At 36.6% G+C, this 45,090-nt stretch carries 38 protein-coding genes, 2 tRNA genes and 1 other annotated feature; of the genes, 7 read left to right on the top strand and 33 right to left on the bottom strand.

The window, feature by feature from the left end:
• Positions 1–107: 107 nt before the first annotated feature.
• The 11 genes from lrgB to RU96_RS10330 form a co-directional block, all read right to left on the bottom strand.
• Entirely contained in the window at positions 108–794 is a 687-nt protein-coding gene (gene lrgB, locus RU96_RS10380) for an antiholin-like protein LrgB (RefSeq protein ID WP_071865450.1), read from the bottom strand.
• Between the two features lies 1 nt (position 795).
• On the bottom strand, positions 796–1,215 hold the full coding sequence (lrgA, locus tag RU96_RS10375; RefSeq protein ID WP_071865449.1) for an antiholin-like murein hydrolase modulator LrgA: 420 nt from the start codon (positions 1,213–1,215) through the stop codon (positions 796–798).
• Between the two features lie 143 nt (positions 1,216–1,358).
• Entirely contained in the window at positions 1,359–2,084 is a 726-nt protein-coding gene (locus RU96_RS10370; protein WP_071865448.1) for a LytR/AlgR family response regulator transcription factor, read from the bottom strand.
• Complete coding sequence (locus RU96_RS10365) at positions 2,084–3,826, bottom strand: sensor histidine kinase (protein ID WP_071865447.1); 1,743 nt, start codon at positions 3,824–3,826, stop codon at positions 2,084–2,086. The genes RU96_RS10370 and RU96_RS10365 overlap by 1 nt, the downstream gene beginning before the upstream one ends.
• A 164-nt stretch (positions 3,827–3,990) precedes the next feature.
• On the bottom strand, positions 3,991–5,331 hold the full coding sequence (gene glnA, locus RU96_RS10360; RefSeq protein WP_071865446.1) for a type I glutamate--ammonia ligase: 1,341 nt from the start codon (positions 5,329–5,331) through the stop codon (positions 3,991–3,993).
• Between the two features lie 44 nt (positions 5,332–5,375).
• On the bottom strand, positions 5,376–5,753 hold the full coding sequence (locus tag RU96_RS10355) for a MerR family transcriptional regulator (protein ID WP_016172695.1): 378 nt from the start codon (positions 5,751–5,753) through the stop codon (positions 5,376–5,378).
• Positions 5,754–5,925: 172 nt separating this feature from the next.
• Entirely contained in the window at positions 5,926–7,182 is a 1,257-nt protein-coding gene (locus RU96_RS10350; protein WP_071865445.1) for a methionine gamma-lyase family protein, read from the bottom strand.
• Positions 7,166–8,410 carry a GTPase HflX gene (gene hflX / locus RU96_RS10345; RefSeq protein WP_071865444.1) on the bottom strand — a complete coding sequence of 415 codons (1,245 nt, stop codon included), beginning with the start codon at positions 8,408–8,410 and terminating at the stop codon, positions 7,166–7,168. Before hflX ends, RU96_RS10350 begins: the two co-directional genes overlap by 17 nt.
• Position 8,411: 1 nt before the next feature.
• Positions 8,412–9,335 carry a tRNA (adenosine(37)-N6)-dimethylallyltransferase MiaA gene (gene miaA, locus RU96_RS10340; RefSeq protein ID WP_071865443.1) on the bottom strand — a complete coding sequence of 308 codons (924 nt, stop codon included), beginning with the start codon at positions 9,333–9,335 and terminating at the stop codon, positions 8,412–8,414.
• Positions 9,336–9,343: 8 nt separating this feature from the next.
• On the bottom strand, positions 9,344–10,084 hold the full coding sequence (locus RU96_RS10335) for a glycerophosphodiester phosphodiesterase family protein (protein WP_071865442.1): 741 nt from the start codon (positions 10,082–10,084) through the stop codon (positions 9,344–9,346).
• Positions 10,085–10,353: 269 nt separating this feature from the next.
• A complete protein-coding gene (locus RU96_RS10330; protein ID WP_180708256.1) occupies positions 10,354–10,866 on the bottom strand; it encodes a hypothetical protein in 513 nt (170 codons plus the stop codon).
• A 264-nt stretch (positions 10,867–11,130) separates the two neighbouring features.
• Between RU96_RS10330 and clpP the strand changes: the two genes are divergently transcribed.
• The gene (gene clpP / locus RU96_RS10325) at positions 11,131–11,712 is read left to right on the top strand and encodes an ATP-dependent Clp endopeptidase proteolytic subunit ClpP (protein WP_016172701.1); all 582 of its coding nucleotides are present in this window, start codon (positions 11,131–11,133) and stop codon (positions 11,710–11,712) included.
• 216 nt (positions 11,713–11,928) lie between these two features.
• On the opposite strand, the gene RU96_RS10320 is transcribed toward clpP, so the two are convergent.
• From RU96_RS10320 to RU96_RS10305, 4 genes are all read right to left on the bottom strand, one after another.
• Entirely contained in the window at positions 11,929–12,864 is a 936-nt protein-coding gene (locus tag RU96_RS10320; protein WP_071865440.1) for an NADP-dependent oxidoreductase, read from the bottom strand.
• Positions 12,865–13,011: 147 nt separating this feature from the next.
• Positions 13,012–13,500: a gamma carbonic anhydrase family protein gene (locus RU96_RS10315; RefSeq protein ID WP_071865439.1), complete on the bottom strand. Its 489-nt coding sequence runs from the start codon at positions 13,498–13,500 to the stop codon at positions 13,012–13,014.
• 517 nt (positions 13,501–14,017) lie between these two features.
• Positions 14,018–15,781 carry an ABC transporter ATP-binding protein gene (locus RU96_RS10310; RefSeq protein ID WP_071865438.1) on the bottom strand — a complete coding sequence of 588 codons (1,764 nt, stop codon included), beginning with the start codon at positions 15,779–15,781 and terminating at the stop codon, positions 14,018–14,020.
• Complete coding sequence (locus RU96_RS10305; protein WP_071865437.1) at positions 15,778–17,511, bottom strand: ABC transporter ATP-binding protein; 1,734 nt, start codon at positions 17,509–17,511, stop codon at positions 15,778–15,780. The genes RU96_RS10310 and RU96_RS10305 overlap by 4 nt, the downstream gene beginning before the upstream one ends.
• Before the next feature lie 648 nt (positions 17,512–18,159).
• Between RU96_RS10305 and RU96_RS10300 the strand changes: the two genes are divergently transcribed.
• Both RU96_RS10300 and rnjA read left to right on the top strand, forming a co-directional pair.
• Positions 18,160–18,372 carry a DNA-directed RNA polymerase subunit epsilon gene (locus RU96_RS10300; protein WP_071865436.1) on the top strand — a complete coding sequence of 71 codons (213 nt, stop codon included), beginning with the start codon at positions 18,160–18,162 and terminating at the stop codon, positions 18,370–18,372.
• 1 nt (position 18,373) lies between these two features.
• Positions 18,374–20,050 carry a ribonuclease J1 gene (gene rnjA / locus RU96_RS10295; protein ID WP_071865435.1) on the top strand — a complete coding sequence of 559 codons (1,677 nt, stop codon included), beginning with the start codon at positions 18,374–18,376 and terminating at the stop codon, positions 20,048–20,050.
• A gap of 574 nt (positions 20,051–20,624) precedes the next feature.
• On the opposite strand, the gene RU96_RS10290 is transcribed toward rnjA, so the two are convergent.
• The 10 genes from RU96_RS10290 to ezrA form a co-directional block, all read right to left on the bottom strand.
• Entirely contained in the window at positions 20,625–20,825 is a 201-nt protein-coding gene (locus tag RU96_RS10290) for a cold-shock protein (protein ID WP_016172708.1), read from the bottom strand.
• 150 nt (positions 20,826–20,975) lie between these two features.
• Positions 20,976–21,656, bottom strand: a complete 681-nt coding sequence (gene radC / locus RU96_RS10285; RefSeq protein ID WP_071865434.1) for a RadC family protein — start codon at positions 21,654–21,656, stop codon at positions 20,976–20,978.
• 61 nt (positions 21,657–21,717) lie between these two features.
• Positions 21,718–22,374: an HAD family hydrolase gene (locus RU96_RS10280; protein WP_071865433.1), complete on the bottom strand. Its 657-nt coding sequence runs from the start codon at positions 22,372–22,374 to the stop codon at positions 21,718–21,720.
• Positions 22,364–23,683, bottom strand: a complete 1,320-nt coding sequence (locus tag RU96_RS10275) for a bifunctional folylpolyglutamate synthase/dihydrofolate synthase (RefSeq protein ID WP_071865432.1) — start codon at positions 23,681–23,683, stop codon at positions 22,364–22,366. Before RU96_RS10275 ends, RU96_RS10280 begins: the two co-directional genes overlap by 11 nt.
• Before the next feature lie 256 nt (positions 23,684–23,939).
• Entirely contained in the window at positions 23,940–26,579 is a 2,640-nt protein-coding gene (locus RU96_RS10270; RefSeq protein WP_071865431.1) for a valine--tRNA ligase, read from the bottom strand.
• 120 nt (positions 26,580–26,699) lie between these two features.
• Positions 26,700–26,906: a binding site (T-box leader), on the bottom strand.
• Between the two features lie 40 nt (positions 26,907–26,946).
• Entirely contained in the window at positions 26,947–27,438 is a 492-nt protein-coding gene (tpx, locus tag RU96_RS10265; protein ID WP_071865430.1) for a thiol peroxidase, read from the bottom strand.
• 97 nt (positions 27,439–27,535) lie between these two features.
• Positions 27,536–28,195 carry a redox-sensing transcriptional repressor Rex gene (locus RU96_RS10260; RefSeq protein WP_071865429.1) on the bottom strand — a complete coding sequence of 220 codons (660 nt, stop codon included), beginning with the start codon at positions 28,193–28,195 and terminating at the stop codon, positions 27,536–27,538.
• Between the two features lie 301 nt (positions 28,196–28,496).
• Positions 28,497–29,708: a tRNA uracil 4-sulfurtransferase ThiI gene (gene thiI / locus RU96_RS10255; RefSeq protein WP_071865428.1), complete on the bottom strand. Its 1,212-nt coding sequence runs from the start codon at positions 29,706–29,708 to the stop codon at positions 28,497–28,499.
• 17 nt (positions 29,709–29,725) lie between these two features.
• Positions 29,726–30,868: a cysteine desulfurase family protein gene (locus RU96_RS10250; protein WP_071865427.1), complete on the bottom strand. Its 1,143-nt coding sequence runs from the start codon at positions 30,866–30,868 to the stop codon at positions 29,726–29,728.
• Positions 30,869–31,085: 217 nt separating this feature from the next.
• Positions 31,086–32,810 (bottom strand): septation ring formation regulator EzrA, encoded by a 1,725-nt coding sequence (gene ezrA, locus RU96_RS10245; RefSeq protein WP_071865426.1) that lies wholly within the window; start codon positions 32,808–32,810, stop codon positions 31,086–31,088.
• 475 nt (positions 32,811–33,285) lie between these two features.
• Here ezrA and RU96_RS10240 point away from each other — a divergent pair, with 475 nt between their 5' ends.
• The gene (locus tag RU96_RS10240; RefSeq protein ID WP_071865425.1) at positions 33,286–34,635 is read left to right on the top strand and encodes an aspartate kinase; all 1,350 of its coding nucleotides are present in this window, start codon (positions 33,286–33,288) and stop codon (positions 34,633–34,635) included.
• Positions 34,636–34,716: 81 nt separating this feature from the next.
• Here RU96_RS10240 and RU96_RS10235 read toward each other — a convergent pair whose 3' ends face one another.
• A complete protein-coding gene (locus RU96_RS10235) occupies positions 34,717–35,238 on the bottom strand; it encodes a pyrophosphohydrolase domain-containing protein (protein ID WP_071865424.1) in 522 nt (173 codons plus the stop codon).
• Between the two features lie 33 nt (positions 35,239–35,271).
• The gene (locus RU96_RS10230) at positions 35,272–36,108 is read right to left on the bottom strand and encodes a Cof-type HAD-IIB family hydrolase (RefSeq protein WP_071865423.1); all 837 of its coding nucleotides are present in this window, start codon (positions 36,106–36,108) and stop codon (positions 35,272–35,274) included.
• Positions 36,109–36,277: 169 nt separating this feature from the next.
• Between RU96_RS10230 and RU96_RS10225 the strand changes: the two genes are divergently transcribed.
• Positions 36,278–37,246, top strand: a complete 969-nt coding sequence (locus RU96_RS10225) for an asparaginase (protein ID WP_071865422.1) — start codon at positions 36,278–36,280, stop codon at positions 37,244–37,246.
• 142 nt (positions 37,247–37,388) lie between these two features.
• Here the strand turns inward: RU96_RS10225 and RU96_RS10220 are convergent, their stop codons facing one another.
• The 6 genes from RU96_RS10220 to RU96_RS10195 all read right to left on the bottom strand — a co-directional run bounded on the left by RU96_RS10220 (position 37,389) and on the right by RU96_RS10195 (position 42,924).
• The gene (locus RU96_RS10220) at positions 37,389–38,135 is read right to left on the bottom strand and encodes an acyl-ACP thioesterase domain-containing protein (protein WP_071865421.1); all 747 of its coding nucleotides are present in this window, start codon (positions 38,133–38,135) and stop codon (positions 37,389–37,391) included.
• Positions 38,136–38,170: 35 nt separating this feature from the next.
• Entirely contained in the window at positions 38,171–39,007 is an 837-nt protein-coding gene (locus RU96_RS10215) for a fructosamine kinase family protein (RefSeq protein WP_071865420.1), read from the bottom strand.
• Between the two features lie 19 nt (positions 39,008–39,026).
• The gene (locus tag RU96_RS10210) at positions 39,027–39,809 is read right to left on the bottom strand and encodes a tyrosine-protein phosphatase (RefSeq protein ID WP_071865419.1); all 783 of its coding nucleotides are present in this window, start codon (positions 39,807–39,809) and stop codon (positions 39,027–39,029) included.
• 233 nt (positions 39,810–40,042) lie between these two features.
• Positions 40,043–41,371 (bottom strand): C1 family peptidase, encoded by a 1,329-nt coding sequence (locus tag RU96_RS10205; RefSeq protein ID WP_071865418.1) that lies wholly within the window; start codon positions 41,369–41,371, stop codon positions 40,043–40,045.
• A 176-nt stretch (positions 41,372–41,547) separates the two neighbouring features.
• Complete coding sequence (locus RU96_RS10200; protein WP_071865417.1) at positions 41,548–42,537, bottom strand: acyltransferase family protein; 990 nt, start codon at positions 42,535–42,537, stop codon at positions 41,548–41,550.
• A gap of 313 nt (positions 42,538–42,850) precedes the next feature.
• Positions 42,851–42,924 (bottom strand) — tRNA-Asn (locus tag RU96_RS10195).
• Positions 42,925–43,057: 133 nt separating this feature from the next.
• Between RU96_RS10195 and RU96_RS10190 the strand changes: the two genes are divergently transcribed.
• Complete coding sequence (locus tag RU96_RS10190) at positions 43,058–44,275, top strand: serine hydrolase domain-containing protein (protein WP_071865416.1); 1,218 nt, start codon at positions 43,058–43,060, stop codon at positions 44,273–44,275.
• Positions 44,276–44,650: 375 nt separating this feature from the next.
• Positions 44,651–44,723, top strand: a tRNA-Thr gene (locus tag RU96_RS10185).
• Positions 44,724–45,090: the final 367 nt, after the last annotated feature.

Genomic DNA, 45,090 nt, shown 5'->3' with positions numbered 1-45,090 from the left:
TTGGATAAAATCACGTACGTTTATTTCGTTTTGCCAAGCTTTTCCTTTAAATCCTTGCCACGCATTTGTTTTTAACTCTGTCTTTTGCATTTGTCTTTACTCCTTTTTTAAATAATTCCCATTACACTTGCTACAATCGGAACCACTACTGCAGTTGTGATCCCAACAACGACCACTGAGATACTTGCCATCGCTGTTTCTGTTTCACCCATTTCCATACTAACCGCAACTCCTAAAGCATGTCCTGCTGCACCTAGAGCCAAACCTTTTGCAACTGGATTTTTAACCTTAAACCATTTCAATGCTACTGCCCCTAAAGCGTAAACTAAAACACCATTAAAGATGACAGAAAAAGCTGCAATTGAAGCAATCCCACCAACAGAAGTAGCCACCGGAACTGCAATCGCTGTTGTTGCGGCTTGGGGAAGAAGTGAAGCGATGAGTTGCGGATGCATTTTAATAATATAACCTGCTAAAACAACTGATGCCGCTGAAACGACAGAACCAATTGTGATTGCCACCATGATTTCCATAAAATATTTTTTTAAAATATCGCGTTTTTTGTATAAAGGTATAGCAAAAGCAATCGTTGCCGGTTCTAAAAAGAACATAATGATTTTGCCACCTTCGTTATAGTCATCATAACTAATACCAGTAACTTCTAAGATCAAAACCCCTAGAATCATCGCCACAAATAGCGGTGTGAATAAAAAGAAACCTTTACTTTTCTTAAATAAGAAAGTTCCAATGCCAAAAACAACTAGCGAGATAATAATACCAACATAAGGAGTCATATTAAGAAACCTCCTTTAAGCCTTTGTGAAGTGGTTCTTCTTTTTTTGCTTCTGTATGACGATCTTTCACACCCAGCAATAAACTTGAACCCCAACCAGTTGCTGCCATTAGCGCCAAAGTTGCAATTAAGATAACCGCGATAATTTGTATTCCAGAAGTTTTCATAATACCCAGCGAATTTACTAGTGAAATGCCAGAAGGAACAAATAAAAATGTGATGACACTTGATAAACTGTCAGCTAGACCTTCAACTTGTTCTAATTTGACAATTCCTAAACATAAAGCACCAAATAAAAGCAACATGCCTATTAAAGAAGGTGGAACTGCAATTGGTAATACTTTAGCAATGCCATTTGAAATTAACATAATGAGGGCAAATACGAAGGCTTGTTGTAAGAATGAATAAACTTTTTTTTCCATGTTTTCTCGCTCCTTTGTTTTGTTTACATGCTTAGTATACGAAAATCCGAGTTTTTGTTACCGCTTTCTTCATAACTTGCTCAATTTAACACATGAAATGCAAAAAAAGGCACTTGACTTACATCAAGTGCCGTAAAAAATGCTTATTCTAAATTTAACCGCTCTTTAAAAGCTTTTAAATAAGAGCGACTAACTGGGACTTTCTCTCCATTTTCCATTGTAACTTGTAGGGTATGGTTAAACCAAGGCTGAATTTCTTTTACTTTAGTCGCATTAATAATAAAGCTGCGATGCGTTTTAATAAAAAGCGCTGGGGGTAATTTTTGCTCAATACCACTCAATGTTCCTGTTGTATTGTAGCATTTATCATCCGTAAAAATACTGACATTGCGTTCATCTACAGAAACCATTTGAACAGTCTCTGGATTAATTAAAAAAATGCGATCGTCGCTATGAATCGGAAAAGTAGCCCATTGTTCTGTCGTTTGAACAGGATCAGATTGCTTACGGGACATTTGCTTTTCAGCCTTATTAATAATTTCCATGACTCTTTTTTCTTCAAAAGGTTTCAATAAATAATCACTTGCATTGACTTGGAAAGCTTGGAGCGCATAGTCATCATAAGCGGTCGCAAAAACCAAGTACGGGGGATCTGTAAGATTTACTAATTTTTCCGCCAGTTCAAATCCGCTTTCATCGGTTAAATGAATATCTAAAAATAAAATATCGGGTTTTTGTTCCATCATTTTACTCATAGCTTCTAAAACACCTTCAGCTTGGGTTACACTTGTAACTGCAGGATGTTGACTAACCAAATAGCTCAGCTCTTCTCTTGCTAAGGGTTCATCATCAACTAAAAGAACGTGCATTATTCCTCTCCTCCTTTAAGCTCTAATGGTAATGTAATGGTAAATATCGCCCCACCTGTTTTTTTATTTTCTGCTTTTAGTTCGCCTGTTTCGCCATATAAACTATGAAGACGCCTATTTAAGTTTTCTAATGCAGTACCTGTTCCTTTTGCTGAAACAACTGCTTGTTTGCCTAATTTAGGCAACAAGTCTGCTTTAATACCAACCCCATTATCTTCAACTTGTAAAATTAAAGCATCATTATTACTAAAAATTCTAACTTCTACATAATTGTCTTCTTTGCGATTGGCAAAAGCGTGTTTAATGGCATTTTCTACTAAAATTTGAACCGCATAAGGTGGTATGAGCGCATTCTCTAACGCATCACTTGTTTTGACATCAATTTGATACCGATTGGGAAATCGAGCTTGTTCCAGCTGTAAGTATGCCGCCAAATGTTGTAATTCTTGACTTAATAAAATTTTTGTCTGACGAGCACCGGTTAGATTTCCCCGAAAATAATTGCTTAATTGCAGTAGTAAACTGCGGGCTTGATCTGTGTCTCTTCGCATCAAAGCAGAAATGGTATTGATCGCATTAAAGAAAAAGTGGGGATTTACTTGCGCTTGTAGTGACTTAATTTCAGCATCTTTTAAAAGTCGACTTCTTTCTTCTGCTTCTCCTAATTCAATTTGGGAAGAAAAAATAGTAGCCAATCCTTCCGCTAATTCTTCTTCTACATAAGTCAATTTACTTTCATCTGTAAAATACATTTTTAAAGTTCCCACCACCTGTTCATGAGCAAAAAGCGGAATAACAATTGCCGCCGCTAAGGGGCAGTCGGGATTTTTACAACCAATTTGCTCTTTAGAGTGGGCGATTAACATCTCACCTGTTTGTAAAACTTTTTTAGAAAGCTCAGTAATTACTTCTAGCTCGGGAATATGATGATCACTGCCTGCTCCTACATGGGCTAAAATCTGATGTTTATCGGTCATACTAATGGCAGCCAGTTTGGTATAGCGTTGAATAATTTCGGCTACAGCTTGACTGGATTCTCGCTTTAAGCCAGCCCGAAAATAAGGCAGTGTTTGCGCCGCTAAATTTAAAACATCATGAGTTTGAACTGCTTTTGCTTGTTCTTCTTGCTTTAAGGTAACATTGATAATGGACATAAAAATAAACGTCCCAATCCCATTAATCATAATCATCGGTCCGGCAATCATTTTGGCTAGGTCTGTGCCACTAAAAAACGCCACAAAAATCATTTGAATAGATTCCATTAAGATGCCCACTAAAGCATAAATTAATGCCTTGTTTTGCCATTGTCTTTTGATTAAAAGAAGACGAACCAATCCAGAGATTAACCCGATTAATAAAGAAGAAAAAATATAAAAGCTTCCTTCACCGCTCCCTTGCAAAAAACGGTGCACTCCGGCAATGCCCCCAACCGTTGTACCAACACTAGGCCCACCTACTAATCCTGCCACACTAATTACTAAAGTACGAGCATTGGCAATAGAAGTATTTTCAGAAATATGGGTTAAAAAATTACTGGGTACAATTTGATTGCCGGTAATTTCAATACCAGTAAAATTTGTTAAAATTGCAAATAAACCAAACACAATAATCAAAATAACTTTAGAAGAAAGTTGCGTCCTATTTTCCAAAACGCGCTTAAAATATGTAACGTTGACCAATAAAAAAGCCAATAAAATAATTAGGCCCACGCGCTCCATCATTAAAATAAATAAATCTAACATATGTACGACCTCTTTTACTTTCCATTTTCCTAATAGTAGTAGTCAACAGGTCTAATTGTCAATTTTTATCTGAATAAAAAGCGATTTTCCTCCCTCTAATTACGACATAAATAACAAAACAAACCGCTTTAAGCCTAAGCCAAAAGCGGTCTGTTTTCCTGTTTTTAATAGAGCTCTAAATACTGCTCTCTTTCCCATTCTGAAACAGTTTGGCGGAACGAAGCCCATTCCAAACGTTTTGCTTCTACAAAGTTTTGGTAAATATGATTGCCTAGTGCATCGACCATCACTTGGTCTTTTCGTAATGCTTTAATGGCATTGTGAAGTGTTGAAGGTAAATCTTTAATTTGCGCTTCTTCTCTTTCTGCTTCATTCATGACATAAATATTACGATCAACAGCTGGTGGTGGTGTCAGCTCCCGCTCAATTCCATCAAGGCCTGCTTCTAACAACACAGCCATTGCTAAATATGGATTAGCTGAGGGATCGACAGAACGTAATTCTAAACGAGTAGATAATCCTCGTGATTCTGGCACCCGAATTAATGGAGAACGATTACGTCCTGACCAAGCCACATAAACAGGTGCTTCATAACCAGGTACTAAGCGTTTGTAAGAATTAACAATTGGGTTGCAAACTGCTGTATAAGCTCGCGCATGTTCAATCAAACCGCCTAAGAAATGATAAGCTGTCTGACTTAAGCCCATTTCTCCTGCTTTATCATAAAAAGCATTTTCTTTGCCTTTAAATAAAGACATATTGCAGTGCATTCCTGAACCATTAATCCCAAACAATGGTTTTGGCATAAAGGTCGCGTGTAGACCGTGTTTACGAGCAATTGTTTTAACAACTAATTTAAAGGTTTGGATATTATCACAAGCATCCACAACATCTGCGTATTTAAAGTCGATTTCATGTTGTCCAGGAGCTACTTCATGGTGAGAAGCTTCCACTTCAAAGCCCAAGCTTTCTAGTTCCAATACGATATCACGACGGCAGTTTTCACCTAAATCTGTCGGTGCAAAATCAAAATAACCACCGGCATCATTTAATTCTGTCGTAATTTCACCGTCTTCATCTAATTTAAATAAGAAAAATTCTGGTTCTGGTCCTAAGTTAAATGAAGTAAAGCCTAGTTGTTTCATGTGGTCCATCGCCCGTTTTAAGTTTCCCCGCGGATCACCGGCAAAAGGAGTACCATCAGGATTATAAATATCGCAGATTAACCGAGCAACTTTGCCATGTTCACTTTCCCAAGGGAAGATCATCCAAGTAGATAAATCTGGGTATAAGTACATATCACTTTCTTCGATGCGGACAAAACCTTCAATAGAAGAACCATCAAACATCATTTTATTATCTAAAACTTTTTCCAATTGACTTACTGGAACTTCAACGTTTTTGATTGTTCCCATGATGTCTGTAAACATTAGACGTAAGAAACGAACATTTTCTTCTTCGACAATACGTTTGATATCTGTTGCTGTGTAATTTACGCGCGGCATATAATCCCACCCTTAATTTTAGTTTTTTTATTTTCAAACAACGCCTACATTCGTGGACCTTGCTTAAATGGATTTTGTTGAGTTAAACCACCTTGGCTCAGTAGTTCATCATAAAAAATTTGACGTACATCTTGGTCAGTTAACGGTTTTTTATTTTTAGCAATTTTTTCTTGTTGTTTTTGCATTTCATAGGCATGTTTAATTCCCGCCATATTTAAACCCTCAGACAAGTAATCTTTGATTTCAAGCAAAATATCAATATCATTTAAAGAATACATCCGGCGGTTGCCTTCACTTCTTTCAGGATGAATCAAATCTTGTTCTTCGTAATAACGAATTTGTCGCGCAGTGAGATCAGTTAGCTTCATCACTGTCCCAATAGGAAAAACTGACATGGAGCGGCGCAACTCTTTTTCTCGCATGAAACTACTCCTTTCCGGTTGGTTTTAACTTGGCATAACTATACCAATCTCATTTTGGAAAGTCAAGGACTTATGTTAGGTTTTCTAACATAAATAATAAAAAATTTTCTGATAATAAAAAAGAACCTTGATTTAACAAGGTTCATAGCTTTTAAAAAAACTAAAATTATTTTTATTCCCCATGAAAAACAGCATTTACCGCATTTGCTACCGCAATTTTTACATGTTCATACGTTAGACCACCTTGTACATACAATGAAAACGGTTCCCGCAACGGACCATCAGCACTTAACTCAATACTTGCTCCTTGGACAAAAGTTCCCGCCGCCATAATGATATCATCTTCATACCCTGGCATATAAGCCGGTACCGGGGCCACAAAGGCATCGACTGGTGAAAAACGTTGGATTGCTTGAGCAAAGGTAATCATCGCATCTTTTTCTTTCAATTCAACTAATTGGATTAAATCTGTTCTAGGATCATCCCACTTAGGCGTTGAATCAATATGATACTCAGCCAATAAAGCAGAAGTAAATACTGCCCCTTGAATAGCTTGACTTACCACATGGGGCGCTAAGAAGAAGCCTTGCAACATATCGTAGACATTTCCTAACATCGCCCCACCTTCTGCACCCACTCCAGGTGTCGTTAGGCGATACGCACATTTTTCAATTAACTCTTTTTTACCCACCAGATAACCACCAGTTTTAGCAATCCCGCCCCCAGGATTTTTGATAAGAGAGCCTGCCATTAAATCGGCACCTATTTGAGTTGGTTCCATTAATTCCGCAAATTCTCCGTAACAATTATCGACAAAAATAGTGACATTGGGCGCAATTGTTTTAACAAAATCACACATTTCTTTAATTTTATCAATCGTAAAAGAAGGGCGACTAGCATAGCCTCGAGAGCGCTGGATTGCGACTATTTTGGTTTTTTTATTAATCTTATTTTTTACACCCTCAAAATCCACTGCACCAGTTGGTTTCAAGTCGACTTGATCATAAGAAATATTATATTCTTTTAACGAACCAATCCCATTACCTGCTAAACCAATTACCTCTAAAAGAGTGTCATAAGGTGTACCGGTGATATAAAGCAGTTCATCCCCTGGGCGCAATACGCCAAATAACGCTGTAGCAATGGCATGGGTACCAGAAACAATCTGAGGGCGGACAAGGGCTGCTTCACCGCCAAAAGTTTCCGCATAAACTGCCTCTAACGCATCTCTTCCCATGTCGTCATTTCCATAACCAGTCGAAGGTAAAAAATGGGTTTCAGAAATATTTTGCTTAGAAAAAGCACGTAAAACTTTATTTTGATTATTTAACGCAATTTGGCGCAATTCTTCTAAGCGGGGGGCAATTTTTTGCTCCACTCGTTCAATTGCAGTTACTAGCGCCGGATCAAATTCATTTGTCCAATTCATCTTCCATTCTCCTTATAATCGCAGTTTCTGGCAGGGCAAAACCTTTTACCAGATAGTTTTCTGAAGCAGGTAAAAACTCTTCATGTACAAGTAATGTGTCACTTTTTAGCTGTGCTAATAGTTTTCCTTCATTTTGCGCTAAATAGACAGTATAAGGTTCCAAATTTTCCATTAATTGTAACCGGATTGCCGCTGTTAATTCTTCTTTACTACGACTACTTTTAGCAGATATTAAAACGTTAGGAAAAAGCGTCGGCACAAAATGAGCAGTATCAATTTTGTCGGCTTTATTATAAACCGTTAAAATGGGAGTCTTATCAAAGTCTAACTCTTTCATTAAAGCCAGGACGGTTTGCTCTTGTTGACTACGATCTGGAGAACTAGCATCAACTACATGCAACAATAAATCCATTTCGCGACTTTCTTCTAAAGTAGAGTGAAAGGCATCAATCAACTGTGTCGGCAAATCTTGAATAAAGCCGACTGTGTCAGTTAAAGTTACTTCAAACCCTTCTGGCAATTTAAAGCGCTTCGTCAAAGGATCAAGTGTAGCAAAAAGCTCATCTTGTTCATAAGTCTTCGCTGCGGTTAGGACATTCATAATCGTTGATTTACCAGCATTGGTATAACCAATTAAGCCAATTTGAAAACGATTATTTTTTCTTCTTTGCCGCGTCCGTTCCCGATGAGCTGCAACCTCTTTTAATTCCCGTTTAATCGCTGTGATTTTGTTGCGAATGTGACGACGGTCTGTTTCAAGTTTGGTTTCACCAGGCCCTCTTGTTCCAATTCCCCCACCTAAACGGGATAAATATTTTCCTTGTCCAACTAAACGAGGTAATAAATATTCCAGTTGGGCTAATTCAACTTGTAATTTTCCTTCTTTGGATCGCGCTCGCAAGGCAAAAATATCTAAAATCAACTGCACGCGATCAATAACCGGCACTTCGATAAAATCAGCAATTGTTTGACTTTGGCGTGGGGTGAGTTCGTGATTAAAAATTACTAAATCAGCTTCATAGCTTGCTACTAGATTTTTTAATTCTGTTAGTTTGCCTTTACCTATAATGGTTTGACGATCAACTTGGGGGCGTTTTTGAATTAAGGAAAAACAAACCTCACCTTTAGCTGTCTTTGTTAACCCTTTTAATTCTTGCATGGACTCCCCGAAGTTTTTCCATGTCTCTTCGGTTTCCACGCCAACTAAAATCACTTTCTCCTGTTCCATACTATTCCTCCAGCCATAACTGTATTTTTTGCTGTAAGTTTTCAACCTCTTCTGGTTGCGTGATTAAATCCACCCAAGTCGTCACGTTCATCCGATTACGAAACCAAGTTAATTGGCGTTTTGCATAACGTCTTGAATCCAGTTTGATGTTTTCTTTAACTTCATCAAGAGTAATTTTTCCTTTAAAATATGGGAAAAATTCACGATAGCCAATTCCTTTAGCGGCTTGAACATCTTCATAATCTTGCAAAAGAGTGGCTTCTTTTAGGAGGCCTGTAGCAAACATCTGCTCTACTCGCTGGTTAATTCGTTCATATAATAATGCTCGTTCCGTCGTTAAACCAATCAAAAAATCATCATAAAGTTTCTGGGGTTCTTCTTTGGGCTTTGTGATACTATGCCCGGTCAACTCAAAAACCTCTAAAGCTCGAATAACTTTTCGTTCATTATTAAAGTGAATTTTTTCGCTCGCTAGTGGATCTTTTTGGGCCAACACTTGCCAGAGTGCTTTTTTCCCATGTTGCGCCGCATATTCAGTATACTTTTGGCGTAAATCCTCTCCTTTTTGACCAAAACTTTCTGTGGCGCCTAATTTATAATCATAAAGCAGTGCTTGAATATATAATCCCGTTCCCCCTACTACAATTGGTAGCTTGCCTCGGGCTGTAATATCTCTGATTTTATTTCGTGCTTCTTGTTGAAAATCTGCAGCAGAATAATTTTCAGTAAAATTACGAATATCAATTAAATAATGGGGAATTCCCTGTGCTTCTGCTGGGGTAACTTTAGCTGTTCCAATGTCTAGTTGGCGATATACTTGCAGTGAGTCACCGCTAATAATTTCACCGTTAAACTTTTTTGCCAACTGGATACTTAGCGCTGTTTTACCAACACCAGTCGGACCTGCGATAACTAATACTTTCATACTTTTCCTCATTTACTTCGTTGTGCATTTCGAACATACTGCTGTACTTTTTCTGGATAGTTCGTAATAATGCCGGTCGTCTTTAACGCAACACACTTTTTCACTAGTGGTTCTTCATCAATAGTCCAAGGTCGAATCGCAAGGGGGAGATCAGCTAAACTGGCCTCATTTTTTAATACCCAATCCATTTTTGGGTGAATTCCCTCAATGTAAGGACGATCTAGGGCTTCTATCACTTTTTTATTGCTCGTACTTAAGATTAAATCAAGCTGTGTTTTGGGTTCTAATTTATGGATAATATCTAGTGATTTGATATTAAAGCTACAATACCAATGAGAAAATGGCCATGTTTGACTGGTCATTAACGCAGCTGTCTTCATTTCAATTTCTGGATAATGGTAGTGATCCGTTTTTAATTCAATCGTCAAAACACCACGAAAATTACGCATCACTAATAAGTCCAATACTTCTTTTAAAGTTGGGACTTTTGTATTTTGATAGGCAGGAGAAAACCAGCTACCGGCATTCAATTTTTTTATTTCCGCGAGTGTCTTTTCCCGAATTAAGCCTTTACCATTGGTGGTACGTTCGACATCTTCATCATGCATGACAATTAGCTGACCATCTTTTGATAGATGAACATCTAATTCAATCACATCACTATCTACTCGAACTGCTTCGGCAAAAGAAGGCAGCGTATTTTCCGGCCGACTGCCACTGGCACCGCGATGGGCTACAATTTGTGTCATCACGTCGCCTCCTTATCATTTTTTACTTACTATTAATTGTACCACTTCTACGCTATTTTATTAACTTTACAAATTGGCCTTGTTGAACTTTCATATATTAGTAGACGATAAAATTAGGAATAAAATTTCTTTTTATTATTTGTAAGAAAAGGACTTTTACCTGCAATCAAAAAGCTTTCAATTTCTTAGCTAAAATTAAAAATTGCCGATGCTAAAAGTAAAAAAGGATAGAAAAAGCCACAAGTTAGCTTTTTTCTATCCTTTTAAAGTTATGCACTAAAATAAGTTAATGTATTGTCTGATAGACGTTTTAATTCAGTTTTTCTTTCATTGATCAGTTGGGTTAAATCATCTGAAAAATGTTCCATAATGACCCGACCGCCTTTATAAGCGTAACCACCGACTTTGATCGTTTCATCAGGAGACAAGATAACTTTACGCTGTGCAATTTTTTTGAAAAATTCTTCTAAAATATAATTAGGCAAATAAAAATTGTTTTGTGCGGCAAAAGATTGCAAATACGCATAGTCATCAATTGTAATATAACAATCGTCAAAAGCATCAAAGCTGACATACTCTTCCATTAAGACACTACGCTTTTGTAAAATCTCATTAATTTTTTTATTTAGTTGATTCAACGTTTCGATTTCTTTCACCTTAAGCTCTAAGGCACGCCGCTTTTGTTCTTTTCTTTCGTCATAACGAATCCGTAAGTTAAACGCAATCGTGACAATTAACGCGCCGACAATAACACCTAAGAAACCTGCTACTGCTACTGCTATCATACTTTTCCTCCCAATTAGCTTTATCTCTGTCCTTTATTTTAGCATATCTTCTCTTTGTTTCGCATTTTAATTCTTTTAGCAGGTAAGCACTCCGTTATTTCTGCTTTTTCTTTTACTTTGATTTTTTCAATCTGCCAGTGTTTTTCATTTGACCTATTTTGACCTATTGGGTATACTTCTTTTTAGAGGTTATCGCTTAAATGTGCTAAACTTGAGACGTACCATAATTACGTCGATTTGATTAAAGGAGGACTTTACATTATGAATTTAATTCCAACAGTCATTGAACAATCATCCCGCGGCGAAAGAGCGTATGACATCTACTCACGTTTATTAAAAGACCGCATTATTATGCTAAGCGGTCAAGTTACAGACGACTTAGCAAACTCAATTATCGCCCAATTACTATTTTTGGACGCACAAGATTCTGAAAAAGATATCTACGTATACATCAATTCACCAGGTGGTAGTGTAACTGCCGGCATGGCGATTTACGATACAATGAACTTTGTCAAAGCAGATGTTCAAACTATTGTAATGGGGATGGCTGCTTCAATGGGTTCATTCTTATTAACAGCTGGTGCCAAAGGTAAACGTTTTGCCTTACCAAATGCTGAAATCATGATTCACCAACCATTAGGTGGCGCACAAGGTCAAGCAACTGAAATTGAAATTGCTGCCCGTCACATTTTACAAACTCGTGATCGTTTGAACCATATTTTAGCTGAACGTACTGGTCAACCACTAGAAGTGATTGAAAAAGATACGGATCGTGATAACTTCATGACCGCTGAAGAAGCAAAAGCTTACGGCTTAATCGATGAAATCATGGTCACAAAATAATTAACACAAAAAAGAATTGGGCACTATGCCCAATTCTTTTTTTATACCAGAAATTAGATAATTTCTTAGAAGAAATAAAACTGACAAACTAAAGATGATTAATGGAACTTCATCAGTAAGCACTTAATGTCACAAAGTTAAAATCTCGCTAAATTAAAACGCAATTTAGCAAGATTTTAGCCTCTAACTTAAAAATCAAACAGGTCTGTTTTATTTTTATTTGGCAATGACAATTTTTCCTGCTGTCGGATGACCAGCAATTTTTTCATGGGCTTCAATCACACTACTTAATTGAAAAGGTAATATTTCTGCGATGTTGATAGTCAAATTGCCAGCAGCATATGCGTGCAATAAATAGTCAAAAGCCACATGATCTAAATATTCTTTTTGAGGTGCAAAACTTAAATAGGTTCCGTCTTTTCGTTTCTCTTCTGTCGGCAAGTCATTTAAAGCTACGTACGTTCCACCAGGTTTTAAAATGGCTAGTCCGGCTTCACTACTTCTACTGCCCTTTGTCGCATCAATGACCACATCGGCTTGTTCAGAAAATACTGCACCAGGGTTTTCAGTATCATAAGCAACAAATTCATCTGCGCCAAAAGCACGGACTTTGTCTTCATTTACTTTTCTAGCACTTGCCAGCACAAAATTACCGTTTTGATGTAACAATTGTACCAATATAGAGCCAACGCCGCCAGAAGCACCTAATACCATCACTTTTTGTTTTGATTTAACTTTTAACAATTGGAACAACAAATTATAAGCGGTAATACCAGTGGTCACCATTCCAGCAGCTTCTGCAAAACTCATTTGATCAGGAATTTTAGCGGCTTTTTTATTAGGCAAAACAACTTCTTCCCCATACGTGCCACTAATTGGGTGAATCACCACTCGATCGCCCACTGAAAAATCAGTTTCCTCGGCGAAAACTTCTGTGACAATCCCTGCCGCATCATTTCCGAGTACATAAGGGAATGTTAAACTGCGAAATTCTTGCTGCGCACCACTGCGTAATGAAATATCATACGGATTAATTGCAAATGCTTTTATTGCCACCCGAATATGACCTGCTGTCAGTTCCCTTGGGTTGGCGGTAATAGTTTCAAATACAGCTTCTGGTTTTCCGTAACCCTTTATTGCAAAGCGTTCCATTAAAATCCCTCCTCATTTCTTTTCGTATCTAAAGTGTAGCGAGGAAACAAAAAAAGCGCAAAGATTTGCGCTTTTTTATGAGAACTCAGGAGCAACATTTTTGAATGCCCTGCCAATTTAATCCTAGTCTTTTCTTTGTTCTCTCTTTTAATTTTTTATGGCCGGATACTTTCCTGCCATAAACTCTTCTCCTAGTTGGCAATAATGCTGAATATTGGCTTTGTTTTTGGCGATTTCTGCCGGCGTTAAAGAGCGTATGACTTTAGCAGGACGTCCAAAAGCTAAAACATTGGGGGGAATAATTGTCCCTTGGGTTACTAGAGAACCAGCACCAATTAAACTATTTTCACCAATTACAGCATGGTTTAAAATAATAGAACTCATTCCAATTAACGCTCCTTGTTCCACTTTACAACCATGTAACATACACTGATGTCCAACAGTCACGTCATTGGCAATTTCTGTTGGCGCATCATAATCAACATGAATAATTGTGCCATCTTGGATATTGGTCCGCGCACCGATTTTCACAAAATTACTATCCCCACGAATAACACTATTAAACCAGACTGTCGCATCTTTTCCTAACGTTACATCTCCTACTACCACTGCATTTTCTGCGATAAAATTTTTCATTTTTTCTTGTCGCCTTCTCCCAGAATTTCTTTTAGTAGCGCCATTATAACACATCAAAAAAAACATAATAAACATAGTCAGCTCTCAAGCAATAAGATGGAATTTTAATAAATTGCTTTTCAAATTTCTTCAAATTTCAGCTTATTGCCGTAGAGAGTTCGTTCATTATACTGGATCAATGAAAAGCTATATGAACGCGTTCAGCTCTCAAGTAATAAGATGGAATTTTAATAAATTGCTTTCCAAATTTCTTCAAATTTCAACTTATTACCGTAGAGAGTTCGTTCATTATACTGGATCAATGAAAAGCTATATGAACGCGTTTAACTCTCAAGTAATAAGATGGAATTTTAATAAATTGCTTTCCAAATTTCTTCAAATTTCAACTTATTACCGTAGAGAGTTCGTTCATTTTGCTGGATCAAACAAAAAGCTACAAGCAACAAGTTAAGCTTTGGAAAATTATATAATTCCTTTCTATAAAAAAACTGGAGTGCAAAAGAGCACTCCAGCTTTTTTAATCGTAATCGCCATCTTCGGCAAATTGGCTTTGATAAAGTTTACTGTAAAAGCCACCTTCAGCTAGTAAACTTTCGTGGGTCCCTTTTTCAATAATGGCGCCTTGATTCATCACCAAAATCAAATCGGCTTCCCGAATAGTAGAGAGCCGGTGTGCAATAACAAAACTAGTACGACCTTGCATTACTTTATCCATCGCTTTTTGAATCAATGCTTCTAAGCGGGTATCAACGGAACTCGTCGCTTCATCTAAAATCAGAATTTTAGGATCTGATATAACAGCCCGCGCAATCGTTAATAATTGTTTTTGTCCTAACGAAACATTATTACCTTCAGCATTGATCATCATTTCATAGCCATCTGGCATCGTACGAATAAAATGATCAACGTTGGCAGTTTTGGCAGCATCCACCACTTCATAATCAGTCGCATCTAACTTACCAAAGCGGATATTTTCACCAATCGTATCTTCATAAAGCCATGCGTCTTGTAAAACCATCCCAAAAACAGAGCGAACATCACTGCGTTTCATTTTTTTAGTATCAATGCCATCAATTTTAATTGCGCCGGCATCTACATCGTAAAAACGCATCAACAAATTGATTAAAGTAGTTTTACCAGCTCCCGTTGGTCCTACAATTGCCACTGTTTGCCCAGCTTTTACACTAAAATTCAAATCTTTAATTAAAGGTTTAGTTGGTGTATAACTAAAAGAAACATGCTCAAAGTCAACGTTGCCTGCAACAACAGCCGGTAGTGCTACATCTGTTTTATTTAAAACTTCTTCTGTTTCATCTAAAATTTCAAAAACCCGTTTAGAAGCAGCTGACGCACTTTGTAAGACAGAAGAAAGTTGGGTAATGTTTCCTAAGGGTTGACTAATTTGCCAAATATATTGAATAAAGGCTTGTAATTGTCCAACTACAATGACGCCACCAATCACATAGTAACTACCCAAAATCGCCATTACGATATACGTAAGATAAGCCGTTAAAGACACCAAAGGCATCATTAAGCCGGAAATAAAAGTGGCACGAAAACCGTAATGTTTTAACTTATGGTTAACAGCTTTAAAGCCGTCAATCGTCTGCGCTTCTCGTCCATAAACTTTCAAAACGCTAAAGCCTGTCATATTTTCTTGAACGTAGCCATTTAATTCTCCTAGTGCATTTTGCATTCCTTGAAAATATTTTTGCGAAATTTTTACAATCCCGCGAGAAATTAAAAAGGAAGCCGGAATCATAATAATAGATAACAATGCCATATAAATATTAATATAAAACATCATTGCCAATGCCATAATAATTCCCAGAACCGCATTTACAATCCCAATTAAGGCTTGTTGCATCGCACCACTTACCGCATCCACATCATTGGTTACCCGAGATAAAATATTCCCTTGCTGATTTTTATCAAAATAAGCAACTGGTAGCCGATTGATTTTTTCATCAATATCTTGGCGCAAGTCATACATTGCACTTTGCACGACATTAGTAATTAAAAGACCAGAACATAATTGTGCCACACAATAACCTACACCAACTGCAGTAATCCAAACTAAACATTTTAAGACATAATCAAAGTTAATTTTTTCTCCATTGGCAATATTTTTTGCGACTTCTGTCGTAGGTAATCCAGCCACGTAAGGCATCGCTGCGTTTAATGCCACCGTTAAAACTACAAAAAATAAAACGAGAAAGACTGTAATTTTATATGGATTCAAATACCGTGCCAATCGTTTTAAAGAAGAGAATGATTTCATTGCGCCAATTCCTCCTCTGATAACTGAGAAGCTGCAATGTCATAATAGACCGTACAATTCTTCAGTAATTCTTGATGGGTTCCCATGCCAACCACATTGCCTTCATCTAAGACAATGATTTTATCAGCATGCATAATCGTTCCAACCCTTTGTGCGACAATTAAAACTGTCGCTTCTGTCGTTTCTTTTTTCAAGCGCGCCCGCAATTTAGCATCTGTTTGATAATCTAATGCGGAAAAACTATCGTCAAATATATAAATTTCCGGATTACGAATAATCGCACGAGCAATCGCTAAACGTTGTTTTTGTCCACCAGAAAAGTTCGTTCCCCCTTCTGATAAAAGAGCGTCAAATCCTTTAGGTGTTTGACTAATAAAATCTGCGGCCTGAGCAATATCAACGGCCCGCTGCATTTCAGCTTGTGTTGCGTCTTCTTTACCATAGCGTAAGTTTTCAGCAATCGTACCGGTAAAAAGGAGCGCTTTTTGTGGAATATAACCAATTTTTTCCCGTAAACTCTTTAAGCGGTAGTCTTTGACGTTAACGCCATCGATTAAAACTTCGCCTTCGCTTACATCATAAAAACGCGGAATCAGCTGAATCAATGTCGACTTACCTGAGCCAGTACTTCCGATAAACGCCACAGTTTCACCTGGTCTGGCAGTAAAACTAACATTTCGAATAATTGGACTTTCCGAATGTCCCGGATAAGCAAAGGTCACATTTTTAAATTCTACATATCCTTTAGTTGCAGTTTCTGTCACACCGTCTGCTTTTTCTACAATTTCAGAAGTCGCATCCAACGCTTCTTGAATTCGTCTTGCTGATACGGCTGCTCTTGGGTACATCATAAAGACTGAGGCAAAGAGCATGAAAGAAAATAAAGCGTGGAAAATATATTCGATAAAGGCGATCAAATCCCCAATTTGTAAGCTACCTTGATCGATTTTAATCGTCCCATTCCAAATAATTAAAACCATGACAATATTAAAAAGAAAGAAAAATCCCGGTTGTGCCACTGCCATTAAGCGAAATAAACTTTTTGAACTAGAAGCATAGGCTTTGTTCACTTTTTCAAAACGTTTTTCTTCAAATTTCTCATTCACAAAAGCCCGAATTACCCGTAAACCTGACAAATTTTCCCGTAAAATAGCATTAATTTTATCCAAATTCTTTTGTTGCTTCGTCGATAATGGATCTGAAAATTTGGCAATCGCTACAACTGCCAATAATAAAACCGGCAAAGCAGCCAAAACGTACCAACTTAAAGAAGGGCTAGTCCGAAAAATCATGTATAAACTGACGATAAACATCATCGGTGTCATAAAGCCAGTCCGCAAAATATTTTGCATAAACAACATAATTTGATAAGCGTCATTTGTTACCCGCGTAATTAAAGATGACACACCAATTTGTTCATATTCATAATGAGAATATCCTTGAGTTTTAGCAAACAAATCATCACGAATATCAGCTGTAATATTGGTGGTGATACGGGTGGTAAAATATCCCAACAAGATATTCATCGCAACCCCTAAAATTGTAATGATAACCATTAAAATCCCTAACTGTTGGACTTGACTAAAACTTTTTGCTGGGATGGCTGAATCGATCATGCGGGCCAAAATCGTTGGCAAACCCAGTTCAATGATGATGAAACCAAAAACACAGATGAAATCAAAAAGTAAAAGTTTTTTGTAGCGCATTGTATAATGCCACATCAATTTCATATTTTTTCCTCCTCTATAAAAATAAAGACAGGCAGCGCCTGTGAACGCGTAAAATTGACGGAACTGTTTTCAAAAGAAAAATGGCACCTCAATACTAGCTTGAAGTGAGCCATGTGTACCAAATTTTCGCATTATCTTCACTATAACACAGTATTTTTTCTAATTGTAGCCAAATTCACCAGAAAATTTAAGGATATTTATTTCTTATTAATAAGAAATGAAAAGTTACAAAATCGGCTTATGTAAGCTTTTTTACCTAAAACACTCCCAGAAATAGCTAGTTTTTAAGAGAAATAAAAAATTTTTTTGTAATCCTTTTACCCCTTTGCCTTTTCTATACTTATTGAAAAATCTATGCTAAAATATCATTAATTGGGCGCTAATACGCCAAAGGAACGGTTGAATTGAAACACAAGCGGAAAGTAAAGACGAGACTTTCTCTTTTTAAAAATCTTTGTGATTTTTAAAAAGCATCCACAATTTGGCGGAGATTTTACGTATTGCCAAAATTATTTTTGTAATCTTAAGTTGCAAAAATAATTTAGCAAGAAGTGCCTCCCCTATTTTTTGAATGCCTTAATTCTCGTACTTGTCATCTTTAGATGTCATTTTTATACCGTTTAATTAACTAATAAAGGAGTTATACAGATGATTTACAAAGTTTATTATCAAGAAACAAAAGTTCGCAATCCAAAAAGAGAACAAACACAAGCAATTTACGTGGAGGCAGCCGATGAAGTCACTGCTCGTGCGTTAGTTGAAGAACACACCCCATACAATATTGAATTCATTCAAGGTTTAGATGACAGCCATCTAGCTTATGAAAAAGAAAATACTGACTTCAAATTGACGGAGTTTTAAAATGAAAGTCTCTTTGAAGAACAACGAAACTGGCGTCTTTGGGATCGGTGGTCTTGGTGAGATTGGAAAAAACTGTTATGGGGTACAATTTCAAGATGAAATCATCATTATTGATGCGGGGATTAAATTCCCTGAAGATGAATTGCTTGGAATTGACTATGTCATTTCCGATTATAGTTACATTGTGCAAAACTTACAAAAAGTAAAAGCCCTTGTAATTACTCACGGTCACGAAGACCACATTGGGGGAATTCCCTACCTATTACGTCAAGCAAATATTCCAATTTATGCAGGACCATTAGCCCTTGCACTTATTACAAATAAATTGGACGAACATGGTTTATTACGTGATGCACAATTACACGAAATTAATGAAGACACGATTATCCGTTTCCGAAAAACTTCGGTCAGTTTTTTCCGTACTACTCACAGTATCCCAGATGCATTAGGGATTGTAGTTAAGACACCTTCTGGAAACATCGTTCAAACCGGTGATTTTAAATTTGATTTTACACCAGTAGGCGAACCTGCTAATTTACACAAAATGGCACGGATCGGTGAAGAAGGCGTATTGTGTCTATTATCAGACAGTACCAACGCTGAAATCCCCACGTTTACAAAATCCGAAAAAATTATCGGAACTTCCATTCTGAAAATCTTTGAAAAAATTGAAGGTCGTATTATTTTCGCCTCCTTTGCTTCTAATATTTTCAGATTACAACAAGCAGCTGATGCCGCTGTTGCCACTGGACGCAAAATTGCAGTTTTCGGTCGTAGTATGGAAAATGCGATGATTAACGGCCAAAAATTGGGCTATATCAAAGTTCCAGACGGCACCTTTATTGATGCGCATGAAGTCAATCGCTTACCAGCTAATGAAGTTTTGATTTTATGTACTGGCTCTCAAGGTGAACCAATGGCAGCGTTAAGTCGCATTGCCAACGGAACTCACCGTCAAATTCAAATTCAACCAGACGATACCGTGATCTTTTCTAGCTCACCAATTCCTGGAAATACAACTAGTGTCAACCATTTAATTAACTTATTAATGGAAGCCGGCGCTGAAGTTATTCACGGCAAAATAAACAACATTCATACTTCTGGTCACGGTGGCCAAGAAGAACAAAAATTAATGTTGCGTTTGATGAAGCCTAAATATTTTATGCCAATTCATGGGGAATATCGGATGTTAAAAATCCATACACAATTAGCCCAAGATACAGGTGTGCCAAAAGAAAATTGCTTCTTGATGGAAAATGGCGATATGTTAGCCTTAACAGCTGACAGTGCCCGCATTTGTGGTCATTTTAATGCCGGTGATGTTTATGTCGACGGTAGTGGTATTGGTGATATCGGCAATGTCGTTTTACGAGATCGTCATATTTTATCAGAAGAAGGTTTGGTTTTAGCTGTGGCAACAGTCGATATTGCTAAAAAAGAAATTTTGGCTGGTCCTGATATTTTGTCCCGCGGTTTTGTCTATATGCGTGAATCTGGGGAAATGATTAATGAAGGACAGACATTACTGTTTAAAGCCTTGAGAGAAGCAATGAACCAACCAGATTGTAACGAATTCAAGTTACGAGAAGCGATGTCTAATGCATTGCAACCTTATCTATTTGAAAAAACGGAGCGTCACCCAATGATTTTATCAATGATTATGACTCCGGAAAAGTAAAGTAACGACTACGGCATAGTTTAATAAAGTAACACGCACATCCCTAAGACGATAGTAAAGTACACTGATTTTCTTCTTTCTATCGTTTTGGGGTATTTTTGTACGATAAAATTGACTAAAAAACCTAAGAGAAATCCCTTAGCTCTTAATTCTTTGTTTTCTCAGCTTACACCTTTTCAAAAATCATTTAATTTCTAAAAAAAATAGGTGATGACAAAAATTGTCATCACCTATTCTTGCGAATAAACGGCGTTTCATAAGTAACAGCTTTTAAAAATAAACCAGAAAAGCGCAAATTATCAATAGGTGATGACAAAAATTGTCATCACCTATTCTTGCGAATAAACGGCGTTTCATAAGTAACAGCTTTTAAAAATAAACCAGAAAAGCGCAAATTATCAATAGGTGATGACAAAAATTGTCATCACCTATTCTTGCGAATAAACGGCGTTTCATAAGTAACAGCTTTTAAAAATAAACCAGAAAAGCGCAAATTATCAAAAGATAAATTTCAATTCTCCAATATTTTAACTGTATACTTTTGTTACGACTTAAAAGTACCTATTTAAAATGTTTAGGCTTTTTCTACGTTAGTCGCTTGAGGTCCGCGGTCTGATTCTTCAACGTCGAAAGTCACAGCTTGACCTTCTTCTAAAGTTTTAAAACCGTCGCCTTGGATTGCTGAGAAATGTACGAATACATCGCTGCCGTCTTCACGTGAAATGAAGCCAAAACCTTTTTCTGCGTTAAACCATTTTACTGTACCATGTTCCATGGGTGAAAACCTCCTTGTGCTTTGCACAGATTATATGTAACATTGTTGGCAAAGAATAGAGGTGACCCAAATGTTTCAACTTCTATCGCTAAACCGCTAAACAAAATTACACTAATATTTTACACTTGCCTGATTTTTTTTGCAAGTCTGCTAATTCCACAAACCTTCTTCTCTTAGGCTAATGTATTCGCTACCGCCAATAACTAAATGATCGAGTAATTCAATTCCCATGAGGTCACCACATTCTCTTAAACGTTTGGTAAAAGCGATATCATTATAAGACGGCGTAGGACTACCAGAAGGATGATTGTGACAAATGACAATACGAGCTGCGGCGACTTTGACTGCTGTTTTAAAAATTTCTCTTGGATGCGCAATCGATTGATTTAAAGAACCAATAAAAATAGTTCGTTTTTGAATAATTTGATTTTTCGTATTTAAATAAATACAGAGTAAATGTTCTTGTTCATAATCTCGCATCTCTTCAGCTAACATACAGCCCAACTCATAACTAGAAGAAACATGTCCGATTTTTAATTTACTCGACTTATGAATTCTTTGCCCCAACTCAATCATTGCTAAAAGTTCAATCGCTTTTACTTCACCAATGCCACTAATTAACATAAACTCTTGTAATTCCGCACTCTTTAGTTGATGCAAATCATCCCCAAAAAAGTTTAAAATTTCTGTCGCTAATTCAAGGGCGGGTACTTTTTTAGATCCCGTCCGTAAAATAATAGCTAATAACTCCTGATCAGATAGTGCACTAGCTCCTTTTTGTTTTAGACGTTCTCTTGGACGACTATTTAATGGTAATGTTTTTACATTCATAAAAAAAACTCCTTTGCATTCTTTTTATGAATGTACGCAAAAGAGTCGAAAAATATTTTATTTATATTAAAAATTTTTTTACTTCATGTAAAGAAGACACAACTGCCACTGTTTTATTTTTTAAATCTTGGTCTGGTGGTAATAAATCTGGAACCATAATTACTGGAATCTCAGCCTGATGAGCTGCTAAAACACCATTTTGCGAGTCTTCTAAAACGAGCGTTTCTTCCTTTTTTGTCCCTAAAAGATTTTGCGCTGCTAAAAAAATGGCAGGATCGGGTTTGGCCCGAGGAACATCTTCTGCTGAGACAATCGTTGGAAAATAACGGGTCAATTCGGCTTTTTCTAACAGCTCATCAATTACTGGCCGTTGGTTACTAGAGGCAATCACCCATTTTAACTTATTTTCTGCTAAATAGCTTAAAAGCTCCATCACACCTGGCTTCAAAGTTGCCTGACCGTCGGCAAATAATCGTCTGGTATTTTCATAAGCCATTTCAATAAAAGCTGTTACGGTTGTTGCGCCAAATTCTTCATCAAATAATTCATGATACTTTTCAATCACTTCTTCATCAGAAATACCTAATAAATTTAAATACAGTTCTTTATCATAAGGAAAACCAAAAGTAGTAGCTGCCGCTTTGGCACCGGCATAATAAAGCTGCTCGGTATCAAAAATCAAACCATCCATATCAAAGATAACACCTTTAACTTTCATGTGGACCTCCCATTTCCAGTAGTAGCTTGCGCACTTCTGCGACAAAATACAATGAGCCTGTAACAAGTAGCATAGATTCATCATCCATCTTCTCTAAAATTTCAGCTAAGCCAAATTGCCATAAAGAAACGATTGAAACACGTTTTTCATCTACATTCACAAAATTATCATTTAATTTAATCGCCCGTGGATAGTCAAATGTCGTCAAATAAATATGACTATTTTTTAATTTTAGTAATTCATGTAGCATTTCAGAAACATTTTTGGTTTCTAAAGCGGAAAATAAGATGTGCAATTTGCGATTACTAAACTCATTTTGAAGTGATGCTACTAAACGTTTCATCGCATGGGTATTATGCGCCCCATCTAAAATAATCAAAGGCTCTGTGCTAAGACGTTCCATCCGCGCTGGCCAAAATGTTTGCTGTAAGGCCTTTTTAATTTCTTTTGCCTGCCAATTAATCTTATTTTGCTCACAATATAATTGAAATAATTGAATAGCAACACCGGCATTTTCAGGTTGGTGTTGCCCAATCAAAGCCGTTTTTAAGTGTTTTAACTTCCCATTTTGATTACTAAAATCAAACCACTCTCCCCAATTATCATCTGGGTGTAAATAATCTACTTGATATTCATAACCAAAACGATAAATTGGTGCATTTTGCTTATCTGCGGTTTGCATGATAACCCCTAATGCATTTTCTGGAATATTTCCTGTTACAACAGGAATATTTTTTTTAATAATCCCCGCTTTTTGCCCAGCAATTAATTCTAATGTTTCCCCTAAAATTTCGGTATGATCATAACCAATTGTCGTAATAGCGGTGAGCATTGGTTCTACTACATTAGTAGAATCGAGTAAGCCACCTAAGCCAACTTCAATAATCGCAACATCAACTTTACCTACAAAGTAATCAAAAGCAAGTGCTGTTAGCAATTCAAATTCTGTGATACCACTAACTGCCTCTTGTTGATCCAATTTTTCAACTAGAGGTTGATACTTATTTACTAACGTTACCAGTTCTTCATCGGTAATAAATTTGCCATCAATGGCAATCCGTTCGTGGAAACTTTCAATATAAGGTGAAGTGAAAGTTCCAACCACAATTCCCGCTGTTTGTAACATTTCCTTCAAATAACTAATTGTTGATCCCTTACCATTTGTGCCAGCAATATGAATCGTGGGAACTTTTTTTTCAGGATGATCAACTAAATCTAATAACGCATTAACCCGCTGTAAACCAGGTCTTGAACCAAAAGGCTTACGGCTGTGAATCCACTCAATTGCTTTACTTCCGCTTTCTACCATATCTTTTCCACCTCACCGCTTCATTATAACAAACTCCCTTTATAAAGGCAGAGAGAAATAATTCAAATAGACAATTAAATTCGTGAGTTTCACTGATTTTTTCAAGTTTCTTGTATTTTTAACTTACTAGCATAGTAGTCTGTTTATAAAGCACAATCAAAGAACATCATGATAAACTTAGCTCTTACAAGAAAATTATTCCTTTAGTAAAAAAAGAACTTGGGAAGATAAATTCCCAAGTCCTACTTTTTTAAACTTATTGAATTGTACGTAGTTGTTCAATACGTTCAGCCACAGCTTTTTGTTTAGCCAAATAATCAGCTTCTTTTTCTCGTTCTTCGGCTACGACAGCTTCAGGAGCATTCGCAACAAAACGTTCGTTAGCAAGTTTGCCTTGTACTCGCTTCACTTCACTGTTCCATTTAGCCAATTCTTTTTCTAAACGTTGCAATTCTTCTTCAATGTTAATCAAACCTGCAAGTGGCAAGTAAATTTTAGCACCTGTTAGAACTGCTGACATTGCCAATTCTGGTGCATCAACTTCACCTGAAATAACCAATTCTTCTGGGTTACAGAAACGTTCAATATAATTTTTATTGGCTACTAAAAATTCATCGATTTCTTTATCCGTTGTATGAATCAATAATGTAATTGGTTTTGATAGCGGAGTATTCACTTCAGCACGAATATTTCGCACCGCCCGAATTAATTCAATCAGAAATTCCATGCCCTTAACAGCCGCAGCATCGTTAAATTCTTCATGAACAACAGGATAAGCAGCAGTGACTAAAGATTGCCCTTCATGTGGCAATTTACTCCAAATTTCTTCGGTTACAAAAGGCATAATTGGATGTAACAGACGTAGAATCTGGTCTAATGTATAAACTAAGATACTCTTGTTCATTTGTTTAGAACCTTCATCTTCACCGTATAAAACTTCTTTACTCATTTCAATATACCAGTCACAAAAATCATCCCAAATGAAGTTATATAATTGTCTACCGGCTTCCCCAAATTCAAAACGGTCAAATAGGTCAGTGACTTTTTCCACTGTTTCATTTAAACGAGTTAAAATCCAACGATCCGCTACTGTTTTTTCGCCTTCTAATTGAATATCACTAGCAGTCATACCTTCAACATTCATTAAAACAAAGCGAGAAGCATTCCAAATCTTATTGATAAAGTTCCAAGCTGCATCCATTTTTTCATAACTAAAGCGCACATCTTGACCAGGAGCTGAGCCATTTGATAAGAACCAACGTAAAGCATCTGCACCGTATTTATCAATAACATCCATTGGATCAATCCCATTACCCAATGATTTACTCATTTTGCGCCCTTGTTCATCACGAATTAAGCCGTGAATTAAAACATTGTTAAATGGACGTTCTCCGGTAAATTCCAAACTTTGGAAAATCATTCGGCTTACCCAGAAGAAAATAATATCGTAACCGGTAACTAAAGTATTAGTTGGGAAATAGCGTTTATAATCTTCACTATCAGTATCAGGCCAACCCATGGTTGAAAATGGCCATAAAGCAGAAGAAAACCAAGTATCTAATACATCCGGATCTTGCACCCAGTTTTCACTATCTGCTGGCGCTTGCATGCCAACATACATTTCACCTGTTTCTTTGTGATACCAAGCTGGAATTTGATGTCCCCACCATAATTGTCTGGAAATAACCCAGTCGTGCACATTTTCCATCCATCTTAAGAAAGTTTGATTAAAACGTGGTGGATAAAAATCAACTGCATCCTCTGTCGCTTGATTTTCAATCGCTTCTTTAGCTAAAGGTGCCATCTTTACAAACCATTGCGTAGACAACCGGGGTTCAACTACAACACCTGTTCGTTCTGAGTGACCAACATTATGGTTCATTTTTTCAACTTTAACTAAACGACCCATTTCTTTTAAATCTGAAACGATTAATTTTCTCGCTTCAAAGCGATCGAGATTAGCATATTTTCCAGCTAATTCATTCATCGTACCATCATCGTTCATTACATTTATCCGTGGTAAGTCGTGACGATTTCCCACCTCAAAGTCATTCGGGTCATGAGCCGGTGTAATTTTCACCACCCCAGTTCCAAATTCACGATCAACGTATTCATCAGCAATAATTGGAATTTCTTTGTTTACTAGTGGTAAAGTAACAGTTTTTCCAATATAGTCTTGATAACGTTCATCATCTGGGTGAACGGCTACCGCAGTATCACCTAACATGGTTTCTGGCCGAGTCGTTGCAATTTCTAATTCGCCGGTTCCATCACTTAAAGGATACGTCATGTGATAAAAAGCACCTTCAATATCTTTGTGAATGACTTCAATATCAGATAACGCAGTGCGCGCTTGTGGATCCCAGTTAATAATATATTCCCCACGATAAATCAAATCTTTTTCATACAAGGTTACAAAAACTTTGCGAACCGCTTCTGATAAACCATCATCTAAGGTAAAACGTTCCCGTGAATAGTCTAAAGAAAGTCCCATTTTTGCCCATTGTTGGCGAATATGGTCAGCATATTCTTCTTTCCATTCCCAAACTTTATCTACAAATTTTTCCCGACCCAAGTCGTAACGAGAAACGCCTTGTTCCCGTAATTTTTCTTCTACTTTAGCTTGGGTGGCAATCCCTGCGTGGTCCATCCCTGGTAACCATAAAGTATCAAAACCTTGCATTCGTTTTTGTCGAATAATCATGTCTTGTAACGTAGTATCCCAAGCATGACCCAGATGCAATTTCCCAGTTACATTTGGTGGTGGAATCACAATAGAATAAGGTTTGGCTTTTTTATCGCCACTGGGTTTGAATAAATCTTCATCGAGCCACTTTTGATAGCGACCTGCTTCCACTTCTTGTGGATTGTACTTAGTTGATAAATTATCAGACATTTTTTTGCCTCCTTAAAAGTTTTCAATACTTTTTTCAATTACTGGTTGGTTTACTGCTAGCAAAATACAAGTGGCATAAATTTCTCCTTTAAAAAGCAAAAAAGCCCTAAGATGCTAGCATCTTAGGACGTAAATTTACGCGGTACCACCTAATTTGTAGATTTCTCTACCTCTTAAGCGTGAGATAACGATCACGAAACGTTTGCTGAGACGATTCCCAGCAAAGACTCCCAAGCTACCTTCACAAAACTTGCGTAGAAATCTTTCAGCTCTGATTTCCTCTCTCTAACGCAGTTTTTTGCTACTCCTCTTGTTCAACGTCTGGGCTTATTCTACAATGAAGATAAGTTGCTGTCAAATCAGTTTTTTAGCTTAATTTTTTTGCCGCTGCTAAAGCTTTTGCATAATCAGGTTCTTGGCTAATTTCTGGGACAATTTCGCGATATTGAATAACACCATTTTTATCCAAAACAAAAATTACCCGCGCATAGCGCTCGGTTTCATTAACGAGTAGATGATAATTTTCATTCAATGTATTATCTGGATCGTGAAGCATCAGCATATCGACCCCTTCTTGGCCACACCAAGCTGCTTGCTCTTCTTTAGTATTATTAGAGATTGTCGCAAAATTAATTTCTTTAATTTGGCTAGCTTCTGTATTAAAGCGTTTGGTTTGAATTGCACAAATACGAGTATCAATATCTGGTATAATGCTTAAAATTGTGGGCTTTCCTAAAAAATCGGTGACAGAATGTTTTTTATCATCTAAATCTGCCAACGAAAAATTAGGGGCAGTCTCGCCAACTATTGGCTGAGTACCTGGTAATGTGACAGGTTGACCTTTTTTGGTTAATTCCATATTATCCACTCCTTTAACTAAGCAATCAAAAAATCGTCAGGACTTTTTTAATTATCTTAAGTATAGAGAATACCAAAGAAAAAACCAAAGATACTGCTTAACTATTGATTAGTGCTTTTTGATAATTTTGATCAAAGAAAATTAGCGTCTGTAATTCAGTCGTTAAATCAATGTATTGGACATGCACATTACTCGGTACATCGACACGATCCGGCGCAAAATTTAAAATCGCTGTGATTCCCGCTGCTACCATCACATTTACTGCCTCTTGTGAATATTGGCTTGGAACAGTCGAAATTGCCACCGTAACACACTTATCTTTAACAATTTCATCAAATTCTGCCATACTATGGATTTTGTGCCCATCGATAACTTGTCCAACCAAATTGGGATCATTATCAAACACTGCCACAATATTCAAATTACTATTGCGGCGAAAGTTGTTATTGGCCAATGCTTTACCTAAGTTACCAAAGCCAACTAAAGCAATCCGCTTTTCATCATTTGTATCTAAAATACTATTAAAAACTTCAATCAGATAACTGACATCATAGCCATACCCACTCCGACCTAATTCTCCTAAATGGGAAAAATCCCGCCGAATTGTCGCAGAAGGAACTTGGGTAATTTCTGCAAATTCTTTTGACTTAATTCTTTTTATCCCTGAATCTTGCAACATATTTAAGTAGCGTAGATATAAAGGTAGACGCTTAGCCGTTGCCTTAGGAATTTCTTTTAACTTACTATCTTCAACCATAATTGGCTCCTTTGTTCGTTTTTTCACATAGTAAGTTTATCATGCCTACCTGTAGCTCGCAAGTTATTTTAGTCGAATAACCATTTATTGAATATTATTTTAGCAGTAAAGAAACCGAATTCAACTTTCTAGCATGTAAACAATTGGTTTTCACTAGAGGTTGTGACCAGAGCTGCTTCTGTCACAACGTTTATTCGGAAAAAGGAGATGTAACAAGACTTTTGTCACATCTCCTTTAAGGTTTCCTTATTCAAATTTACTAAAGAAAACCGACTTCAACCGATTTTACAGTAAATTTCATCTATAATAAATCCGCAAATTCTGCTTCTTTTTCATCCGTTGCATTCGGAGTGATTTCTTCGATTTTCAAACCACTTAAAGCACGGGTAATCATACCATCAATATCTAATGCTTTCTCATAATGATGTACTTTGTCTAAATTCGGACGTGTTTTGGGTTGTGGTGGTGCAAAAATAGTACAGCAATCTTCAAAGGGTTGAATTGCCAACTCAAAAGTATCAATGGCCTGAGCAATCTCTATAATTTCCAATTTATCCATTGTAACAACAGGACGGATAATTGGGGTAGTTGAGACTTCATTAATCGCAACCATACTTTGTAGTGTTTGCGAAGCAACTTGACCTAATGACTCACCATTAATGATAACTAAACCTTTACGTGCCTCACGAATAGCATCTGTTAAACGTAACATCATTCGTCTAGTTAACGTCATCCAATAACCTTGGGGAACGTTCTTTTTGATTTCTTCTTGAATTTCTGTAAAAGGAACTTCAATAAATTGAATATTGCCGCCATAAGGTGTTAATTTTTCGGTTAAATCCTTCGCTTTTTGCAGCGCTTGTTCACTTGTATAAGGTGGACTAGCAAAATGGACGGCTTCAATTTCCACCCCGCGTTTCATCGCTAAATATCCAGCTACTGGTGAATCGATGCCACCAGAAAGCATTAACATGCCCTTGCCGCTTGTTCCGACTGGCAAACCCCCGGCACCTTTAATCGTTTCGTATGATAAATAAACGCCATCTAAACGAATTTCTACGCGTAAATTAATATCTGGCATTTTCATTTGTACTTTAATATCCGGATACAAAGAAAAAACATAGCTACCTAATGTTTGATTTAATTCATTACTCGTCAATTCAAAATCGTGATCAGAACGTTTCGCATTAATTTTAAAGGTCTCATGCCCCGTATAAGCATAAGCCATGATTTCTGCAATTCCGTCTTTAATAGCAGCTAGATTTTTTTCAACCCGTAAACTAGGGGAAAAATTTTGAATACCGAAAACTTTTTGTAAACGTTCAATTACAGGCGTGCTATCTTCGCCGTTTAATAAGATATGCATCCGATCCCGTTGCGCGTCAATTTTTAAGTTAGGATAAGCAGCCAATGCACTTTTAACATTCTCTGCTAATTGCATAATAAAGCTACGCCGGTTTTTGCCTTTAGTTGAAAGCTCACCATAGCGAACCATAATTTCTGTGTAATTCACAATAAAACTCCTGTCTATTAATTGATTTTACTAAATTTTTGGTATAGTTGATGAAAGATAATTAAAAATTGTTCAACTTCTGCCATAGTATTATTTTCATCCAGACTAACCCGAATTGCAGTTGTCGCAAGATTACTTGGCACATTCATCGCATGTAATGTACTACTTGCTACATGTTTTCGACTCGAACAAGCACTTGTGGTGGAAACATAAATTTGTTTTTCCTCTAAAGCATGAACTAAAACTTCACCACGAATATCTTTAATCCCAAAACATAAAATATGTGGCGCATACTCTTTTTCACCACTAAAAATTGTTACTTTTTCATATTTTGCTAAGGCTTCAAATAAATATTTCCGTAATGTTGCAACATGATCTGGTCGCTCTGCTTTTTTTTCAAGTGTTAAACGTAGTGCTTTAGCAGTCGCTACAATTCCGGCGACATTTTCTGTCCCACTCCGTTGATTATTTTCTTGTCCTCCGCCGGTTAATAGTGGCGCGATACGGCGACCTTTACGCCAAAAAATAAAACCTACGCCCCGGGGACCATGAAATTTATGCGCTGAAAAAGTAGCAAAATCTACCCGTGAAGTCAGCCATTTTTCTTGTGGGACTTTACCGATTGCTTGCACAGCATCGACATGAAAATGAATTTTAGGATAATCGGCTAAGACAGCACTAATAGCTTCAATTGGTTGGATTGCTCCGACTTCGTTATTCACCGCCATCACAGAAACTAAAATAGTGTCTTTACGGATCAATTCTTTTAATTTCATCACGTCGACTAAACCATCTTTTCCGACCGGTGCCACACTAACTTCAAAGCCATTTTCAGCCAGTTGAGCTGCGGTTTCACTCACAGCCGGATGCTCGACACTAGAGATAATAATATGGCGACCAAATTCCTTTTTATCAAGAGCAGTACCTTTTAAAACCCAATTATCTCCTTCTGTTCCGCCCGAAGTAAAATAAATTTCTCCTGCATCTACTGATAACAAATCGGCAATTTGTTTACGTGCTTGTTGCAATAAACGATTAGCCTGTGTACCTAAATCGTGTAGACTAGAAGGATTTCCAATAATACGTTGACTCGTCTTCATATATGCATCCAATGCAAGTGGCGCAATAGCGGTTGTTGCACTGTTATCAAAATAGATCATGAAAAAAAACTCCCCTTTTCAAATTCTTTCCTATTATAAACGGACATAGGTTTTGTTTCAAGGTAACATACTTTATGTTTTCCTAAAGAGCGGTTTTTCTCAACTAAGAAAAATTAACTGGTCGTTTAGCTTTGAAGCTCTTTTTAGCTTATCTTTTTTATTTATAAAAAACTTCCATTGTAAAGAAAAAAGCGAGCCCAGTTGGACTCGCTTTTCCTTAGACTAAATCGCGATTTTTGAAGTAGAAGTTTTCAATTCGTTTGAAAGCACCTGGTTCAACTCGTTCTAAGGCCGCACCAATTTCGTCTAAAGCGTCTTGGTAACGGTATTCTTTGTTAAATAGTTCTAATGAACCTTCAATGGCAGCTTTAATTTCAGCATGTGAATGCCGATAGCGATTAGCATATTGCATCATTTGTTCAGTTAAGGCCGCTGCATCTACTAAGTCATGAGTTCGAGTATCTAACTCTTTAATGTCAGCTTCACAGTTTTTCATGATTTTGTTTACATCTTCCATGTTGACGCGAATTTTATTTAAGGCTTTCCCTAAATCTTCTACTCGGTCAGTTGCCATAAAGAAAGATTCCAAGTAATCATTTGGTAAACCTGGTAAGCGTTGTTTTTCCACAAAGCGTTTTAAATTGCGTAATTGGAATTCAAATTGTTCCACTTTTTCTTGGGCAACTTTTTCACCCTTACGTAATTCTCTTAATTCATTGTCAATTTCAACTTGTTGATTTTCTAAATCATCTAAAATTTTGTAAGCATCTTTATAAAAAGCTTGTACTTCAGAAAATGGAATTTCATGAGCGTCCATTTTTGGTTCTAACGCTTTATTTTGTTTCGTCAATTCATCAATTTCACTTTGGAAACCACGAACGCGACCTAATTCATTATGATTTAAAGTATAACTTTGAGCAGTATGGTCAATTTCAATCATTAATTGATGGTTGTTGCGGTGCGCATGGGTAATATAATCGGCAATTACAGGTTTATTTTTAACCACGTAACGACGCGCATTAATTTCACGTTCCATCACATTGTAAAGTGAGTCAATGCCACTGGCTGTGTCACGATTAGCAACTTCGACAGTATCAACTTCTGTTTTTTCTAAATCTCCCATTGACGTTTCGACACGTTTTTTCACACGGTCAATTTCTGCTTGGAAGTTTTCTTCTGGGAAAACGTAATGATCTTCTAAAAGTTTTTTGTAACCATCTTGAATTTCTTTTAATTGATCTGGGAAAGTTTTATTTAATTCTTCGTAAGCCGCTGGGATGCGTTTCATCCGATCTTCTAACTCATAAGTATGTTTTTCAGCACTATCTAAGACTTCCCGCGCTTCAACGGGATCCCCTGAAGTATTTAATGTTACAAACTGAGTAAATTCAATTTCGATATTTTTAATTTGCTTTTGTAACTCTGAATAAGCAGGACCGAATTCTTCCCCTTGCTCCCGCAAGTTCTTCTTCAAGTCTTCATAAACATCCAAAGCTTTTTGAACTTCTAGTGAATTGCGTTCTTCGCTTTCGCGTAATTCTTTTAAGCCATCGCGAATCTCTGCCACTTCTTTTTCCATTGTATCCATGGTTTGTTCTGCATCGACAATCGCGTTTTTAGCTTTAAAGAAACGGAATGTTTCATTTAAACTTTCAACTTCGAAAATTTGACTTTCAAGTTCTGCAAAAGAAGAAGTAGAGATATCATTCCATTTTTGATTCCATTCCCGGAAAGTATTTTGGCTTTGTCCCACCAAATGCATCTTCTTAACATCGTCAACTTCTTCTAAGACCGGTAGATCAAAAAGCTTCTCCCTACGATCTTCTAGTGCTTGTAAGCGTTCCTGATTTTTCTTTCTCATGAAATAACTGATCAGATACAAGATCGCTGCCACCACAATAATGGCGATGACTATTCCAATGACTACATTACTACTTCCCATTGATGGTTCCTCCACTTTCAAAATAAATATCAGTATTATATGCTGCCTGACAGCTTTTTTTCTTATCTAAAATACTATAATTTTTCTACTATAGTATTGAACAATGACAATCAGTCCAGAAGACATCTACGCTAGATTATAACACAAAGAAAAAAGACTGGCACTAAAGAATAGCAAAATCTTTACAATTTTTTTCAGAAGTCGGTTTTCACAAGCGCTGGACAAAAAAACTCTTTATAAACTCTTAAAAATCTTTTTTTGATAATTTTAGTTTGTGAGCCATTTAGCAATAAACCTTGCTTTTTAGAGCAGATTTTTGTAACCTTATAAGAAATAATTACAGCCTAACACTTAAATGCGATTTTATTGGTTAGTAAACTCGCTTTGCTTTACGAAATAAAACGGCACTGTAAAATGTAGCAAATCGGTTATTTTATCATTTGCTACTAAAACAACTAAAAAAGGAGATACTATGATGAAAGTAGTGAAATTTGGCGGAAGTTCACTGGCTTCTGCCCAGCAAGTTCAAAAAGTCATCGAAATTATTGGCGCTGATCCAACTAGAAAATTCGTGGTAGTATCTGCTCCTGGTAAACGGGACCAAGAAGATACTAAAGTGACTGACCACCTGATTGCGTTTTATGAAGCCAAAATAAAAGGTCTTGATGTTGGTGATTTAATTGCAACAATTGTTGAACGGTATCAATCGATTGCTAAAGCATTTCATGTCGATGAAAGAATCTTGGTAGAGATTAAAACACATTTAGAAAAATTGGCCTCTCTTCCTGTGGCAGGCAATGAATTTTTAAAAGATGAGATCGTTGCTAGCGGAGAAGATAATAACGCCAAATTAATCGCCGGTATTTTACAGGCTAAAGGCATGAATGCCCGCTATGTTAATCCTAAAGATTTTGGCATTATCGTTTCCAGTGAACCGGGAAATGCGCGGATTTTATTTAAAGCTTATCAAAAAATGAAACAGTGGGCCGATACAAAAGAGATCTTAATTATCCCTGGTTTTTTTGGTTACACAGAAGGCGGTCAAGTCTGTACTTTTTCTCGAGGTGGTTCTGATATTACCGGCTCGATTGTCGCTGCTGGGGTAAAAGCTGATTTATATGAAAATTTCACCGACGTTGATGGTATTTATGCGGCCCATCCTGGCTATATTCATAAACCAGAAATTATCAAAGAGTTAACTTATCGCGAAATGCGTGAATTAGCCTATGCTGGTTTTACCGTTTTCCACGACGAAGCGCTCATGCCATCTTATCGGGCTAAAATTCCCGTTGTCATCAAAAATACTAACAATCCCCATTGCCAAGGGACAAAAATCACCAATTCCCGTCATGCAACCGACAATCCGGTCGTAGGAATTGCTAGTGATGAAGGCTTTACTATGATCTATATTAATAAATATTTGATGAATAGAGAGATTGGTTTTACGCGCCGGGTTTTAAGTATTTTAGAAGATTTTGGCTTAAGTTATGAACATATGCCTTCTGGAATTGATGATATTTCAATTGTCTTACGGGCCAATCAATTGGATAAAACATTAGAAGAAGAATTGCTACGTACGCTAGCTTATGAAATTGATCCTGATGAATTACGCATCACCCATGACCTTTCGATGATTATGGTCGTAGGAGAAGGCATGCGCCAACGAGTAGGTTGTACTGCTGAAAGCACCGCTGCTTTAGCCCGCAAAAAAATCAACTTGGAAATGATTAACCAGGGATCATCTGAAGTTAGTATTATGTTTGGCATTCATAAAGAACAAGAAAAACTCGCTATTCGGACTCTTTATTATACTTTTTTTGACTAAGTAAAAAAAAACAGCACCAAACGTAAATTAGTGAAGTAACCCCAAAAGTTAGACTTTTTGGTCTAACTTTTGGGGGTCGGCTCAGTTTTCACGTTTAGCGCTGTTTTTTTGTCGTTCTAATTCCGCTGCAATTTTTGCTTCTGGGGCATATAAAGCTTGCCAGTTTGCCGGTTTTAACACTTTATTTGTGATTGGATCATAATGTGGTTTCCCATCTGGAAAAAGTTTTTTCATATTAGCCTCATGGACAATTTCCATCATCGGTTCGGGGTCAATTCCCATTAACGCAAATGAACCATAAGTTAAATAAAGTAAATCGACTAAGGCATCCACCTGCCCGACTAGCGTGTCAGAATGTTTTTTATCACGAGATTTTGTTAAAATTTTATGGACTGCCGTGTCAACTTCATCATGAAGTTTTTTTACAGCTAGCTGAAATTTTTCTTCGTCTTGGGTACTTGCATATAAAAATTCAATTAATTCTTCTATTTTAAAGCCCGCGCGAAATGTCGCTTCTTCTAAAGAAAAAGCCGTCGGTGTCTGGGGAATGCGCGCATCAAAAATTTGATGAAATTCTTGGGCCATCTCATACGGTTTTGTCATCGACTGAAACTCCTACTCATTTGCTTACTCTTATTAGATAATATGATAATAGCGCAATGCTTGTGCGATTCCATTGTGGTTATTGGTATCTGTGACGTAGCTTGCTGCTTCTTTTGTGATTCGTTTGGCATTTCCCATCGCCACACCAATTCCTACGCCTTTTAACATTGAAATATCGTTGTAGTGATCACCAAAAGCCATCGCTTCAGATACCGCAATCCCTTTATGTTGCAAAAAGACTTCAATGCCTTTTAGCTTAGAGCCACCTTTTGGCACGATATCGACTGAAAAAGAATTGGAACGATGAAAACCACAATTAGGCAGTTCTTTTTGCAAAAGCTCTGTTTCAGATTCAGGACTTAACATCATACATTGGTAGATTGGCTGATTTAAAATACTCATCTTTTCATAATGATCATCTTTTTTATAAAAGCTGACAGCTTGCATCACATTTTGCATCGTTTTAACCGGAAACCGGCGGGGAATAAAACGCGCTAGCCGCTGCACAACGGCAGACTGACCAATCCGCATCAAACGACTCCCAGCAACTTCATTTCTTGTCCCAAAATTAATCGAGCGATTGTGAGCATCCGCAAACTGCGTCACCTCTTCTAAAACAGCAGGCTTAAACGATTGCGCAAAAATGGTTTGTCTTGGCGTGTAAACTAATTGGCCATTATAAGTGACAAACATATCCAAACCAACGTCATCTAAAAGTTCTTTAACCTTCACTGGATCACGTCCAGTCGCTACACCTACGTAAATATTTTTTGCCTGCGCTTTTTTAATGGCTTCTTTTGTGCTGGATAAGACTTTGCCATTATCGGCTAAAAGAGTCCCATCTATATCAAAAAAAATTGCTTTAATCATATCCTATCCCTTTTCATTTTACTACATTTTAGTTTACCACAAAGAGTGGACAAATCTCTATTTTATAAAATCAAAATATCTTTTTTCGCTCTAGTTTATCTAGTAGCAATCCGCTACAATAAACACTGTAAAACTTATTCCTATTTCAAAGTATGAAAGGAAATGCAGTATGAAAAATTTATTAGTCTTACACACAGGTGGCACAATTGCTATGAAAGAAGACCGTTTAACCGGTGGTGTCAGCCCTGATGTGGCCAATCCATTAATGGATGCCAATTTAGAAATTCCCGCTAATATCAACTTAGTGGTAGAAGATATTTTTAATTTACCTAGTCCCCATATGACGCCAGTGGAAATGTTGCAGCTAAAAGAACGCATTCAAGATGCCAAATTAAGTGGTTATGATGGTGTGGTTATTACCCACGGTACAGATACGTTAGAAGAAACAGCTTTTTTCCTCGATACTACCATTGGTAACTTGTTACCGATTGTTCTTACTGGGGCAATGCGATCTAGTAACGAACTCGGTAGCGATGGCCTTTATAATTTTGTGACCGCTATTCGTGTGGCCGCTTGCGATGAAGCCAAAGAAAAAGGTGTTTTAGTAGTGATGAATGACGAAATTCATTCCGCTCGTTATGTGACAAAAACCCATACAACCAATGTTGCAACTTTTCGCACCCCAACTTTAGGTCCAGTTGGCTTGGTTACCAAAAGTCGGATTATTTTTATGCAGGAAGTTTTACCAACTACTCACATTGATGTCGATACCGTCACTGGGATGATTCCAATTGTAAAAGCTTATGCGGGGATGCACGGAGAATTATTTGAAGCATTGGCTCAAAGTAACATTGATGGGCTTGTCATTGAAGCATTAGGCGCTGGCAACTTACCCCCTGATACCATTCCGCCATTGAAAAAACTATTAGCACAAAAAGTTCCAATCGTATTAGTCTCCCGCTGTTTTAACGGTATTGCAGAAGCTGTTTATGATTATGAAGGCGGTGGTGCACAATTACAAAAAATGGGTATTATTTTTGCCAACAGCATTAATTCGCAAAAAGCCCGCTTAAAATTACTAATTGCCAAAAACCGGCAACTAACAACCGCAGAATTAAAAGCTTTTATTGAACAATAACCAATTAATAAATAAAATCAGACTAAAATAATTAGTTTTAGACAATAAACCGGATTATGACACTTATGTTTGTCATAATCCGGTTTATTTAGCAAAAATGCTATTTTATTGATAGTATTTCTAATAAAACTTGTACCACTAGCTATTTTTCTAATTCTTTTGTTTGCCACAAAATATTTGCTTCACAGTAAAGTTGTTCACCAATTCTAATTTCATGACGACTTTCAATCCCATTATCTGTTACAATTTCGAAATGGCTCATCACTTCATTGCCATATTCCACTTCTTTGTCAAAACGGATATTTACTTCATAAGGAACATGGGTCGTCAAAAAATCAAAACCTAATACATCAATCATCCAATTGAAATACATGGCATTGTTGACATGCTGGTTACTGTCAATATCATAAAACCTTACGCGATAAGGTAAACTTTTTCCAGCTGAAATTTTCGGAATTGCTTTAAAACGTTTAATACGCTTAATTTTTTCACTTTCAAAAGGTGCGATGATTTCTTCTGGTACACTTGCCATTTTTCTATTTTCAATATCCATCAGGACAAAAACAGATTCAATCATAAGCAGTTCATTACCTTCTTCATCGTGAAACCAAAAATTCCGATAGCAAAAATATTTATTGTATTCCATTGCTTGGGTGGTAATTTGAATTTTTTCGCCAACTTTTGGTAAACGCTGAATTTGAAAATGATAGTTGGTGATAACCCAAGTTAAGCCAAAGCGATGAATAAACTCGGCACTACGATTTAAGGCATCACTTTGTTCTTCTGATGTTTTAATTGCCACACCAATCATAGCTGGAAATGTCATTGTTTGATTGACATCACATTCATAATAAGCCACTTCATGGTTGCGGCTATATTTTACTGCCACAAAAAATTCCTCCTAAATTTGCCACCTCAATTTAGCTAGTTAAAACGTTGCAAAATTTCATCTACTTGCTTGCCGTAACTTTCGCCAAACTGATTTAAATGTACAAGTAAATAATATAGTTGATAAATGGGTTGCCGTTGCTCCCAACCAGTTGCAAGTGGAAATAAATCTTGATAAGTTTGAAAAAATTCTGCCCGAAACCCACCAAAAAGTTGAGCCATAGCCAGATCCATTTCCCGATCACCATAAGAAACAGCCGGATCAATCAAAACAGGCTGTCCCATTTTATCAAAGAAATAATTGCCACTCCAAAAATCACCATGTAATAAGCTCGGCGCAACTTCTCGCTTTTGCCAATTTTCATAGATTACTTCTTTTAAGCGTAAATACTGCTCCTCTCGGACTGGATTCCATACATTATGAAGCTTTGCTAATTCCACTTGCACATCCAAGCGGCAAGTTAAAAAATAATTTACCCAATTATTTGTTTGGGCATTCACTTGTGGTAAAACGCCAATATAATTATCTTCATAAAAACCAAATAACTCTTGCGTATGGTGATGAAGCGTACTCAAAGTTGCCGCTAGCTCTTCTTGACTACCTTCTCCAGGCTCAATCCATTCCATAACCAAATAAGAACCCTCAGCAGTTTGACCCCAATTATACACTTGCGGCACACGGACAAAATCAGCCAATTCTTTTAGACCATTGATTTCAGCTTGAAAAAAAGTTTCCTCAATTCCCGGATGAAACTTTAAAAAGTAATTATTTTCATCCGTTACAATCCGGTAGTTTTGATTAACATCCCCGCCAGCAATTGGAATCGCCTTACCATCAGGTGCCAATGAAGCTAAGATTTCTTTTGGTAACATCTTCATCCACTCCTTACTTCTATTTGGTTAGATATAATTTTTGTAAATCGCTGATTTCACCAGTTGTAAATCCTAAACCTTCTTTTGCATAGTTTGTTAAGCTACCATAATGTTCTCTAGCTGCTGTATAACTTTCATTTAAATACGCCTCATCTGCCTTCATTAGCGCTTCGATCCCATTTACCAGCAGTTCAGGCGCGCCTTGTTTTTTAGCTGCTGCGGTCATGTTTGCTATGCGATCATTTAAATATTGGTTGGTAGCTAGATAATCTGTCATAATCGTTTGTTGCTCTACGCCAAGTAAATCCAATACCAAAGCAGCACCAAACCCCGTTCGATCCTTTCCAGCTGTACAATGGAAAAGGACACTTTTTTGCTCACCACTATTAGCCAAAAGAATTTGTAAAAATTCTTGGTAAGCTTTTTTCGCATGCTCATCTTCAATAAAGTGACGATAAACTTTTATCATTTGAGCTTGAGCTGTCATTCCTTGTTCCAATTGTTTCAAAAGTTCTTGCGGCGAAATTGACGCTTTAGTTTCGTCATGACCAAATACAGGCAAAAAATACTCTTTTGCCGTTGGAATTTTTTTATCTGGTGCATCTTTGGCTTCGCTAGGCGAGCGAAAGTCGACAACATCTGTTACACCGTATTGTTGTAACGCTTCTCGATCACGTACTGATAAATCAGATAGACTCGCACCTCGTACTACTTTGTTAAACTTTACCGTCCCATTTGGGGTTTTGTACCCGCCTAAATCACGGACATTTTCTGCTTTTTCTAATGGAATAATTTTTACCATCTTTTTCTGCCTCCTTTTAAATGACTGGGCAAATTTAGCTCGTCTTCTTATTTAATAAAAAGTATAACAGAAAATTAAAAAGACCGTCTTCAAATTGAATAGCTTAACTGGTTTTTTCTTTAAAAAAGGACTAGATTATTGCCAAAATTGACAAAATCCAGTCCCAAAAATTATTCGTTTAAAACTTTTGTGCCCATTTTGTCCCGCAGATCTTTAGAGGACTATCACCCTTACTACGCCAATGCGCCCATTGGATCCCAAGGTGCTAAAACGGTTGGTGTTTTTTCATAAGCTGCCAATTGCTCTGGTGTTAACAAGTCTTTACGGACAACGATTTGATAAGTATATTCATCCATCCATTCATCACTCATCACAAAGAAACCTTTAGTGCCAACTTTTTCGCCCCAACTGTTTTCTACTTTCCATTTTGTTGATTGACCTGCTACAACATCAACACCGGTTAAGACCATCGCGTGAGTCATCAAACTTTCACCAAAGTCTAAACGTTCAGCTTTCGTCATTGTAAAATCAATATCAAACAAGTCATTCATATCATAAGCATCCATTGCCATAATACCAGAATCACGGGTTGAAGATTGACCAACATCACAGCCAAACCAAACAGATTCTCCTTGTTCAAGTTGTGCAACTGCCAATTTTTTGAAAGTAGTCATATCTACATTTAGATATTTCACTTCTTTTCCACCTACTACATTGCCTAACATTTCAACTGTATAGGATTGGTTGTAAGGTTTATCTGCAGTTGGCGCATTAATAATGCTGACATAGTCATTTAAATTTACTCCGACATATTTTTCATAAAAACTTTGTGGTGTAAGATTTTGATCTAAATGATAATTTTTTTCTTCATCACGATATTCAAAATCAAAAGTTTCTGGTGGGTTACCTAAAGAAATAGCTAAAAAGTTATAGACTTCTTCTAACATTTTTTCTTTAGCGCTTTGAATTTCACTAGCATCTTTACCAGCAGCGACTAATTTTCGCAATGTAACGGCATCTTTACGTAATTTTTTATTTAAATAGTTATTCAAATCCCGTGAATTAGAAGAGTTACTGCTTTCTGGCATAGCTGTCTTTGGTACCACACCATATTTTTCAAAGATTGAAACAATCATATCCCATTGTCCGCCATCTTGTTGGGGTGTTTGCAAAAGAAATGCCACTTTACGACTTGTTAATTCTTCTGAGGCAGTAGCCAAAATATTTTCATAAAAGTAGTTAGCTTTTTCGTATTTATCCCAGAAAAAAGTATAGTTTTGGGACAATTCAAAATCCTTTAAATTAAAAGCGTTCAACATTTTATGACGGAAAGTGTTTAATGCGGCAAACATCCAGCACCGACCGGATTGCATTTGGTTGGCGACTTTCCCAGTTGCAAGATCAACTGAAAAAACCGGCACATTATTTACATGGGCGCTCATATTTTCCGCTGAAGCGCTAATGCCGTTTTTTACTACCCCTCGTTGTAATGCGTTTTGTTTGTTGTTTTCTTTAAAGGCAGCAGCAAATTTGGCTGTCAATTCTTTGTCGATTGCTGACATTTTCTTCATCCTCTCACATTGAAATAACATACTTTTTTATTTTACTCCTGCCACCAGAAAATTACAACTGATGGGAAAATTCTGACAATTTTATTTTCTATTGCACTTTTCCTGATATTTCTTCTACTTCTTTGTCTAAGTGTCGGACCAAAAAGCGCAATTTTTCATCTTGATGTTTATAATTGTTGTCGGATTTTTTTGCGAAACTTTTCTTGAAAATTTGTATAAAATTCTTGCCATTTAGGTGAGGCAAGCACAAATGTTAAAGCGACACTAAAGATAAGTAAGCTGATAAAACCGATAAAACCTAGATTAAATTCAGCAATATTTAACGCACGTAATCCTTTGACTACAAAACCTTGTAATAAATAGACTGTCAAAGTATTGCGCCCCAAATCAGAATAGAACGTCTTTTGTCTTGGTATGATAAGTAAAAACGACAATATCCCAACAAAGCCTAAAACGAGCACCAGTAAACGAATAAAAGCGCCTAATTGGGGATCACTAAGAAAATCTGCATAAGGTTTTGAACCAAATACCAAATATTTATTAAACGTTTCAAATTGACTTATAAAAGCAAAGATACTACCAAACCCAACTAATGCAAAAGAGTAGCGATGACTTTGACGTATTGCCACTAATTTTTCCCAAGAAAAATAATGCCCAATTAAAAAGAAAGGTAAAAATACAAAAGTCCGCTGCATTGCCAGATTTCGATCAATAAACGGTAAATACCCTACCAGTAAAGCTAAAAGAATACTTACAGTAATCGCAATAAGTGGCGACATTTTTTTAAAGAGTGTTAAGGAACATTGCCAACAAAAAAGGCTGACTAAAAACCATAATGACCAGTTCGGTAGCAACAGATTCCACGAAAAACTATCTTCTAAACCAATCAAAGCATAGTAACTGGAATATATCAGCTGAAAAATTAGATAAGGCAGTAAGGTTTTCTTTATTACTTTATTAAGATTCCCCTTTTGCAATCCCTTCGAAAAATAGCCCGCAATCAAAATAAACGCTGGCATATGAAAAATAAAGATGAAATAGTAAAGATTATGATATCCCTGCCAGTCCTCAATAAATGGCTCTAGTAAATGGGTGAAGACAACCAGAATCATTAAAATGAATTTTGCATTGTCAAAAAAAGCCAATCGCTGCTTCATACTCTTAATATCCTCCTCTAGTCCTTTACATTACGAACGTAGTTATCACTACAAAAAGGATACCAAATAAAACTTAAACTTACCTTTAAAGACGTTTTCATTTGTTTAACAAGCATTTTACAAAAAGGACTAACCCATTACAAAGTATCATTGCTAAAGTTCTTTTATCGCACAAAAAAACTGGAAATCCATACGCTAAAGGACTTTTATGACATAAAATAAAGCGATAAAAAGTATGAATTATTAATCTTTCTCACACCGGAAAAAGATTCCAAAAGCACAAAAAAAGCTCTCGCATAAAGCGAGAGCTAAACTCCGGCAGTAGGACTCGAACCTACGACATCATGATTAACAGTCATGCGCTACTACCAACTGAGCTATGCCGGAATACTGTAACAATATGATAGCAATTCTTTTAAATTTTCGCAAGATTAATTTAAACTTTTTCTCCACTTTTTTTAAAATACTTTTCTTTTTCTAAAAAGACGAGTAAAATAAATTGAATTTTGGAGGTAGAATTATGCGGGGACGTCACTTTAAAAGTAAGAAAAATCGATTTATATTTCCTTTAATTTTAGTATTAATCGTTGGCGGATTAGGGTATTGGCTTTATGGTAATCGAGAAGGTCTTTTCTTTGCCACAGCGAGTACCACCGAAAATACAACAGAACAAAGCACCAGCACTTCAAGTTACTCAGAAAATGAAACAAACAACAACGAAACGATTACATCTGCTTTATCTGCAGCGGAATATCAAAATCTAAGTAAAGATTTACTAGCACCAAGTGGGGAATCTTTTGACACACGGTTAAAATTGGAAAATTTTGTCGGAACTGCGCTAATAGTTAAAAATGGTCAGATTATTTTGCAACAAGGTTATGGCTATCAAGACTTTGCAAATCAAAAACGCAATAGTGTGGCTTCTCTTTACCAAATAGGTTCGGTTCAAAAAAGTTTAACAGCTACTTTAATCTATAAACAAATTGAAGCAGGTCGTTTAACTTTAGATACACCATTAAGCCAATTTTTCCCACAAATTTATGGTAGCGAAAATATCACGATTAAACAGATGTTGCATATGACTTCTGGCCTTGCACTACCGGAGATTCCTTTAAGTGTTAAAAATGAAGCAGAAGTCGTGAATTTTGCTGTGAATAATGCGCAAATCAAATACAGTGGTCGCTTTTTTTATTCACCTGTAAACTACGTATTATTAGCAGGTATTTTACGACAAATTACCCATACCAGTTATTCACAACTTATCCAACAAACATTTGTTAAGCAAATGGGATTAAAAATTATTGAGTACCCTAATTGGTACCAAAATTCGAATCACACTGTGTCTTATGGCGGAAAAGATGCCGCTGATTACAGCCAAGTCGTTACTGAAAAAAATGGCCAATTTGTGCGCGAATTAGGAACAGGAAATCTAGCTATGACTACAGGTGATCTCTACTGGTACTACCATCAACTGCTATCTGGTAAGTTAGTAAATCCAACTATTTTAAATGCCGCGTGGCAGCGTGAAACAAAAGCCACTTATAATGGTGGACAATACGATAAAGGACTTTACCTACGTGCTAATGGCATGATTGCCTCCCAACATTGTATGGTGTTAATCAGTAAAGACGGTCAAAATGCTGTTTTACTACTCAGCAATCACGGAAATGTATTAAATCACAAGACCCTCATGAATGAACTCTATCAAGATTTAACCGGTACTATAGCAAATTTTTAAATCTTAGTTTTACAATAAAAATGCGAGAAAATTAGCTAAATTTTTCTCGCATTTTTTATTTTAAGCTTTAAACCAGATTTCGTGCGCAAAGCTAGGAAATAAAAATCCCTTAGTTAAAGTTACAATATAGTTGTTCAGACCTCTAGGAACGAAAAGAAGGGTTTTAGTTGGCAAATAAAGTAAATAGCGTAGCCCAGATAAAATGGTTTGTAAATAACAGATTATATTCACGCCAAAGTATAGAAAAAACAATTTATAATTAATACCGCGTAAAATTAAGCAAATAATTCAACTAAATTTCTCCTTTAAAAAGCATTGACTTTGAGAATTAGCTTCGCTATAATATTGCTTGTGCTTCAAAGAAATAACACTATTGCCGCCTTAGCTCAGCTGGTAGAGCACCACCATGGTAAGGTGGGGGTCGCCGGTTCAAGCCCGGCAGGTGGCTCTTATTAGAACCTTGATAATTCAAGGTTCTTTTTTTTATTATCACCTTGTTCTTTTTTTATTATCACCTTTTCCAACTTGCTTTTTTCCAATCTATAACTATCTAAATAATAATCAATTTTAGCTTCTAAATTACTTTTCTAAAGATAATTTCTGTTTTTCACATAATGAACTCTTGTGCATTGCTTACAATCTCGCAATAATATTTCAGTAAAAAATATTGTTTATTTTTAACAAGCTGTGTAGTAGGTCAAATTAACTATGCTTCATAGTATTTCAAAATACGTGATTATTAACAAAGTAGTAATGATACTTCTGATATTAATCACCTGATTGAACTTATTTTAAAAATCATAACCACCCTTCAA

This window comes from Enterococcus canintestini (genome assembly GCF_001885735.1).
GTDB classification, from domain to species: Bacteria; Bacillota; Bacilli; order Lactobacillales; family Enterococcaceae; genus Enterococcus_C; species Enterococcus_C canintestini.
This window is presented reverse-complemented; position numbering and strand designations above follow the sequence as displayed.

Bases quoted from the DNA above. Each gene is read 5' to 3' on its own strand.
- lrgB (WP_071865450.1), bottom strand. From the start codon at position 794: ATGACTCCTTATGTTGGTATTATTATCTCGCTAGTTGTTTTTGGCATT.
- lrgA (WP_071865449.1), bottom strand. From the start codon at position 1,215: ATGGAAAAAAAAGTTTATTCATTCTTACAACAAGCCTTCGTATTTGCC.
- RU96_RS10370 (WP_071865448.1), bottom strand. From the start codon at position 2,084: ATGCACGTTCTTTTAGTTGATGATGAACCCTTAGCAAGAGAAGAGCTG.
- RU96_RS10365 (WP_071865447.1), bottom strand. From the start codon at position 3,826: ATGTTAGATTTATTTATTTTAATGATGGAGCGCGTGGGCCTAATTATT.
- glnA (WP_071865446.1), bottom strand. From the start codon at position 5,331: ATGCCGCGCGTAAATTACACAGCAACAGATATCAAACGTATTGTCGAA.
- RU96_RS10355 (WP_016172695.1), bottom strand. From the start codon at position 5,753: ATGCGAGAAAAAGAGTTGCGCCGCTCCATGTCAGTTTTTCCTATTGGG.
- RU96_RS10350 (WP_071865445.1), bottom strand. From the start codon at position 7,182: ATGAATTGGACAAATGAATTTGATCCGGCGCTAGTAACTGCAATTGAA.
- hflX (WP_071865444.1), bottom strand. From the start codon at position 8,410: ATGGAACAGGAGAAAGTGATTTTAGTTGGCGTGGAAACCGAAGAGACA.
- miaA (WP_071865443.1), bottom strand. From the start codon at position 9,335: ATGAAAGTATTAGTTATCGCAGGTCCGACTGGTGTTGGTAAAACAGCG.
- RU96_RS10335 (WP_071865442.1), bottom strand. From the start codon at position 10,084: ATGACACAAATTGTAGCCCATCGCGGTGCCAGTGGCAGTCGGCCGGAA.
- clpP (WP_016172701.1), top strand. From the start codon at position 11,131: ATGAATTTAATTCCAACAGTCATTGAACAATCATCCCGCGGCGAAAGA.
- RU96_RS10320 (WP_071865440.1), bottom strand. From the start codon at position 12,864: ATGGAACGCTTTGCAATAAAGGGTTACGGAAAACCAGAAGCTGTATTT.
- RU96_RS10315 (WP_071865439.1), bottom strand. From the start codon at position 13,500: ATGAAAAATTTTATCGCAGAAAATGCAGTGGTAGTAGGAGATGTAACG.
- RU96_RS10310 (WP_071865438.1), bottom strand. From the start codon at position 15,781: ATGAAATCATTCTCTTCTTTAAAACGATTGGCACGGTATTTGAATCCA.
- RU96_RS10305 (WP_071865437.1), bottom strand. From the start codon at position 17,511: ATGAAATTGATGTGGCATTATACAATGCGCTACAAAAAACTTTTACTT.
- RU96_RS10300 (WP_071865436.1), top strand. From the start codon at position 18,160: ATGATTTACAAAGTTTATTATCAAGAAACAAAAGTTCGCAATCCAAAA.
- rnjA (WP_071865435.1), top strand. From the start codon at position 18,374: ATGAAAGTCTCTTTGAAGAACAACGAAACTGGCGTCTTTGGGATCGGT.
- RU96_RS10290 (WP_016172708.1), bottom strand. From the start codon at position 20,825: ATGGAACATGGTACAGTAAAATGGTTTAACGCAGAAAAAGGTTTTGGC.
- radC (WP_071865434.1), bottom strand. From the start codon at position 21,656: ATGAATGTAAAAACATTACCATTAAATAGTCGTCCAAGAGAACGTCTA.
- RU96_RS10280 (WP_071865433.1), bottom strand. From the start codon at position 22,374: ATGAAAGTTAAAGGTGTTATCTTTGATATGGATGGTTTGATTTTTGAT.
- RU96_RS10275 (WP_071865432.1), bottom strand. From the start codon at position 23,683: ATGGTAGAAAGCGGAAGTAAAGCAATTGAGTGGATTCACAGCCGTAAG.
- RU96_RS10270 (WP_071865431.1), bottom strand. From the start codon at position 26,579: ATGTCTGATAATTTATCAACTAAGTACAATCCACAAGAAGTGGAAGCA.
- tpx (WP_071865430.1), bottom strand. From the start codon at position 27,438: ATGGAATTAACCAAAAAAGGTCAACCTGTCACATTACCAGGTACTCAG.
- RU96_RS10260 (WP_071865429.1), bottom strand. From the start codon at position 28,195: ATGGTTGAAGATAGTAAGTTAAAAGAAATTCCTAAGGCAACGGCTAAG.
- RU96_RS10250 (WP_071865427.1), bottom strand. From the start codon at position 30,868: ATGATCTATTTTGATAACAGTGCAACAACCGCTATTGCGCCACTTGCA.
- ezrA (WP_071865426.1), bottom strand. From the start codon at position 32,810: ATGGGAAGTAGTAATGTAGTCATTGGAATAGTCATCGCCATTATTGTG.
- RU96_RS10240 (WP_071865425.1), top strand. From the start codon at position 33,286: ATGAAAGTAGTGAAATTTGGCGGAAGTTCACTGGCTTCTGCCCAGCAA.
- RU96_RS10235 (WP_071865424.1), bottom strand. From the start codon at position 35,238: ATGACAAAACCGTATGAGATGGCCCAAGAATTTCATCAAATTTTTGAT.
- RU96_RS10230 (WP_071865423.1), bottom strand. From the start codon at position 36,108: ATGATTAAAGCAATTTTTTTTGATATAGATGGGACTCTTTTAGCCGAT.
- RU96_RS10225 (WP_071865422.1), top strand. From the start codon at position 36,278: ATGAAAAATTTATTAGTCTTACACACAGGTGGCACAATTGCTATGAAA.
- RU96_RS10215 (WP_071865420.1), bottom strand. From the start codon at position 39,007: ATGTTACCAAAAGAAATCTTAGCTTCATTGGCACCTGATGGTAAGGCG.
- RU96_RS10210 (WP_071865419.1), bottom strand. From the start codon at position 39,809: ATGGTAAAAATTATTCCATTAGAAAAAGCAGAAAATGTCCGTGATTTA.
- RU96_RS10205 (WP_071865418.1), bottom strand. From the start codon at position 41,371: ATGTCAGCAATCGACAAAGAATTGACAGCCAAATTTGCTGCTGCCTTT.
- RU96_RS10200 (WP_071865417.1), bottom strand. From the start codon at position 42,537: ATGAAGCAGCGATTGGCTTTTTTTGACAATGCAAAATTCATTTTAATG.
- RU96_RS10190 (WP_071865416.1), top strand. From the start codon at position 43,058: ATGCGGGGACGTCACTTTAAAAGTAAGAAAAATCGATTTATATTTCCT.